Here is a 57,671-nt window from a genome sequence, read left to right as displayed (position 1 = left end):
CATAAACCCTTGCAAAATCTCTGCTCATCAAAGAAGTTATAATAACGCCGTTTTTGTTTGCATCCAATAGCACATAAGAAAAGGAATACATCCCGCTAATATTATCAAAAGCATCATAGCGAACAATCCCCGAACCCTGGAATGCATGTTTTAACTTTATAAATATCTTCTCTACATCACTAGATAAAACTTTATAATTATTCTCAACATTCTCCAATCTGCTTTCAAGTTCTTTAATCCTATTTTGGATAAGCGTTCTACCTGCTGGACTAAAGGACGCAAATTCAGAAAAGGATCTTTTTATAAATATAAACATAGCACTTATTATAACTACATTAAAGATCGAAAAAGCAACTACAATAAGGACTATCTGCGTACTAGACAGTTCTATTTCTTAACACATCCTTTCACAATATATAACTAATATCTTGGCTCAACAATAAGTTTTATTGCAGTCCTTTCTTCACCATCCACATTGACATAAGTAAAAGACGGAATACAAATAACATCAAGGCCACCCGGCGCAAGATAACCTCTCGCTATAATTATTGCTTTAATAGCCTGATTCACAGCACCAGCGCCTATAGCCTGTACTTCAACTCTACCCTTTTCCCTCATAGCTCCGGCAATAGCTCCTGCCACAGACTTTGCGGCTGAGTTAGCGCTTACCCTAATATCTGCCATAAATGCCTCCCCAATTAATTAATACATTCTTTCTACTTTTGATAAAAAAACCCTGGTCGGGGTGAGAGGATTTGAACCTCTGACCCCCTGCTCCCAAAGCAGGTGCGCTCCCGCTGCGCTACACCCCGACATGTTTATAAAGAATAACATAATTATAAAAGTTATGCAATATAGCCTTACCAAAAAAAGATCTTTACTGATCATAAAAAATGTTTTATATTATCCCTATGTTAAAAACTTACTCTAAACTACTGTGTTGTTCAAAACATTTTAATAGTAAATTTAACAAAAAATTTTTTTCTATAAGACATTATCTATTGCAAAATGAAGATCAGTTCCAATATTGATAAACAGACTCCATTCGTAGCATCTTTGCTCCTTACAGGAGCAAATTTGTTCTCTAAACCCCTAGCCTTTATAAGAGAACTACTTTTTGCATATTCTTTTGGAATAAGTCATATTACAGACTTCTTTTTCTTTACCTTTAACCTCTCTAACTCTCTTATATGGTCTATTTTAAAAACATATTCTGGATCTTTTATGCCCGTATTTTTAGATATAAAGTCAAAAAACGACGAAAAGGCGACTGAGTTTCTTGCAAATTCGTTTCTTTGGATAATTATTCAATCATTAATACTTTTTGTTTCAACTTCAACTATTATATTCTTGTGGCAATGCCACGATAAGTTAATCAGCACAAATTTAGCTTTGAGCATAATTTTACTAAGCGTTTCGTACGCAACTCTTGCAGGAATTGGTCAATTTCTTACCGTAATATGTCAATCTTATTATCAGTTTTTCTATCCAGTACTCTTTGCCTTTTTATTTAATATATTCACAGTAGGTGCATTGCTCTTTTTTACAAAATCTTTCGGAATAAATGCATTTATTTTCTCTCAGGTGCTCTGGGCAATACTGCAAATTGCAGGACTCTGGATCTGGATAAAAAGACAAATAAAAACCAATATTTTTAAAAAGTTAAAACTTTTTGACGTTAGTCAAAAGAGGCTTCTTAATTTGCTGCTGCCTACCTTAATAGGTACAAACCTTTGGCCAATTCATCTTTTTATAGCAACTACAGCAGCATCATGGCTAGCAAGTGGAGCAATAAGCGCGGTTAATTATTCTGCAAGATTCGAGTATGGAACAGCTGGACTTGTAATTTTTTCTATAATGAGCGCTCTTTTTCCGACTATGATATCCTTTGCAAGCGAAAACAAGATCAATGAATTTAAGAGAACTTTTTCCAACGGGATGAATGCAATTATTTATCTTATGTCTCCAATTATATTTAGCACTATTTTTTTTAGTTACATAATAATATCAATCACTTATAAACATGGAGCTTTTAATAATAGTGCGGCTGTAATTACATCACAGTTTTTGTCTTATCATATATTGATGCTTTATACAATTGGGATTACCGGCATGTCATACCAAGCGTTCATAGCTTTAAAAAAGCCATGGGAAAGCTTTTGGTCTATTTTAGTGGGGATAATTTTTAATATTATATTTTGTGCCCTGTTTGTTAAATCATTTGGCATTCTTGTAGTGGCGTTAGGATCAATTATTGGAACTCTTATAAGCTCGATATGGCAACTATATATACTTGACAAAAAAGGTTTATTTTCTCTAAACAAGTTTTTAATAAGAATTTTAGTTAGAGGATTTTTTGCATTTTTATGTTGTTTATTATTTTATTGTATATCACTTTTCTTACATTTAAGAGGGTATTTTGAAATAATATATCCATTATCTTCAATTTTGTTTTACTTTATCTTAAGCTTTATTTTTAAGTGGGAAGAATCAAAATATTTTTACAATAAGATTTTTAAATTAACCAAAAAAGTTGCTTATTAACTTATAAATATGTCTTATATATTTTTTTAGTAAAAACATAAAAATTATTGAACTTATATGATATTATATTTACATGTTTAAACTTTCAACCAAAACTAGATATGGATTAAGGGCTTTATGCCAGCTTGCGCAGGTAAAAAAAGGCTACACCATACCTGCTCATCAGCTTGCAAAAGATCAGGAAATATCCCTTTCTTACCTCGAGCAAGTCCTTAATGTTTTAAAGCATCATGGAATAGTAGAAAGCTTTAAGGGCCCTGGTGGCGGATACAAACTAAATGTAGATCCAAAGAAAATCATATTAAAGGACGTAATAGAAATACTTGAGGGACCTGTATTAATTACAGATTGCTCTGCCGATCCTTCAAAGTGTCACAGGGCGGAAGATTGTTTGACGAGAGCGCTGTGGCAAAAAATTGGCAATCAAGTAAACTCTTTTCTAGGAAAAATTACTCTTAACGATCTCGTAAAAAAAAATTGTAAAAAACTCTGTAAATAAGGGTAAGCTAGCCTCTTAACTTCTTGATCCCTCTTTCAAAAATTTCAAGAAAGAGGTTTACTTCTTCTTCAGTAGTTTTGTGACCAGTTGATAGCGTTATTATGCTTGATGCCTGTTCAAAGGTGTATCCCATACTCATAAGAACTGGGGAAGCTTTAAGCGCGTAAGAAACGCACGGCGAGCCACTAGAGACATAAATATCGTATGATTCAAGATAAGAAATCATATCTGAACTTTTGACCTTATCTATGATAAAAGAAAGGTGTCCCGGTAATCTTTCAGGATCTTTTCCGACAAGTTCTATACCATCAAAAGAAAATATTTTTTTTATTTCAGATGCCAATTTATTTCTTTTTTCAGTCCTTTTATCAAGATTAAGCATTGCCAATTCAGCTGCAACCCCAGTACCAATTATTCCTGGAACGTTCTCTGTGCCTGCTCTTTTGCCAAATTCTTGAGGACCGCCATAAATTAATGGCATAAATCTTAAACCATCTCTAAGATAAAAACCGCCCACTCCCTTAGGACCGCCAAAAATATGAGAACTAAATGATAATGAATCTACACCAAGATCCTTTACGTCTATATGCATGTTACCTACTGCTGCAACAGCATCAGTGTGAAACAAGATATCTTTCTTTTTCAAGATTTTAGCTATTTCTTTTATGTTGTTTATAGTCCCAACATCAACAGAGCCAAAACTTAATGAAACCAACATTGTATCATCCCTTATTGCGCTTTCCACAGAAGAGGGCTTAATTTCGCCATGCTTGTCAGGGGATAAAAACGTAACATAAAATCCCATTCTTTCAAGACTTCTCATCGGATTTAATACCGAGTGATGCTCAGACTTTGAAGTAATAATATGTTTGCCTCTTTTCTCATAAGCAAATGACAATCCCTTAATAACAGCGTTGTTAGATTCTGTACCAGATGAAGTAAATATAATCTCATCGTCACTTGCATTTATAAGTTTAGCCACTTTTGATCTTGCTTTTTCAATTTCTTCTTTTATCATTGCTCCCATTTTATTTTTCGAAAGAGGATTAAAGAACCTTTCTTTCAAATAGGGATACATTGCCTCACAAACTTCATCTTCTATTGGAGAAGTAGAGTAATAATCAAGATAGATCATTAAATGAATCGACCTGAGATTTTCTAATATAAAATTTCAAGTAATCGTCGCCCTCTATAATTCCTAAAAACTCATGTCCTGACATCTTGCACCAATTTGGTATATCTTCAAGTGCATGAGAAAAATCGCTTAATACCTCAAGTATCTCCCCTTCTTTTAATTCTTTGAGAGCTTTTTTAATTGAAACGATGTGCATTGGGCACATGAGATAAACTATATCAATAGTCTTGTTTACCTTTAATGGGTTTAAAAATTTAATATTTTCCATCGTTATCACCAGTCATCTCACCAAAATACCTTTTTTTGAAATTAGAAACTTCTTCCTCGCTTAACCACCTATATGATCCTGGGACTCCAGTCAGTCTAAAATCCCCAATCGCTACTCTTATTAATCTTTTAACGCTATATCCCATTTTTTTTAGATATTCCTTTACAAGGTGTTTCATTCCTTCGTGAAATGCTATTTCCAACCAGGAGGCATCAGATAAATCTTTAAGTATTTTAAAACTATCTGGTTTAACATATTTCCCCATCAAAACACAACCTGAAAGGACCTTCTCTTTATCAACTATATCAAATATAGGGTTAACCAAAACTTGATATTTTTTTACAACTTCGAAAGACGGATGATGTATTTTATGAGCAAAATCCCCATCATCTGTCAAAAGGAGCAAACCTTCTGAGTCAAAATCCAATCTCCCCGCAGGAAAAAGTCTTATTTTCAAGTCTTTAATATACTCATCTAACGTTTTTAGACCACCAGGATCTTTCCCAAGAGCAGTTAGAACCCATCTTGGTTTATAAAAAAGCAAATAATGTCTTTTTTTTCTTATTTTAACTAATCTGCCGTTTACCTTTACAACGTCTTTATTAGGATCAACCTTATAAGAGAGGTCAGAAATAACCTTGTCATTAACCTCCACCTTTCCAGACAAGATAAGATCCTCTGCCTTCCTCCTGGAAGTTAGTCCAGAAAAACTTAGAAACTTATTAATGCGCATATGATTACTAATTGTTATTGACCCCAATCTATATAAATAATTTATATCTGTTATAATTTTAACTCATTATATAAAACTTATCAAATATTGTTAAGTCTAGCTTTATAATACTCCAATTAGTTTATAAAAAAAATAAATTATAATAAAGATTTCTAATTAGAACTAAAAAAGTACATTTATATTACCTTAAATAAAATAACTAAGAAAATTATTTGAACATTTCTAAAAACATATTATAATAATATAAAAATTTTTAGTAATAAAAAAAATTTGTATTATTATATCTCAATATCTTTTAATTTTAGTTTTTTAAACAAATGTTTTAATTTATAAAAGCCTAAAGGAGGATAAAATGAACTCAGAACAAGAAAAAAACCCAAGTAAAAGGAGGAGCTTAAATCTCTGGAGCACTATTAATTCAAGGCTTTCTTTTAGCATGATACTAATAATAGTAATTTTAGGTGTTTCTATTATGCTCGTTTCTAATTTCGTAATAAAACAAAGCATAAAAGATCAAACAATGGCAGCTATGCAAGAGACCGCAAAGACCGCTAGCAACGGCATTAATACCTTTATAGAGAATAAAATTGGAGCATTGTCAAATTTAGCTAAAGATCCTGTATTACAAAGTGGCGACAAAAATAAAGTTTTTGAATTCTTAAAAACTACCTTTGGTTCTTTTCCAGAAGCAAATGACACTTTTTATGCGAATGAAAAAGGTGAAGTGGTTGCAAATTCTGGTATTATTCCAAACATAAACGTATCAGACAGGCCTTACTTCAAAGCAGTAATGTCTACTGGCAAAGTATTCATCACGCCTATATACATAAATAGACTCGACCAGAGCAAAATTTTTAGCATTGTGGTTCCAATTCTAAATGCATCGGGCACTCCAATAGGATTAATTGGTGAGGACATAAGGCTCAGTACCGTAGAAGATCTGGTGTCAAATATAAAGTTTGCCAAATCGGGATATGGAGTTTTGCTCGACAAAACAGGTCTATATATAGTAATGCCGCCAAAAAAAGAGATGGTTATGAAGGAAAACATTACAAAAGTTAGTAAACTAATAACTCCATCCCTTGCTGAGCTTGGCAAGAGGGTAGTAAGTGAACCTACAGGATTTGGCACATATACTTTTCTTGGACAGGAAAAGATGCTTGTATGGGACAGAATTCCTTCTACCGGCTGGATATTGCTAATTCCAGTCACATCTTCTGATTTCTACTCAGGACTATATAGCCTTCTTACAATAATATTTATAGCCATCATAATAGTTTCTATAATATCCTTCATAATATTCAAGTTCATATCAAGAAGCATTACAAAACCTCTTTCAGAGATAGTAGAAGTAAACAAGAAGCTTTCAGAAGGTGATCTTAACGTAGATATTAATACCAACTACTTTGGAGAGTTGGGCATTCTTTCAGAAAGTACCAAGAAGATGGCAGAAAATACAAAATCTGTTATACAGGGGCTAAAGAGCCTTATCTCAGACTTACAAAGCGCATCTGAAAAAGTAAAAGAAAACGCTACCATACTATCTCGTTCATCAGGAGAAGTCTCTCAGGCAGCTTCAAATACGGCAAGAGGAGCGGAAGAGATATCAAAGATAGCTCAAACACTTTCCAATAAAGTAAATACCTTCTCAAGCACCACTCAGGCAATTGCAAAGGGGGCAGAAGAACAAGCAAACAATACAGAACAGATTGCACAGATGGTAGAACAGATAAACTCTATTATGGAAGAGACTAAAAAGAGCAACAAAGAGCTTACAGATCTTTCTATAACAATGAAGGATAGGGCACAGGATGGAAACCTTCTTATGGCAAAAACAAATGAGAGTTCTCACAAGAGCCTTGAATCTGTGAAAAAATTAGCTGAAGTTATCCAATCTCTTAGCAAGAGATCAGAAGATATAGGTAAGATTGTAGATTTGATATCTAGCATATCAGATCAAACAAACCTCTTAGCCTTAAACGCTGCAATAGAGGCTGCAAGAGCAGGAGATGCTGGAAGAGGATTTGCTGTAGTAGCAGATGAAGTAAGAAAGCTTGCAGAAGAATCTCAAAGAGCTGCAAATGAGATAGCCTTGATAATAGGCGAAACCAACAAAGAAACAAGAAATGCGATGAACTCAATGCAAGAGACTCTAAGTGACGTAACTACAGGACTTGAGGCATCAGAAGCTACGTCAAAGACTTTTCAGGCAATACTTGCTTCTATAGACAAAGTAAATGTGTTGTTAGAACAAAGAGAAAAGATAAGTGAGAAATTAATTAGCAACCTCTCTACTGTAAACGTAAACGTCAGCAACCTTGCTGCCCTCTCAGAAGAATATACCGCTTCAGCGCAAGAGATGGCAGCATCATCAAAAGATATATCCAACGAAATAGAAAGCCTTGCAGCAATATCGGAAGAGTCATCAGCTTCTGCAGAAGAGCTCGCATCTACCACAGAAGAAAGTGATAAAATAGTTAAGGAGTTTGAGGAAATTTCAAGAATTTTAATAGAAAATACAGAAAAGATATCTGATGAAGTTAAGAAGTTTAAAGTTTAATAATTACCCACTTGACAAACAGGTTATAATTTTATGAAAATTAAGTATTATAGCGTTCATCTTAAAATTTAACGCTACTTACAAAAGGAGGTCATAGCATGTCAGAACTAAAGGTCAGTGCTAAATCAAATCCAAATGCTGTAGCAGGTGCCCTTGCAAACACAATAAGAGAAAAAGGGCGAGCAGAACTACAAGCTATAGGTGCTGGAGCTGTGAACCAAGCAATAAAAGCAATAGCTATAGCTAGAGGTTACGTTGCACCCAGCGCAATAGATCTCATCTGCGTACCTGCTTTTGCTGATGTAGAAATTCAAGGTGAAGCCAAAACAGCTGTAAAACTAATTGTTGAACCACGAAGACCCCAATCTTAAGGTAAACGAATTGCCCAAAACCTTTTTTGTTGAGGTTTTGGGTTGTCAGATGAACAAATATGAGGGAGAGGTCTTTACCTCTCTCTTTTTAAAGCATGGTTTATTACCATCAAATCCAGAGGATGCTGAAGTAATAGTCTTATTGTCGTGCGCAGTAAGAGAAAATGCTGAAAACAAAGCTCTAGCAAGAATAGGAAAGTATTTGAAGTACAAAAAAGAAAGAAAATTAAAGTGCTTTGCACTTGGGGGTTGTCAGGCAAAAATATGGGGAGAAAAGATATTAGAAAGATTTCCAAAGATTGATGTTCTCTTTAGCCCTGCATCTCTTGAAGATGTTGAAACAATTGTAAAACATATAATAGAGAGATCGAATTACATCAACCTAAAAGAGTCTATAACAAATCCAGATTGCATTCCCGTTCCTGAGAACCAATACGATTTCCCCAGTGCATATCTTCCAATTTCATGCGGGTGCAATCAATTTTGTACTTATTGCGCTGTTCCATACGGAAGAGGTAGAGAAAAAAGTAGATCGCTTGAAAGCATATTAAACGAAGTTTCCCAAAGAAGTAAGCAAGGCTTTAAAGAAATAATATATCTTGGCCAGAACTGTGATTCTTATGGGAAGGATATTGGTTCCTCTCTCAAAGAACTCTTAGAACTCAGCGCAAAAAAATTTCCAAATTTATGGTTCAAATGCATAACAAGCTATCCTTCCATGATCACAAAAGAACTATTAGAAACTATAGCGTCATATGACAATTTATGTAATTATTTTAGCATTCCTATGCAATCAGGCTCTGATAGAATTTTAAAGCTGATGAACAGGAAATATAGTGTCGAACAATATAGAAATTCTATAAATATGATAAGAGAAATAATACCCGATGCAGTTATAACATCAGATTTTATTGTGGGATTTCCAGGAGAAACAGAAAAAGACTTCCAAGACACTATAAATGCAATAGAAGAATTTAAATACGATACCGTAAACATAGCAATATATTCAAAAAGACCCTTTACTCCCGCATCAAAATTTGAAGATAATATTTCATATCAGGAAAAGGCCCAGAGGGCAAATATCCTAATAAAAAAGGCTGAGGAAATCTCACTTAATTTTAGAAAACAGTATTTAAATGAAGTGTTAGACGTTCTCATAAGAGGAGAAGACAAGAAAAAGAAAGGCTTTATATCATCAAGAACAAAGGGACATCAAATAGTTATTTTTAAAAAAAGAAACAAACTCGATCAAGGATTAAAAACAAAAGTTTACATCACAAGCGTTCTCTCTCATTATATGATGGGAGAAGAAGTGTAGTTATTCTTTTTTTATTAGACATATAATTTCTCTATTGAAATCAAAAGACTCGTTAATAACTTCTAAAATTTCTTTAGGAGAAATTTTATCCAGTTTCTCAAGGTAAGACATAAGATAGTCTATTTCGTCAAACAATATATGTTTTCCTATCAAACTGGAAATCTTGAAATTCGTTTCAAAATCCAACAAATAGCGCCCTCTCAAAAGTCTCTTTAACCTTGAAAGCTCCTTTTCATCTATTCCATCTATCTTTAACTTTTCGATTTCTCTTCTAATAACTTCAATAGCTTCATCCAGATATTTTTGATTAAGTCCTGAAATTACACCAAACACAGATGCCTTTTTAAATACATAATTAAAAGTAGAAATATCATAAGCAAGACCTCTTTTTTCTCTTATTTCCTGAAATAACACAGAGCTTCCTCCAGAACCCAAATATGCATCAACTATATCAAAAATAATTCTTTCTTTTTCCTTGTAACCATTTGTTCTGAAACCATAAATCAAACTAGCCTGTTTTATATCCCTTCTTTTTTCCACAAAAAAGACCTTATCGGGAAATGCATCTACAGAATAATCAAAAACAATTTTTTCTTTATCAGGCAGGTCTCCAAAGTATTTCTCTGATAACTCAAGAACCTCTTTCTCATCAAATCTTCCAGAGACTACTAAAATTGAATTGCTAGGCACATAAAATTTTTTATAAAACTCTATAATCCTTTCGTATTCAATATTAGAAATTATCTCTTCTCTACCAATTATTGGAAAACCCAAAGTGCTATCAGGAAATGATTTTTTCAAAAAGTTATTAAAATTCCAGCTTGGTATCCTATCGTAGGATCTTTTCATCTCTTCTAATACTACAAGACGCTCCTTGTTTACTTCTTCTACAGGAAAAACAGGATGAAAAACAATATCTGAGATCATATCGAGAGACAACTCTAAAGAATCATATGGAAGATAAGTATAAAAAACTGTATATTCACTGGAAGTAGCAGCATTTATCTCGCCGCCGACGCTTTCAATATCACAAAATATTTCATATGCGCTTCTCTTTTTTGTTCCTTTAAATAATAAGTGTTCAAGAAAATGTGACAATCCATTAGTGTCGTTATCTTCTAGTGCACTTCCAACCTTTAGATACAAAGAAGTAACTATACTGTTAGACTCAAAAACTGGAATTAAAACAATTTTAAGAAAGTTCTTTAATTCAATAACCTTAAATTTAGGAAAATAAAACTCCTGCAAAATGCACCTCCAAAGGCTCCTAAAATACGATCTATCAGTTAGAAAAGCAAGATTAATTATATCTTATGGCAGGTATAACAGTGGGTTAACAGGTTTCCCATTAATTCTTATCTCAAAATGAAGGTGAGGACCAGTTGCATAGCCAGTATCCCCAACATATCCAATAACCTGCCCTTGTCTAACGTTTTCACCAACATACGCAACTAATCTGCTTGCGTGAGCATAAAGCGTAGACACTCCTCCTCCATGATCTATAATAATAGCCTTGCCATAACCGTCATACCACCCAGAGTAAACAACGCGCCCACCATCTGCAGCTACTATGGGAGAACCATATTCTGCCCCGATATCAATTCCTGTGTGAAAACTCTGAACATGTAGATATGGATCAAATCTTGGACCAAAAGGGGAGGTAATAGGACCTGATGCTGGCCATATAAATTTACCGCTTCCTACGCGTGGACTTGAACTCAAACTTCTCAAAAAAGCTTCTATCTCCTGAGATTTTGCCTGCAATTCAGCCTCAGCTGCTTCATAAGAAGCTCTATTACTCATTATATTCCTTAGTATGGCTTGTCTCTCATTTCTTTGGGCAACAATTTCTTGTTTCTTTTGTTCGAGATCGTTTTTGAGTTCTAGAGCTTTTGACTTCTCTTCTTCTTGAGTCTTCAAAAGTCTATTTAGGTTTTCCATTGCAATATTATACTGATTAAGGACTTCCTTATCTTGAGACGCAATCCTCTCAAAAATGAAAAAAGTTTCAAACCAATCATTAACGTTATTGTTCATTGAAAGAATAATGTCAAAAAAGGGGAGCTCTTGCATCATATAAATTGATCTCAATCTGTTTGCAACTTGAGTTTCTTTTTCTTGAGTAACTTTTCTTTGATAGTTAATTTGAAAGTTAGTATCTTGAATCTTTTGTTGTAAAAGATTCAACCTATAATTTACATCCTTTAACTCAGTTTCTTTAAGATCTAAATTCGCATCAATTAGATCTATTTGACCTATAATTGAGTTTTCTTGTTGTTTTAGTTGATTTAAGATTGCTCTTTTTTCTTCAATTTGAGACCTTATGTTTTCTAATTCACTCCTCTTTTGTTCAACAACACTATTAGATTGTCCGAGTGCATAGGGCAAAATAAATGTCAAAAGAAAAATAGAAAAGAAAAAAGAGAAAACAATATAGCGCTTCATCTCACCTTGGAATTACAGGTAAAAATAATATTACAGAGGTTAGAACAAAAACAGCTACCAATATAACAGTTACAAAAAAGATAAATTTACCAGACCTCATAAGTTTCAGCACGAATAACCTCCTGGATAAAATTTTAAAAAATATTAAGATAAATCTAAAAATCTCTAAACAATTTATTTTATCACAGCAGTTTTGAACTCATATTAAGACAAAATGCAAATCCTTTTTTCCTCTTTCAATTGAGACTGTACTTTTTAAAAATCTAAAGAGAAAGCGAAATATCTTTTCATACTTAAGTCTTAAAATTATTTAGTGGTTTCCTAGCTTTAGAAAAGACATGCTTTCTATATTCGTTGGCAAATCTGTGAGCTTCATCTCTTAGATACATCAAGGCCCTTAAGGCATAGTCATTCTTTGGAAGTCTTAGAATTCTTTTATCCGGCAAATAAATTATCTCTTCCTCCTTTGCCAATGATATTACAATAGAAGAAGAATCTTTCAAGCTTTTAAGCGCCGCATCTAATTGGCCTATTCCACCATCAATCAATAACAAATCTGATTCTATCTTGCTTTTAAACAAGATTTTTAAGGCTTGTATTATAGAGGCATAATCATCCATGCTGTTGTCTGTGAGTCTCACTCGTCTATAATATCTTTTCCTCAATCCTCTTTCATCAGCAGCAGATAAACCCGCCACAGTAGCTTCTCCTTGAAAATGTGCAATATCCAAAGCATAAGCTAATGAAATTTTTCTTTCGAATATCTCTGAAAGCCTCTCGAAACCTGCCCTAAAAACGTTTATCTTATCTTTTGCAAATAAATTCTCCTTTGCAATTTTCAAGATCTCTATATACTTAGCGCTCGCCTTAGATTTACCTTTTTCAGAAAGATCTGTGCCCTGAAGAAATTCTTCATCTATAACTTTTATTTTTCGTTTTTTTCCCCACCTTTCTTCCAAAAATCTTTCAATCAGATCAATTTCATCAAGAAAGACGTTTATAAAGACAATTTTCCCTGGCTCTATATTAGAATAAAAGTCGTAAAGAAAAAATAACATTGCATCATGTATATTTGCTGGCTCAACGTTAACCATTCTTTTTATTATATTAGCTGAAACAAGGCCGTGTCTTACTTGAACAAGGGATATATCTCCCAATTTATTGATATAAACTGCATCAGCATTCAGCTTCCCTTGAGGGTCTATAATTTTTATATCTGAGAATGACTCTATATAAGAAAGGCTATCTCTAAGCCGTGCCGCCTGTTCAAAATTTTCTTCACTAGAAAATCTTTCTATCTCCCTTACAAGATCTTTTTTAACTCTCTCTAGATCTCCTGAAAGCCAATCCTTTGCTATCATAAGCATCTTTTTATATTCTTCTTTATTGGCTAATCCAACACAAGGAGCCAAACATTGCTTCATCTGGTATCTTATACAAAAAGATTTTGCATTCTTAAAGGTACTTTTTGAGCATTTTCTCAAGGGAAGAACGTTATTAATGTATCTTAAAAGACTTCTCAAATTTGAACCATCAGGATATGGGCCTATATATAAGACGTTCTTTTCTCCCCTTGGTTTTCCCCTAAACAGTTCTAAAGCTGGAAAATCTTCGTTAAAATCTATTTTTATATAGGGATATGATTTGTTGTCTCTTAATTGAACGTTATACTTTGGAACTTTTTCTTTTATAAGGGTCATTTCAAGAATAAGGGCTTCATACTCATTCCTTACAATTATAAAATCCAAATAGCTTGCTTCGCTTAACATTAAGGCAGTTTTTTGATCATGTGATTTGCTCTTTAAATAATTTCTTAATCTGTTCAACAGATTTATCGCCTTGCCTACATACAAAGGTTTTTTTTCCTTTGAAAAAAACATATACACTCCAGGAAGTTCAGGAATATCTTCCAGGTTTAGTTCTTTAATTAAAAACACTAACTAATTTCTCCCCTTTGCCTTACATCTATTACATCCGGAACTTCTCTAAGCTCCTTTATCAATCTGTCTCTCTCAAGGTTATCCTTTAATTGAACTTCCAAGATCATGTAAACCTTTTTCTTTGCCTTATTAGTATTTACAGAAGCCTTCACCACATTTACATTTAGGCTGGCAACTCTGATAAGAACGTCTTTCATAAATCCCACTCTGTCTGTGCCTTCAACTATCATATAACTTTCGTAAGATTCTGCTTTTAGTTGGTTGTTCCAATTTAAGTCTACTATTCTATCATTACCTTCTCTGGCAATCTGCTTCAAAAGGTTTGGACAGTTTTCTCTATGAACTATTAAACCTCTTCCACGACTTACATAGCCCTTTATTTTATCACCCGGAACAGGGCCACAACACTTAGCAAAAGTAACTTCCAGCCCGCCAATATCTCCTATTTTTATCACATCATCCTTTTTCTTTGTTACTTCTTTCGCTTTAAAAGCAGGCAGGGTCTCCTCAGGTTTCACAATCATATCTTTAATCTTGTTTACAACGCTGTGCGCGGATATGTCTTCAAACCCAACTGCTGCCAAAAGATCATCAGTAGAAGTAAAGTTAAACTTTTTTGCAACCTCAAGAATTAGATTCTGTCTTTGATTTTCCTCTATGACTATATTTAGCCTGGACAATTCCTTTAATATTTTTTGTCTGCCCTCTAAAACTGCTTCGTTCTTGTGTTCCTTTTTAAAATAACTTTTGATCCTTTGCCTTGCCAAACTCGTTTTTACAAAGTTTAACCACGAAAGGTGTGGCTTTGCATTCTTTGAAGTTACAATCTCTACAACATCTCCTGTTTGAAGGGGGGTATTTAGTGCCACCATTTTAGAGTTGACCTTTGCACCAATACACTTATTACCAACTTCTGTATGAATTCTATAGGCAAAATCTATTGGAGTTGAATCAGCTTCAAGATCCAATATGTCTCCTTGCGGCGTAAAAACAAAGATCTCTTCTTCGTTGAAGCTCGATTCAACCATATCCATAAATTCTGCGCCCTTTATGTCACTTTGCCACTCAAGAAGTTGTCTGAGCCATATAAGTTTTAGCTCGTTTATATCTCTAATTGAACTAGTTTTCCTTTCCTTATAAAGCCAGTGTGCTGCCACACCAACTTCTGCAATCCTATCCATTCTGGCTGTTCGAATCTGGATCTCAACCCTAACTCCTCCAGGACCCAATACAGTAGTATGAAGCGATTGATAATTATTGGGTTTAGGTGCTGCAATAAAGTCTTTAAATCTACCCGGAATAGGAGGAAACAAAGAGTGAATAATCCCAAGAACGTGATAACAACTGCTGATATATGGATCTTCTCCCTCTACATCTTCTCCTATTATTATCCTTAAACCAAATATGTCATAAATATCATCAATATTTTTATTAGTTCTCTTAAGTTTCTGATAAACGCTATAAATGTGCTTTTTTCTTCTTTTTATTTTAAAATTACAGTTTAATTCCTTTTGAAAGCTCTCCTGTAATATGCCTTCTATTTTCGACAAAAAATTAACGTGATTGTTAATGTTTGCTTCCATATACATCAAAATATGGTTAAACATATCCCTATCAAGATAATATAAGGCAAGGTCTTCTAATTCGCTTTTGATAGCCCACATCCCCAGCCTGTGAGCTAAGGGTGCGAATATCTTAAGAGTCTCATTTGCTATATGTTCTTTTTTCTCGCTGGCAAGAATTTCAAGGGTTCTCATGTTGTGGAGTCTGTCGGCTAACTTTATTACAACAACCCTAATATCCTTTGCCATAGCCACAAACATCTTCCTAAAAGACTCAGCTTGTCTCTCTCTCGGAGATTTAAACCTTAGTTTTCCAAGTTTTGTTACCCCATCTACAAGAATTAAGATATCCTCACCAAAATTTGTTTTTATTTCTTCAGGTGTTGTCTGTGTATCCTCAAGGACGTCATGTAAAAGCGCAGCACCCAAACATCTATAGTCCATCCCAACGTCTTTAAGTATCAACGCAACGCTAAGAGGGTGATATATGTAAGGCTCGCCTGATAATCTCCTTTGGTCGCCGTGTCTGGCACAAGCAAAAGTAAAACACCTTAATAAAAATTCTCTCTCAGATTCATCAAAACCGTCTAACAGACCTTTTAGAGCAGGAAAATTAGAAAACAGACCTTCTAAACTGAGTCCGTTCTCTGATAAAATTTCAGTATCTGAACCACAGTTACCAACAGCTAAGTCACCACTCAGATTATTAAGAGATTCCTTTTCATCTGAGGGATTTTTTAAAGTATCTAATTTCTTTTCTTGATTTATTGACATAATAATAATCTTTTCCTCTCAAAGTCTAGCTAACAACATTCCAAAAAAACTACTTTTGCGTCCAAAAATTCAAAGTCAATTCCATCGTTCTTAACTTTTGCTTCCCAAACAACGTCAAATTTTGCGTTAAGCAAATCCTTTAAAATCTGTCTATTATTTTTTATTATCCACCTTATATTATTATAGTGTCTAAAAACTACAACTTCTGAATAATCTATGCTACTTTCGAGATTGTTAAATGCAATCCCTTTAGTACATACTAAAACCTTCTGGTTACCAAATCCAAAAGGGGTCATAGCCTTTAAGGCTCTAAAAAAGTTATCGTCAATTGAGAAACCATCAAAAATTATATCAATATTTAAAAATGGTATGCTTTCTCTTATTCTAAACCTTTCAAATCTTTTTTTTATCTCAGGAAAGGCATCTTTTTTTATTGTGAAACCAACAGCACCTTGATGACCGCCAAAATTTACAAAGTGTTCGTTTATAGCTGGATATTCTGACTTTATTTGATTGTATAATTCTATCAAATCTATATCATTTCCAGGACTTCTCCCTGATCCGTATAACAATTGTTCTCCAGAACAAAGAAAAAATGGCTTTTTATAAGAACACGCAAGTCTAGATGCAAGAGGACCGATTATCCCCTTAGGACAGTTGTCCAATCTCATAAAGTGCACATGTGGAGAGTATAAGCTTTCATTCAAAATACTCATGCAGATAGAGAAAAACTGACTCTGAATAGATTTTCTCTTTTGATTTAAAGATTCTAAAAGATTACATTTTTCAATTGATTTGTGAAAATTTTTTTCAAGCAAGAAACTCAAAGCCAGATCAGGTTTCCCAACTCTTCCAGCAGAATTTATCAGGGGGACCAGATAAAACATTAGATCCTCAATGGAAATATAAGGCATTTTGATATTAAAAAAATTTACTATTCCTGGAATTGTGCTGTTTTTTAATTGATTTAAGCCTAATTTTACAATAATTCTGCTGTCTCCAAGTAGTTCTATAGAATCTCCAACTGTTCCAATAGTAGCCAACTCTAACAAGGTAGGAAATATTTCACAACAGTTCTTGAAGATATCTAATAGCATCAGAAACCTGAATATCACACCCGCACTGCAAAGTAGATCTCCATTCCACAAATGAGGGTTTATAAGGTTTAGGTCCTTTTCTAGATCGCAAAGAATCTCATGGTGATCCAGATAAAGCAAGTTAAGGCCCATTTTTCTTGCAGTCTGCCATACTTCTCTTGAATTTGAGCCTGAATCTAAAACAACGATATTATTTATGCCCATATCTTTAAAAAATTCTAAAACTTCTACCCTAATACCATAGCCCTCATCTCTTGTCGGAAGTTTAAATATAAACTTTTTCCCCAGATAAGATAGAAAACTACAAAGGATTGCTACAGAAGTCACCCCATCAGCATCATAATCCCCAAAGATACCAATAGGTTCGTCAGCATTGATCATATTTTTAAAAATGTGTATGGCCCTCTCTACGCGATCGTTTTCAAACTTGGGATCAAAATTGTCAATAGAAATACTTAAAAATCTTTCAATGTGGCTTTCTGATAATTGTCTGTTTTCAAGAATATATCTTACATACCCATAAACACTTTTGTCTAAAATATTTTCAAATAAGGGCTTTCTCCATCTGTATCTAGGCAGATCACAGGACATTTTCGTTTCGCTTTTCGGCAAACACAAAAAGACGGTTCCTTTTCAAAACCAAGCATTTTATATGTTTACCTTCAAATTCAATTTTTATCTGTTTTTTATAACCTGACAAACTCTATATATTTCCTCCTCGCTTAATGTGTGAAAGATAGGAAGGGAAAGAACTTCTTTTGATACCCTTTCTGCCACTGGGAAAGAACCTTCTTTGTAACCAAGATAATTGAAAGCCTTTTGAAGATGAAGGGGCAATGGATAGTGAACAGCTGATTGTATATTGTTCGAGGATAAATCTAAAGAAAGCTCATCTCTATTCTTCACTCTGATGGTAAATTGATGGTAGGTGTGATAACAATTTTCTTTTTCTACAGGAAGTTTGACTACTCCCTTAAGTTCTTCAAGATAGATACTAGCTAATTTCCTCTTTTTTTCTATAAAATCCTCAAAATACTTTAACTTTACGTTCAAAATTGCAGCCTGAATGGTATCTAGTCTTGAGTTATATCCTATAATTTCATGTAAATATTTCTTTTTACTCCCATGAGATCTAAGCATATCAATTTTTTCACAAATTTCTTCGTCCTTTGCAAATACCGCGCCGCCATCCCCATAAGCGCCCAAATTTTTTGTGGGAAAAAATGAAAGTGCACTAATATCTCCTATTGATCCAGTCTTTTTACCCTTGTAAAATGAACCAAATGCCTGGGCATTATCTTCTATTACTAATAAATTATACTTTTTTGCAATTCTCAATATCTCGTCCATATCAGCGCTGTGTCCAAAAAGATGCACTGGTAAAATAGCTTTCGTCTTCTGTGTAATCTTCTCTTCAATTAATTTAGGGTTTATGTTAAAGGTCTCTTCGTCAATATCGACAAAAACTGGTTTAGCTCCAACAAAAGTTATAGTGCTTGCAGTAGCGACAAAAGTAAATGGGGTGGTTATAACTTCATCTCCATGCCCAATAGAAGCAGCTCTAAGTGCAATTAAAAGTGCATCTGTTCCGGAAGCAACTGTATAAGCTTTCATACCAAGATAATTGGAAAGTTTAGCTTCTAGTTCTCTTACATCCTTTCCCATTATATATGATCCGCTATCTAATACTTTCAATACTTCCCTATCTATCTCATCCTTTAGTTCATTGTATTCTTTGTTAAAATCTGCTAATTTAACCATTCTTTTCCTCCAAATACTTTTACTATATCTTTCTAAATTTTCTAAACAACTTTTTTCTTGGAACCATTACCACAGTTGAACAATTATTGCATCTGAGAACTATATCAGATCCAAGATAAATAATGGTCCACAAATTTGAACCACAAACATGAGGTACTCTCGATTTTAAAATCATTCCCTCTGAAAGACCATCTTTATCACTTAACAATATAACACCTCATGCAAGATCTTAGAAATTTTTTAAATTCAAAAAAACTATTTAATCAGGCATTAATTCTACCAGAAAGTTGTTCATAAAAATAATACCTTTCCTTGTAAGAAAAACTCTATCCTTTTCTATTTTAACAAGTTCATCAAACTTTTTTATTTTTATTAAAAAATCTTCTACAAGCCTCTCGTCAAATTTATTCTTTAATTCTGAAACTTTGATTCCTTCCATCAATCTGAATCCCATCATTATTTTCTCAAAAAACAGATCCTTTTCTGAAAGTTCTATATCCTCCTCTAAAGAAAATTTTTTATCCAAATAGTCATCTAAGTTTGAAGACCTTTTAAACCTACGTTTTCCAATTTTTGATGAAGACGAAGGCCCAAATGACAAAAAGTTCATATACTTCCAATACTTCAAATTGTGTCTGCAAAAGAAGTCAGACTTTGCCCAGTTAGCAATTTCATATCTTAAATATCCCATTTTATCCAAGTACTCTTCAGAATAACTCATAAGCTCAAGTACTATTTCGTCAGGCTCAACAAAGTCAGCTTCAAGAGGATAGATGGATATGCCTTTTACGTTATCAAATTGACAAACGATGTTTAATGACTTCTTAAATGAAATCAAATTTTGACCAGGTATTCCTATCAATAGGTCGACGTTAACGTTTTCAATACCAAGCTCTTTTGCTAATATCAGTGCTGAATAACCAAAATTTTCTCTACTAAGACTTAAGAGCTCTTTTTCTTCAAAGGAAACTACCCCAAGACTCAACCTGTTAAAAAACAAATCATTTTTATCTCTATAATTCTCTACAAAGGATTTTGGATGAGCTTCAAGAGTAATTTCTGGGTTCTTTAAATTAAATTTAGAGTCAAGTATCTTAATTAAGCTTTTTAATAATTCGGGCTTTACTATAGAAGGCGTTCCACCACCAAAATATATGCTGTCAACAAATGTTCTCTCAAATAGATTTCTGTCGATTTTTTCATAGTATTCTATTTCAAAAAGTAGCGCCTCGAAGAACTTTTCAATTTGATTTGGCTTTAAAGCTCTTGAAAAAAAGTGACAATAATTACACCTTTTTTCACAAAAAGGGACGTGTATGTATATACCTAGACTGTTATCATCATTTAGCTCAAAATCATCTAAAAAATAGCTAATTTTTTTGTTCACTAGAGTTCTTCAAGATCTCAAAAAACACTTCTTGTGGGATTTGAACGTCTCCTAACATCTTCATCTTCTTTTTCCCTTCCTTTTGCTTTTCCAGGAGCTTTCTCTTACGGGTTATATCCCCCCCATAGCATTTTTGTAAGACATTTTTCTTCATTGCTGCAATGTTTTCTCTGGCAAGAATTTTTGAACCTACTGCAGCCTGAATAGGTATCTCAAACATATGTCTGGGAATTAATCTTTTTAAAGAAGAGACAATTTTTGATCCGATTTCTTGTGCCTTGCTTCTATGAACTATCGAGGAGAGCGCATCCACTTTTTCTCTATTAACCAATATATCCAACCTAACAAGATCCGATTCTCTATAACCAATAAATTCATAGTCAAGAGATGCATAGCCTCTCGTTTTAGTTTTTAATAAAGGGAAAAAGTCTAAAATTATCTCTGATAAAGGCATCTCAAATCTCATGATTACCCTTTTTACATCCAGATATTCCATGTCTATATAGTTTCCTCTTTTATTGGAACAAAGCTCCATAATAGCACCTATATATTCTGCAGGAGAGAAAATAGATACCTTTACATACGGCTCTCTTAAAGAGACAATTGTGCCAGGATCTGGCATCTTCAAGGGATTATGAATCTTTACTATTTCATTATTTTGTTTTACAGCTTCAAAAACAACTGAAGGAGGAGTAATTATAAGATCGATATCAAATTCTCTTTTTATTCTCTCAATAGTAACTTCCATATGAAGCATTCCAAGAAAACCACATCTAAAACCAAATCCTAAAGCTGCAGAGGTTTCTGGTTCAAAGACAAGTGAGGCATCGTTTAACTTTAGCTTCATAATTGCATCTTTCAAGAGATTGTATTCATCTGTATTTATAGGATAAAGCCCACAAAAAACCATTGATAGCGGTGGTTTAAAGCCCTTTAAAATCCTCTTTGTGGGCCTTTTATCTTCCTCAATGGTATCTCCTACCCGTGCATCTTCTATATTTTTTATATTCGCAGCTACATATCCAACTTCTCCTGCTCTTAAAGTATCAGTTTTCTCGGGCTCTATTCTAAAATACCCAATTTCTTGTACTTCAAATATCTTCCCCGTTGAGTGAAGCTTTATATTTATCCCCTTTTTTATTTCACCCTCAAACACTCTTACATATGCAACAACGCCTCTATAAGAGTCGTAATGTGAGTCAAAGATCAAGGCAGATAAAGGTTCTTCTGCGTTTCCCTTTGGAGCAGGAATTCTTTCAATAACTGCAGAAATTATTTCATCTATCCCCTTACCCTCTTTTGCACTGGCTAATATTATTTCTTCTTCGCTAAAGCCAAAGACATCTATTATTTCTTTCTTTGTCCCGCCAACGTCAGCAGTAGGCAAATCTACTTTGTTTATTACAGGTATCAAAACAAGATCTTGCTCTATAGCAAGAAGACCATGCGCCAAAGTCTGAGCTTCTATCCCCTGAGTAGCATCAACCAACAAAATTGCCCCTTCACATGCAGCGAGAGACCTAGATACTTCGTAAGAAAAATCTACGTGACCGGGTGTGTCTATAAGATTTAAGATATAATCCTTCCCGTTCCAATTAATATCAAGCCTTACCGTTCTTGCCTTAATTGTTATACCTCTTTCTCGCTCAATATCCATGTTATCGAGCATCTGGGGAACGAGCTTTCTTTCGTTTACTATCTTTGACTTAACCAATATCCTATCAGCAAGGGTCGATTTGCCGTGATCTACGTGAGCTATTATCGAAAAATTTCTTATATTGTCCAAATTTATACTCCTTTTATGTATCAAGCTATTATTAGTTGGAAGTAAACTTAATTATACAAAAAGAGTGAAAAAATTATTATTTATTACTTTACAATCTCATAGAATTTCTTAAATTTATAAGCATCGGAGATCTAATTAGTCCATCTTCAGAAGTCAGATAGTTTTCTATGTAAAAATCTTCATCTTTAGTACTCTCAAATTTAAATTTTTTTGGTATTAGTATTACAGCAGTAACCTTCCATGCTTCAACTTCAAGCTTACTTACCATATCTCCTACGAGACAAAGGGTATTTTCGTTGTGTAAAACTAAATGAGTCAATTCGTGCAACAATATCTCTTCTTTAATATAATTTGCTACACCCTCTTTATACCCAATAAATGACCTTGAACCCTTTTTGACACATAACCCCATAATAGATGGAAAATCTATAGGCGATACCTCAATTCCGTTTTCCTCAAGGATTGTCTCAACAGGCTTAACCAAATTAATCAAATCTGGAAATCTCTCTAGCAGTGGTAAAACAGGAGGATATATGTTATAGTAATCCTCTTTATTCATAAATTTATTCATAAAACGTTCAATATTAACATAAAAAATAGATTAAATAAAGCTATTGTTATAATTCTATGCTTTTGTGCCTGTGAGCGTTACACTCTATATTTACTGCTACAGGTAAAGATGCTATGTGACAAGGTTCAAGCTCCAAATGAACAGCGAGAGACGTTATTCTGCCTCCAAGTCCCATAGGACCAATCCCAAGCTTATTTATCCTTTCAAGCAATTCCTCTTCTATACGCCTTAGCCTTTCATCTGGATTTTTTGAACCTATAGGCCTAAGAAGAGCTCTTTTTGCAAGGAAAGCTACGCGCTCAAAGTTGCCGCCTACTCCAACTCCTACAATAGTTGGCGGACAAGGATTTGGCCCAGCTTTTCTAACGGTCTCAACTACAAAGTCCATAACCCCTTCAAGGCCAGCCGACGGTGCAAACATTTTGAGAGCACTCATGTTCTCTGCCCCACCGCCCTTTGGCATAACTATAATTTTTACTTTATCTCCTGGAATAAATTTCACGTGAACTATTGCCGGAGTATTGGTACCCAAATTCTTTCTAGTAAAAGGGTCGCAAGTTGATTTTCTTAAATAACCTTCAGTGTATCCTCTCTCTACACCCCTATTAATAGCATCATATATATCTTCGCCAACAAGGTGAACGTCTTGCCCGATAAATAAAAATATCACAGCAAGGCCTGTATCCTGACAAATGCCAAGTTTCTCTTGAGAAGCTAGTTTATGATTCTCCTTAAATTCAAGAAAAATCCTTTTTGCCACCTCAGATTCTTCTCTCTCAAGAGCAATATCAAAAGCCTTTTTAACGTCTTCGGGAGCGTTATAGTTAGCATCCATAACCAACTCTTTTACGGCATCCTCAATTACGTCAACAGACAAATCTCTCATATAAGCCTCCTAAAATTATTCTAAAGAATTCAAAATCAAATTAAAGTGCATTCTCTTTAAGCTTACCTATAACCTTTCTTGCAACTTCAAGTCCACTTCTCATAGCTTTTACAACTACCGACGGGCCACTAACAGCATCGCCACAAGAAAAGACCTTATCCTTGTATTCTCCTCCAAAGTCATGTGGCAATAAACCTCTTTCAAGATGAATGTCACAACCCGTTAAAACTTCAGAGTCAACTTCCTGGCCTATAGCAGAAACCAGGACATCTCCCTCTATGAAGTGTTCGCTGCCTTCAATAACTTCAAAACTAGGCCTACCACTCTCGTCTGGTGCTCCTAATTTTGCCTTTAGCGCTTCTATTCCCTTGAACCTGTTATTTTCAATTATAGCCCTCTTTGGAACTTCAAAAAATTTAAAGTCTACGCCTTCTTCTTCTGCTTCCTGTATTTCTTTTGGAAGAGCAGGCATTTGCTCTTTTCCTCTCCTATAGACAATTAAAGGATGAAGTCCCTCTCTTATTGATATCCTACCCACATCTATTGCAGTGTTGCCGCCACCTATAATAAGGATTTTCAGCCCTCTGTCAAAAATCTTTTTTCTAAACATATAGTTTTCAATAAATTCTATTGCTGAATAAGCGAAAAAGTCTTCTCCCTCATTTGACGGAAGCCTCAAAGACCAACACTTGCTTGCTCCAACTGCAAGAATAACATAATCGTACATATCCAAAAAGTCTTTAAGAGGAATATCTTTACCAACAGTTATGTTGTTTTTTATCTTAGCCCCATGAGAGAGTATATATACTATTTCTCTATCCAGAACCTCCCTTGCAAGCCTGTAGGGAGGGATACATGCGCGCGCAAGACCTCCTATTACTGGCCTGGATTCATATATGTCAACATCAACTCCATGCCTTGAAAGTTCAAAAGCAGCGCTTAAGCCTGCAGTACCACCTCCAATTATTGCTACTTTGCCCATTACCCTTTCACTTTCATTAACCATCTTCATTTTATATTCGCCATAATCAGATATAAATCTGTGAATAGCCCCTATCGCTATAGGTCTCCCCGTCTTATTTAAAACACAACTGCCCTCACATTGAAAACCATAAGGACAAACTCTTGCACAAGTCGCACTAAACGGATTGATCTCAAGAATTTCAGAAAGCGCTTCGTTAAATCTCTTCTCTTTAGCAAGCTTTATGAATCTAGGAATATTAAGCCCTGCAGGACAACCTTTTACACAACTTGGTTTCTTGCACTGAAGACATCTATTGGCCTCATATTCCAATTCCCTTTCATTTAGCCCTAAAGCTATTTCGTTGTAGTTACATATCCTATCTTCTGGTAAAAGTTCTCTTAGTTTCACTCTTTCTTGAATAGGCATAATTCCTCCAAAGAATATGAAATTTAATATAGATTATTATAAATATAATTTTGAATATTTTATATCTTACATAGAATAAAAAGATGAGGATGAAGGCCTCTTCATCCTCAATAACAACAAAAAATAAGACAACACATCTTTTAATTTAATCTTAAAATTCTTCGTTCATAAACATCTTCCTTAACTCAAGTATAGCTTTTCCTGGATTGAGTTCTTTAGGGCAGACCTCCATACAGTTAAATATAGTATGACATCCGTATATTCCGTCCTTATCAGCAAGGATTTCAAATCTCTCATTCTTACCCTCGTCCCTGGAATCCAACATAAATCTACATGCGTATAAAAGGGCTTGTGGTCCTAAAAACGTTTTATTTTTCCAAAATGTAGGACAGGCTGCGACGCATGAACCACAAATTATACATTCATAAAGTCCATCAAGTTTTGCTCTATCCTCAACAGATTGAAACCTTTCTTTGTCGGATTCTGAATCTTTCTTACAAACCAACCAGGGCATTACCTTCCTAACCTTATCGTCGAGAACGCTATGATCTACAACCAGATCCCTTATCACAGGAAATCCCCTCAGAGGTTCAACCACAAGATCAAAGCTGTCTAAAAATTTCATTTGAGTTTCACAGGCTAGAACACTTTTCCCGTTCACAGTCACTGCACATGAGCCACAGATACCCTGACCGCAAGAATACCTAAAGGTAAGAGTATCATCAACGTTATTTTTTATGTATCTGAAAACGTCAAGCAATGTCCAGTGGCTCTCAGTAACCTCAACTTCGTACTTGCTAGTAGATGTTTTGTTTGATTCCGGATCATATCTGAAAATTGTAAGCTTATATAGATTTCCCACGACTACCTCCTAATACTTTCTTTCTTCAGGGAAAAATCTAGTAATTTTGACTTCCTTGTAATCAAATCTAAAGCCAGATTCATCTCTAAAATACAAAGTATGTTTAAGCCAGTTTTCATCATCTCTTTTTGGATAATCTCGCCTTGCGTGAGCACCTCTTGATTCTGTTCTGTTTAAGGCTCCATATGTTACAGCTTCAGCCGCAGCTATCAAGTGTCTTAATTCCATTGCCTCCATCAGAGTAGTGTTGTATGTTAGAGACTTATCGCTGACAAACATATCTTTCATCTTTTTGTGCATGTCTTCAATAATAGACACCATCTTTAAAAGTCCCTTTTCATCTCTAAACACTGCAACATAATTTTGCATGCCTGTTTGAAGTTCATTCCTTATTTCTTCAGGCCTTATTGATCCCTTTTGATTCAATATAAACTCTATTTCTTCCTTTGCCATTTTAGCGCTGTCTTCTTCTAAGGGTAAGTGCTCAAGATTTGCAAAATCTTTAACAATGGCTATGCCACAACGTCTGCCAAATACAGATGCGTCAAGCGTAGAATTACAACCAAGTCTATTTGCACCGTGAACGCTTACACATGCGCACTCCCCTGCAGCGTATAGACCTGAAAAAATTTGGGATTTGCCATCATACCAGACTCTTCCATCAATATCAGTAGGTATTCCTCCCATAGAATAATGTGCAGTAGGCACTATTGGTATAGGTTCGTGTATGGGGTCAACTCCAGCAAACTTTATTGATATCTCCCTTATTTGTGGAAGCCGAGTGTTTATTATTTCAGCGCCCAAATGTCTAATATCAAGATATATGTATGGACCCCCATTTATGCCTCTTCCAGCCTCTATTTCACTTGTTATAGCCCTACTTACTATATCTCTTGGCGCTAACTCCATCTTTTCTGGTGCATAATTTTTCATAAACCTCTCGCCCAGATCGTTTATTAGATATCCCCCTTCTCCTCTACAGCCTTCTGTCATAAGAATGCCCCTATCAAACAAGCCCGTAGGGTGAAATTGGAAAAATTCCATATCCTCAAGTGGAATACCCGCTCTCAGAGCCATATATTGACCATCAGCAGTGTATGAGTAAGCTGTTGCAGTAATCTTCCAGGCTCTACCATATCCTCCAGTAGCAATAAGAGTAGCTTTTGCCTTAAAAGCGTGAAGCCCCCCACTCTTTATATCCCAGGTAACTACTCCTGCACACTTTGGTCCGTCAGTTATAAGGCTTATTGCAAACATCTCAGTATAAAACCTTACCCCTAACTCCAGCGCCTTCTGCCAAAGAGTATGAAGAAGCACATGGCCTGTTCTATCAGCAGCATAACATGCCCTTAAAACAGGCCCTCCTCTCCCAAAGTCCTTTACATGACCGCCAAATTTCCTCTGAGCAATAAGTCCATCAGGCGTTCTTGAAAATGGAGCACCCATATGTTCGTATTCTCTAACAATAGTAATAGCATCCTTTGCTAATATCTCAGCAGCATCCTGATCTGCCAAGAAGTCAGATCCTTTCACTGTATCAAACATATGCCATTCCCAATAATCTTCTTCCAAGTTTCCCAAGCTTGCAGCAGTACCACCTTGAGCAGCAATTGAATGGGATCTTTGAGGCATAGAAAGCTTTGTCATGCATGCGGTGTCAAGTCCTGCCTTCTTACACTCTATGGCAGCCCAAAGACCTGCAAGACCTGTCCCAACAATAACAACATCGTGTTTGTGAATATTTCTTAATGGAACATCCACTACCTTTTCGTTTAAAACTTTTGGATCCTTCACCTCTGACTCCTTTCAACTATTAAAATTAATAATTATTAAAAAGTAACCTCTGCAATTCTAAAGGCTGCAAAAAATATGACCACGAAAAGAACTAAATAAAACATATTTAAGAACGTGTTAAGAGTTGGCTTTTTTATATATTCTCTGGTAATAGTAACCATGCCAATATACAAATGCAAACAAATAAAAGCTGCAAAAGCTACGTGCACGGGGAAAAAGAGTGCAAATTTAAAAACGTGCAGAACAAGCAAAATTATAAGTGCGATAGCGCTAACGCGCTGCCAAAACCACATATCTTTCGCATTAGCGCGCATAAGAGAGCGACTATATCTCACATTAACCTCCTAACCAAAAATTATCGATTGGGCAATTTTTACCATAAATGCAATAATAGTAATTCCTACTACCCAATAAAACCATCCAACCTGCCTTTCTTTTATGGCAAGACTAGGTTCAAATTCAAAAGCAATAATCCTTAAACCGTTCATTACATGAAAAACCGCAATAAAGGCAACGCCAGGATTGATTATGATCTTAAAGCTTTCGTGAAAGGCATGCATTGATTCAAAAAATGGTATAAGGGATGGTTCAGCAAATCTTATCCCATATAGATAAAATATGTGAAACAAAAGGTATAAACCAAGCAATAAACCTGTAATTCTGTGCAAGTAAAACAAAAAACTTCCCGGAAAAATTTTATAAGATTTTAATTCTGGAACATCTCTTAACATAAGTCCTCCTAACCAAGTCCTAATAACTTGCGCGCATTAAGCTCGACATCAATTGGCAAAACCGCAAATCTAGCTACTCCCGATTTCATTGCAGCTCTTGCAACTGCTGCTGCCACACGAGGATATATTTCAAGATCCAATGGAGACGGAACTATGTGTTCTGGTGTAAGATTATTTTCTTCTACAGAATCAGCAATTGCAACTGCTGCTGCCACGTTCATATCGTCGTTTATTACTCTTGCTCTAACATCAAGAACCCCCCTAAACAGCCCAGGAAATCCCAAAACATTGTTTATTTGATTAGGAAAGTCTGATCTTCCAGTAGCAACCACTGCTGCTCCAGCTTCTTTAGCAGCATTTGGATGTATTTCTGGGTCTGGGTTTGCACACGCAAAGACGATAGGATCTTTCGCCATAGACTTAACCATCTTTTGGTTGACTACGTCTCTAACTGAAACGCCTATAAATACATCTGCCCCCTTCATAGCGTCTGCAAGAGTTCCCTTTATCATTTCAGGATTCGTAAATTGTGCAATCTCTTCCTTATAAGGGTTCATTCCCTGCCCTCTATCCCGATATATTGTGCCCTTTGTATCACAAAGTATTACATTTTTAGCATTCATGTGAACCAGAAGCTTTGCTATAGATATACCTGCCGCACCTGCCCCGTTTATTACTATTTTTACATCTTCTAACTTCTTGCCCACAATCTTCAAAGCATTGTGTAAACCTGCCAGCGTAACTACAGCTGTACCGTGCTGATCATCATGAAAGACTGGAATAGAAAGCTCATCTCTAAGTGCTCTTTCAATCTCAAAACACCTTGGAGCACCAATGTCTTCTAAATTTACTCCCCCGAATACCGGCTCTATAAGCTTTACTGTTTCAATTATTTTCTCACTATCTTTTGTATTCAAACAAATAGGAAAGGCATCAACGCCTCCAAATTTTTTAAATAATACTGCTTTACCTTCCATTACAGGCAAAGATGCTAAGGCCCCCAGATTTCCAAGACCCAAAATAGCGCTTCCATCGGTAACCACAGCCACCATGTTCCATTTTGAGGTATAATAATATGCCATTTCTGGATCGAAAGCTATTTCTTTAACTGGTTCGGCTACGCCCGGGCTATAGGCCAAAGAAAGATCGTGAACGTTCTCAATGACCGATTTGCTCTCAACGCTTATTTTTCCTTTAGTTTTTCTGTGAAAAATTAGTGCTTCCTCTTTCAAAGACAATTTAATTCCTCCTTAAAATTAATCCAAACTGGGTTAGAAAGAGCTCTTTTTTGTTAGGAATATAAAGGTATATAGGCCACCACCCTCCTTCTCAAAAGATCTATTCACATCATTTATAATATTTTAAACATTCTACAGCTTTCATTAAACCACGTACATCAATAAGAGTTTACAAATTAAAATTTTATAATAATAAATTTTTGAAGTAAAATAAACGTTACTTATTTTTTGTACTAATTTAAATAAAGATCTTATATACTAAATATAACAGTCTTTTTGAAAGCATTTGTTTTTAAGATTCTCAGCTTCTAATCTAAAACCAATAAGGAGGCAGGTTATGCAAAAAAAAGCATCTACAAGAATAACAATTCTCGTAGACAATATAGTTCTTTCTTCCAGTCCAGCCAATCTTCTTGCAGAACATGGATTTAGCGCTTTAATTGAGACTGAAAGGCAAACTTTTCTTTACGATACTGGCTCAAGCGGTATAGTTCTACTAAACAACGCGCACAGACTTAAAAAGGACTTGAAAAATATTGATGCAATTATTCTTTCACACAATCACAGCGATCATACAGGTGGACTTTTTGCCTTGCTTGACTATCTTAGAAAGGACATAAGGGTCTATGCGCACCATAACATTTTTAAAAAAACTTTTTCCAAAAAAACAAAAAAGATAACCTTTATAGGAATACCGTTTGCTAAAGAAATGCTTGAATCTCTGGGAGCAAATTTTATATTTTTAGACTCCCCAATCAAAATTAATGAAAACATATTCCTATCTTACCAGATAGAGTCATCAAATAGCTTTGAAATAACAGATCAAAATCTTTTAAAGCTCGATGAAAATGGACAACTTGTGCCAGATACATTTGAAGAAGACTTGAGCATATACTTCAAAAACAGCGATAGACTTTCTGTACTAACAGGTTGTGCCCACATGGGAGTAATAAATATTGTTGAACAGGGTAAGAAGGTTACAGGTTGCAAGAAATTGGGAGCTATCATTGGAGGCTCTCACCTTGGACCAGCATCTAAAGAGCAACAAGATAAAACAATAGAGGCTCTTAAAGAGCTTACCCCAGAAAGGATAGCTTTTGTTCACTGCACAGGACTTGAGATGATTTCAAGGTGCGCAAATGAGTTAAAGGATAAATTTATTTTTTCTGGCGTTGGCTCAACTTTTGAGGTGTAGCAATGGATGAAAAATATTCAAAAACAGCTAATATCATAAAAGACAAAGGTGTAGTGGTATTTTCAGGAGCTGGCATTTCCACTGAGTCCGGCATACCAGACTTCAGATCCCCCACAGGATTATGGAATCAGGAGGATTTTATTTCGCTTGCTTCAATAGATGCGCTATATGAGAGAAGAAGCGAATTTATAAAGTTTTACAGAGAGAGACTTTCAAAAATAAAGCTTGCAAACCCAAACAAGTCGCACGAAATAGTTGCAAAATTAGAAGAAATGGGACTTGTAACGTGTGTAATAACTCAAAACATTGACAGATTGCACCAAAAAGCAGGTTCTAAAAAAGTTATAGAGATACACGGCAATATTGAAGAAGCATACTGTAGAACATGTAAGTCCATATTCCCATCAAGCATTTTAGACGACGTCGAGATGTGCCCAAATTGTGGTGGAGCAATTGGGCCAAATGTTGTTCTATTTGGAGAAGCTATGCCACCCAGTTTTAATGATTCAATGAATATCATAAAACGAGCTAAAGCATGTATTGTTATAGGTTCAAGCCTAAGCGTTTATCCTGCAGCAGCTATCCCAGAAACGGCGCTTAAGTTTAATGCAAAACTAATTATAATTAACAAAATGAAAACTCACCTGGATAACTTTGCCGATGCTGTATTCAACGAGAGTTCAAGCCTCGTTCTCGAAAAATTATATGAAATATTAACGTCATAAAAATAAAAGCCGCCTTTAGATAACCTCAGACTAAAGGCGACTAATATGTAGTGAGTAAACTGCCCCTTGCCAAAGTTTGTTAAAATTTATTTGGCAAGAATTGGTTTTCCATCCCAGGTAATTGATTCTAAATTCTTCATATTTATATCAACTGCTTCCTTTGGAAGCTGAACATAATCTAAGGGTTCGCAATACTTTTGCCCATCGGTGATAATCCACTTTACCAGATCAAGTACTGCCTTCGCCCTTGCCAATGTATTGCCCTTGTAATTCATCTCCTTGTGCAAAAGGATAAAAGTAAATCCTGTTATAGGATAACCTTCAGGATTTGACGTATCTAGCACAAGAGCTCTCATATCAGAAGGCAATTTTACCCCTTCGAATGCCTTTTTGGTGCTATCAAGAGTTGGAGCAACTACATTGCCCGATTTATTCTTTACCTTTGCAGTAGTAATATTGTTTTGAAGCGCATAGGTTAGCTCTACATAACCTATTGAATAAGGGTTTTGCTTAACAATAGCAGTAACGCCCTCACTACCCTTCCCACCAAGACCTACCGGCCATTTAACTGAAGTTCCAGCACCAACTGTATCCTTCCACTCAGGGCTAATAAGAGAAAGATAATTTGTAAATATGAATGTCGTTCCAGAGCCATCAGATCTGTGAGCTACCGTTATGGGCTTGTCTGGGAGATTTACGCCAGGATTTAGTTTTTCAAGATATGGATCATTCCATTTTTTGATTTTCCCAAGATATATATCCGCTATAGCCTTGCCGTCCAAAACAAGATCCTTGACTCCTGGAATGTTATATGAAATTGAGACAGCACCTGCAGCATCTGCAATAGTAACTACCCCACCCGGCACTGCCTGCATCTCTTTTTCTGACATATATGCATCGCTCGCAGAAAAGTCAGTAGTACCGTCCTTAAGAGCGTTAATTCCCCCTCCCGATCCTATTGACTGATAATTTACTTCAACTCCCTTTTCTTTCTTATATTCTTCAAACATCTTTGAAAACAGAGGATAAACAAAGGTGGAACCTGCACCAGTAAGCTGCTTTACCTGAGAAGCTGACTGAGGAGCATTTGAGCTAGAACATCCAGCCACATAAAAAGCTGCAGCTACAAGCAAAAAGACACCCAACAAGGATAGAATGATTCTTTTCATAAACAACCTCCTAATAAATTTTGTACTTGAATCAATATACAGTCAAAATGTTAACAGGACGTTAATTTTGAGTTAATTTATAGTTAATTATTTTAAATTTCCAGAACATATCCAAATCCCCGCCTTGTTTTTAATATCTGTGGGTTCGAAGGATCTGTTTCTATCTTTTCTCTCAACCTTCTAATATACACGTCTACCATCCTTGCCTCAACAAAATACTCCTCTCCCCAAACCTTATCAATAAGCTTCTCTCTTGAGTAAGTCCTGCCATTATTCTCAAAAAGAAAGAGTAACAATTTGTACTCAGTAGCAGTTAAATTCATCAAATTCCCCTGAAAATAAATCTGACTCTTTTCCTTATCCACTCTAAATGGCCCTTTCTCAACTACCAAACCAAATCCATTTTTTCTTCTTATAAGACTTCGTATTCTCGCAAGAAGTTCTTTCATTCCAAAAGGCTTTGTCAGATAGTCATCAGCCCCTAAATCCAATAAACTAACCTTATTGTGTTCTTCTGTAAGCGCCGAAAGGACCAAAATAGGAATTTCTAACCCCCTTGCCCTTAAAACTTTAAGTATCTCAGAGCCAAACATATCTGGAAGCATCAGATCAAGTATTATAAGAGAAACTTTTGCTTCGTCAAAAACGTCAAACGCATCGCTAGCGCTGAAAGCCTGGATAACTTCAAAACCGTTTAGACTCAAGAATGTCTTTATGTTGTTCGATATATCAATATCATCTTCCACCAAAAGAATTGTATTGTTCATATTTTTATTATAATATCAGATAACATGGATCTTTTGAAAGATGTTATTGAACTAATTGAATATCCTGTTTTAATTATTGGCAAAAATGGACAAATTGTTTGCTTCAACAAAAAATTCAAAGAATTTTCATGGATAAAAGATTTGGAGGGCAAATATTACTTTGAGGTACTTAGATTTTCTGAGGCTCACGAAATATTAAAGGATTATAAAATAAAAGATTTTGAAAAAGAGATACTTTTAGGGATGAATTTGACAAAATATACGTTTATTGTGAAATCGTCTCAGGATCTGAGGATCATAGCCCTAAGGCCTGAAGAAAATAAAGAAGAATCAGAGCTTAAAAAAAAGCTTCTTGGGCAGATCTCTCACGAACTAAAGACTCCAATTTCAGCCATTAGTTCAATTATAGAAATAGGAGAGGCTACAGGCAAGATAGATTCTACCTTTTCAGAAAAAGTGCTAGGTAAAATAAAAAGACTCGATCTTGCACTAAATAACGCCATAGTAATAACAAAAATTCAACTAGGTCTGATAAACATAAAGAAAACTAAAATTAATATTTTATCTTTCCTTGAAGAGGTCTTAAAAAATTCTTTGTCAGATGAATCGTACTTAAATGTTGAAAAGGATATAAAAGAGGACGAAAATGTTGAAACAGATCCATATATCCTTAAAACTATAGTAAAGAATATCTTTTTAAATTCAATAATTCACGGAAAAGAGCCAATATTTGTTAGCTTTAACGAAAAAATTCTTGTTATAAGGGATAGCGGTCCCGGCTTTAAAGAGGGAGAAATAAGAGAGTTAAACAGGCAAGAGGGCTCAGGAATAGGTTTAGGAACTGCCATAATTAAAAGCCTTGCAAAAATGGCGGGCATTCACACTTACTTCTCAAATGAAAAAGGGGCAAAGGTAGAACTTCGGTTTTGATTCCTCTCAAAATATTTTGAGAGGAATCAATTTTATACTATTTTATAGTTTGAAAGGCAGTAGAAACGCCTTTTGCGGTCTCTTCCTGCAATCCATTGTGATGGGTTTTGTCCCAAAAAGGAAGTTCGTCATTTATCCACATAAACCACATCTTCCACATAGCCTGTATATAAGCAATTAGCCAGTGAAGCGAGAAAAACCAATATCTTAATGGGACGTAAAGCAAAGACTTTCTGGGCAGGCCCAAAACCCTTGCGCCAACACTTGCGTTAACAAGAAATGCAAAAGCCAAAAAGTTAAGGATAAAAGACGGCAAAGTTGTATAAAACATAAATATTCTCGTAATTTCAAGCAAAAGATATGCATATCCAACCAAAGTCAAATACGGCAAAAATATAGAAAATAGAGTTAGGCTTAAGTCCAATTTCTTGTTAAAAGCCATCTTGGAAAATATAATCTTTGGAGTGTGTTCCATAAGACACTGCAAGTATCCAAGAGCCCATCTGGTTCGCTGTTTTACAAGAGCACCAAAATTTTCTACTCCCTCCTGATAAACAGATGCCTCCGGACAAAATCTAATATTATATCCCGCTTCATATAATCTTAAAGAAAGTTCAAGATCTTCAGTAAGAGCGTGCTCGTTCCAACCGCCAACAGCTAAAATGGCCTCTTTTCTGGTTATTTGGCCGTTGCCTCCAAGAGTAGGTGCACCATCTAAAAAATCTCTACCTTCTTGATAAATCCTTGTAAATATGGCAAACTCATCGTCTTGAGCCTTTGTTAGAAAATTCTTATTGGCATTATACATTCTTACTAATGACTGGACCCCCCCAACCTTTGGATCGGACAAATACGGCATACACTTCTTTATGAAGTCAGGTGGGATCTTGGTATCAGAATCAAACACTGCAATAACCTCTCCTTGAGATTCTCTTAAACCAGCCATCAAGGCAGCAGGCTTGCCCCTTTTTGCATCCTGACCCTGATAAATAACTTTTAGTTCTGGGTATTCATCCTGCATCTGTTTTAAAATAACAGGAGTGTTGTCACTAGAAACGTTGTCTATGACAATTACTTCGAATAGTTTTCTACCTTTATCATCCATATATTCTTGATTCATAGCATCAAGAACTGTGCTCCTAATAACATTTTCCTCGTTATGGGCAGGTATCAATATGCTCACATAAGGCTTATAACTCTCATCTATTTTTTGATCCTCAAACTGCTTTATTATAAAGCCCCCCAATATTACAGTGCCATATACAATGAAAAACATCATCAGCCACTGAAGCCACTCAAACGTATGAGTAGCAATACCCTGCAAAAAGGCAAAGAACAAAAGCGAGTTGAAAATTGGAAGGCTTATCTTTGCAAGCTTTGACATACTCTAACCTACCAAAAAATCCCCATAAGTAATGCAAGCACAATAAAAACACCCGCTACATAAGCGGTAAGCCTAGTTAGTCCTGATGTAGAACCTTGTGGAGACGTAAATAGTCTTGCCTCACCGCCAATAGATCCCAGACCTTCTCCTTTTGGACCATGTAACAAGATTAACGCAATCAACAAAATCGCCACTCCTACTTCAAAAAGAAGTATAGCGCCCTTAAAAAAATCAATCATTTGTTGAGCAATTCCTCCTAAAATAAAATTATACAAAATGTGCTAATTTATATATAATATCACATATAAAAAAATTCAAGAAGGTGAAATATTGTTCGACAAAAACAAATTTTTTCAAACAGATCTTGTCTGCCCCGTTTGCAAAGCTAAATTTAAACAATTAAAACTGAAAACTAGCGCCTTCAGGATAAAGACCAGAGACATTGATATGTGTAATACCTATGAAGGCATAAATCCCAATCTTTATAGCCCAGTCGTATGCCCTGAGTGTGGCTATGCAAATCTTGATCACAGTTTCCAAAACAATCTTTCAGATGTTGTAATAACGCTTCTTCAAAAAGAGCTTCCCAAATCAAAACTTTATAAGATAGACGTTACAGGTGAAAGAGATTACGTGCGTGCTATTGATGCCTACGAACAGGCAATTTACTGTGCAAATATAGCAGGACACAGCGCAAGCCTTCTAGCAGGAATATATTTTAGGATGACCTGCCTTGCAAAAAGTTTTGGTTCTTCAGATGAAGATGAATACAGACAAAAGGCCATAGAATTCTACGAAAAGGCATATGACCACGAAGAGTTTCCTTTGGGCGGGAAAATGAGTCAAACTCTTGTAGAGTACATGATAGCCTCGATGTATTTCAAACTAAATAAGCTTGAACAGGCCATTTACTGGTTAAATTTCTCTATTTCAAGGGATCCAAAAGGATTAACTGATCCTAAGGCTCACGCAATGATAAAAGAGTTGTGGATGACAGTAAAAAGCGTAATAAAAAATAAATAATAGATTATTTTCTTGCTATTTTCTTGTATATGTCATCTAGCATGTGTGCTTCTTCCTGTGGGGTAGTAATAGGCGTGCTAAGAGCGCCTTCTTTTAGCTTAGCTATTAGTTCTTTGTTATCCAGCAAGCAAATTATCCTTTCCTTCATCTTCTCTACGTTACCTACTTCTACAAGAAAGCCGTTGTAATAGTTTTTTAATATTTCGTCTATACCATAAGTGTTAAATGAAATAACGGGAATGCCAAAATATAGTAGTTCTCTTGTAACTATGGAATATGACTCATAAAGATATGGCAAAATGCCTAAATCTATAGAAGCAAGAATCTTTGGCAAATCATCTCTCTCGTATGATCCCATATAAATTACCTTGCCAAAAGATTCCTCTTCAAGGCTTTTGATTCTTTCTTCTGATTTGCTGTCCTGACATCTACCATATATGTAAAACTTAAAGTTTCTACTCAATAACTCTTTATCTTTAAATAGCTTTTCTAAAATGCCAAGACCCTTCCCCATTGCAACAGTGCCAAGATAGGCTAAATTAAGGCTTTTTCTTTCAATAAAACCTTCTTTTGTAAAATTCTTTCTCGGTAACTTTATATCTACACCAATAGGTACAACAAAAGCCTTGTCTCTATTTATCTTTATATAATTCATCATATACTTCATCCAACTAGAAGACGGAAAGACAACAGCATCAAATTTAGTGTAAAGGTAATTAATGTATTTAAATCTTGCAAAAAGTTTGCCCATAATTTCAGATAAATGTCTAATTAAAAAAGTCTCATTTAATTCGTACATGCTGTTAAGAGCACACCTTGCACATTTTTCAGGTGATTCTGGACCTGTACACAAACCATCCTTGTCACCTCCAGACGGTCTAATTTTCAAGCACAGCTCTTCAATAGCATGAACTTCTTTGCAGATGGGAATGCCTTTTGCCTCAAATAGTTCTATAATCTTTGAACTCATCCCCACATAGTCTCCCAGGTGAATTACATCTGGCTTGTAATCATCTAGAACATCTTCCACCAAACTAAGATAACCTCTTAAATTATATCCAGAAAAAGCGTCGTCCAAAAATCTCTCCTGCCAGTTGAGTGGATAAATTTTATAGATTGTTTCGTTTAGCACATTTTCTTTTTTAAATTCTGTAGTCGCATCAGAGTGAGGTATCAAAGCGGCAGTCTCATACCCTAAAGCTCTTATGTGTTTCATCTGTGAATAGGTAGCCAACGGCGTTCCCGTGTGCTCATAAGGCAAAATAGAGTGATTTACAAACAAGATCCTTCTTGGTTTTTTCTTCACATAAAAAGTAGAAGGATATCTTCTATTTTTTAGTTTTGCTATCACAAAGATATTTTCAATTGTTTTTTTATCCATTTCTTCTTTAAGATTAAAATCCTGGTTTAAAACATCATCTAAATTAACTATTTCTGTAAAGTATATTTCTATCCTCTCAAAAAATCTATCGAAAAATCTTTTTATTTTTTCAGGAGTCCAATTGGTTACGTGATCTGAATTTAGATCGCTTCCGTGATATCGCCAGTGAGGAACACTTAGTATTAAAGTGCCGTTCTCTTCGAGAAGATCGGTTGCGCTATTTAAAAATCTCTCAGGGTCCTCTACGTGTTCAATTGTCTCAAGACTCACAACGTAGTCATATTTAGAACCAAATTTGTGCAAATCTTCCATTGGTAAGTTCACAAAGCTTACGTTTTCTTTATCAAGATTTAACATCTTTGCAAGATTAATTGCCCCTTCATCCATATCAGCCCCGCAGACAATAGCATTTTCAATAGAACCAAGAATAATCGAACCATAACCGCTGCTGCATGAACAGTCTAGGATATTAAGTTTTTTTCCTTTTTTGTTTCGCAATCTTATAATCTCTGCAACGTGCTTATAAAATAAAATAAACTTCAAATACATTGCGTTACCAATACCCACAAAAGCCCTTCTATGCGGGTTAACATTATTATCTACTGATTTTATATAGTTATAGTTCTCAGTAAAAATAGTAGTATTAGGCGGTTTTATGTTGTCTTTGTAGGTTGAAATTACTGTAATAGATTGTCCTAAAATTTTAGATAAATTATCTTTATCCATAGTCTTCAATAAGTTCGGTATTATTAGTTTGTTTTCTTCGAAAGCATTGAGAAAAATAGGAGCAACTTTGCTTCTCAATTTGTCGAAAAGTATTATGTCAAAGAAAACTTGTCCCTTGATTACGTGAACGTTTACAACAGCAAGCTCCCAATCAGAGCCATCTAAAAAGTTATATAGTTGATATCTATCGTAAGTTACTGAAAATGAAACGTCTAATGACATAAAATTGGTTTATAACCCTCTTTCGGGTTTATTTTGCATTACGTCCTTTACGGCCTCAAAGATGTTTTCAGCAGCAGTTTCAGGCTCTATCTCTTCCCAGTGTAGATCGCTTTCATCGCTTTTCAGATTAAGAAGCAGTTTGCCATCTGAATCAAAATATCCAATAGAGAGAATGGTATACGTCATATTCTTAGGATTAAATCTCCACTTCCAAAGAGAGTGATCTAAATTTACTTTTTTATTAATTTTAGATTCTATAAACTCTAACTCTCGATTTTTTGCTGATTCTGTTTTTAAAACTTCCTTTATAATTACTTCCAAAAAGCCATTTTCTTCTTGAATTGAGCGTGTATCTATAAAGTAATCCTCATCCTCTGTTGCAACCCCTAAAAACCATCTATCTTCCATTTTTCCTCCAGATAATTTATTTTTTATTATACGATAAATTCTTACTTTTTTATTCCAAAGAACCTACAAAATCTCGACACAAAAGAATCTTTTTGGAGAACCTCTCCATCATCTTTAGAGTTTTTCTCTCTAGAAATTTTAGTCTCATCAGATTTTTTAATATAAGGTTTTGAGACAATGTTTTTAGCCTGATTTTGACTGTAAAGGTTTTCTAAGAGCTTATTAGAAATAATCTCTATTTGCCTTGAGGCATCAGACCTAGGATAATTTATCACAAGAGGCTTGCTTTGTTTTACTGACAAAACCATTTCTTCAGAATACGAAATGCTTCCAAGTATCTCTAAATTTACATTTAGTCTTGACTTTACCATTGGGATAAACACTTCATAAATTCTTTTAACCTCTTCAAAGGTTCTTGCCATATTTACTACTAGATATACTTTGTGATTATAAAGCCTATTTGAAATAACTTTGATAAAACTGTATGCGTCAGTAAGGGCCGTTGGGTCTGGATTGGTAACAACAATTATGTTGTTTGATGCAATGGAGAAGTTAATTATATTTTCTTGAATTCCAGCCCCCACGTCAATTATTAAGACATCTGTTTGAGACTCGAGGGTATCAAGGGATACAAAAAGTTCTTCTTGTTTATAAGACGGCAGATTTGCGGCGTCTGATATTCCTGAGGCTCCTGGGATCAATATCAAGCCATTATCATAAAAATACAACACTTCTTCAAACAATGCATTGTTGTACAAAAAATCGGCCCAATTTTTTTTGGGTTTTACCCCTAATATAATATTTGCATTTGCAAGCCCTACATCTGCATCCAGAAGCACTGTTTTTATGCCTTTTCTTGCAAAGGATAATGCAACATTTACGCTAAGCGCGGTCTTTCCTGTGCCACCCTTTCCACCAGCAAAAGAGATTGAGAGCTTATTTTTAAACGGTTGCCGATTTGATTGAGAGTACAAGACACTACTAAGCCTTTCTCTTAATCTTCTTAATTCTTGTGCCTGATCGCTCATATTTTAGAACCTTCAGTATAAAAATCTTTGTATTTAGAGTTCAATTGATTTGATAGAAATTCATCAGTTGCTACTTCAAGGTTGTCAGGAACGCTTTGACCAGTACCAAAAAGTGAAATGGGCAAATTGTTTTCTATTGAAAGTTCAATAATATGCCCCAATGATATTACTTCGTCCAGCTTGGTCCATATGATGCTAACTGGATTAAGAGTTTTATACTTGTTAATATAATGACCTAATTCTTGAGACTTGTAGTTGGCACAAAGGACTAGATGAATTTCTGTATTTATCCCTGTAGACAAAAAGGCCGAAATTTCTTTAAATTTGTTATCCTGAAAGGGAGAAAATCCCATCGTATCTATCAAAAAGACATCGATTGAGCTCTTCTCTTTCTTTACAACTTCTTTTAATTCCTTGGGAGAGTGTGCCACAAAAAACGGAAGATCCATAATGTCTGCATAAGCTTTTAGTTGATCCAGAGCTGCAATCCTAAATGTATCAAGGGTTATAAGACAGACCCTTTTCTTCATCAGTAAAGACATCCTTGCAGCTATTTTTGCTATTGTAGTAGTCTTTCCTGCCCCAGTAGGACCTAAAAACGCAAGCGCTGAAGTCTCATCTCTTTCATTGAAAAAAGGATAAAAGTTAAGACCTTTAAAAAAGTACCTTGCATTAGCCTCAAACTCCCCTGTAGTACTTATCAATATAGATGAATCTCTTGTTTTTCCATGAAAGTTATGAAATTTCAAGAACGGCACTTCAGGCTCATCGCTCTTTTCAATCTTTTTGATAAGCGACAGCTCTTCTTGACTTTTTTTCAAAATTTGTAATTCTCTTTTAAACTCTTCCACTTCTTTAGCGAGTTCATCAAGTTTTCTGCCTTCCTGATTAACTGTCGCAACTACTTCAACCGCATCTTCCTTTTTCCAGATCATCCAACGAGGGGCAATGTTAATGGATCTAGAATAAAGTATTAGCGCATCCTCGCCTAAATCCTTTCTAATCATTAAGATAGCTTCAGGAATGGTTTTTGCAACATATCTTTTTACGTTCATAGTAATATCTCCTCCAAAAGTCTACGAGTGTCATCAAAGCTTGAAATGTCTTCAGGAGTTTGTTTCAAAAATTCTTCTATTTTTGATATTTTTTCTATACTTTCATCAATCTTGGAATTTGAACCTTTTTGATATGCACCTATATTAATAAGATCATATGCTTCCTTATATGAGGCTATCAACTCTTTTATTCTATAACTAAGATTTAGATGATCTTTGTCCGTGATAGAATTCATTAACCTACTTACGCTCTGTGAGATATCAATTGGAGGATAATAACCCCTTTCAGCAAGGTCTCTTGACAGGACTATGTGACCATCCAATATACTTCTTGCGTGATCTGCTATTGGTTCTGCAAGGTCATCCCCCTCCACAAGCACAGTATAGATGCCCGTTATAGAACCCTTATCAGAGGTACCAGCTCTCTCTAAGAGTCTTGCCATCATAGTAAAAACAGATGGTGGATATCCTCTGGTAGTAGGTGGCTCTCCTATTGAGAGTCCTAGCTCCCTTTGAGCCATACACACTCTTGTGAGAGAATCCATCACCATAAGAACGTCCATCCCAAGGTCCCTAAAATATTCTGCTATAACAGTAGCAGTAAAGGCAGAAAGAACCCTTTGGGAAGGAGGATTATCTGATGTGGACACTATCACTACAGACTTTGCAAGTCCATCTTCTCCTAAACTCTCTTCCAAAAACTCTCTTACCTCACGACCTCTTTCTCCAACCAAAGCAATAATGTTTACCTGTGCGTTGCAAAATCTTGATATCATTCCAAGAAGGGTAGTCTTACCAATACCAGATCCTGCAAAGATCCCGACTCTTTGCCCCTTTCCCAAAGTCAAGAGCCCATCAATAGCTCTAATGCCTGTTGATATAGGCTCTCTTATTCTCCCTCTCTTCAGAGGATGTGGAGACTTATTTTCAATTGATCTGTATTGAGACATGTCATCTCTTTGTATATATTCATCTGACAACGGTCTTCCCAAACCGTCTAAAACTTGACCTAAAAGGTGCTTTCCCACCCACAGGCCAAGTTGCTTACCGGTCTTTTTTACAATTGAGCCCGGCTCTATGCCTTCAATAGCATCAAATGGCGTAAGATAAACCTTATTTGAAGAAAACCCGATAACAAGACATGGAATTTGACTCTTGCCTGAATCAATATATACTATCTCCCCAATTGAAACCTTTGGACCAATTGATTCAATTACATAACCACTTATCTTATCAATTGTCCCGTTCCAGGGCAAATAATTATAATCTTCTATAAAATCTTTTAAAACTTTGAGATTTTTCACATCTATTCGAAGATCCTCTCTAATTCCTTGAGAAAATCATTTTCCAGAGATTTTATTCTTCCGTCAAGAAAGCCTAAATCAGTTTTTATCATAAAATCCCCGCTCTTTAAAACTGGGTCAACCTCTACTGGCAACTCAAAGCCATCAAATTTATCTATGTCATCCTCAGAAACCTTTATCATTATTTCAACGTTAGGCGGGATCTCCCTTAAAAAGGCTCTGATTCGCTCTTTCAGAACATCTATATTTTTCAGCACATTAGAGTGTAAAATCTGACTTATTGACTTCACTACTATATCAAAAGCTTCCTCTTCAAGCCTTTTTTCAATTCTATCAAGATATTCTCTATTTTCTTTTTCTATCCGTAATATATTTTCTTTAAATATTTGAAGTCTTTCCTTTTCTCTAATCTCCATCTCTTCTTGTGCTTTTTTCATGCCCTCTTTATATCCTAACTCAAAGCCGTCCTTTTTGGCATCCTCTTTTAGCCTTTCAATTTCAGACATCGCCTGATTTATTATATCCTCTTTATTCACTAATTCTTTATCTTTCTCAGCATTATCTGATAAAACTTCAGACTCAGCACTTTCAACTTGCTGTTTCACAGGAACAACAAAGCACTCTTTACCCAAATATACGTTCTTTAAAACTTTAGAGTTTTTTATTTTCATCTTTTAAAACTTTTAATAAACTATTCATATCTTTCTCTTTAAAAACAGAATTTTTCATAGAATCTTTTATCTTGTCAAGTAGTTCACTTCTTAGCACCTTAATATCTTTTGCAGCGTCAATTCCAATCTTTACCACATCTTTATCAATAGAAACCACTGTTACAACAATATTATCGCTTATAACAAAACTCTGACCTGCCTTTCTACTAATAACTAACACTAATATCTCTCTCGTAATCTATAATGTTCCCGTACAAATCAGTAGAGCCGACTATAACAACGTCTAAGGTTTTAAGTAAATCAATCTCCATATCTCTTTCGAGATAAGTTACAGTTCCGTCATCTGACATTTTTGCAAAAACCTTTACTACAGGCCTTAAAGGGTAAGAGGGGTTTATTGACTTTACTACTCCAACAAGGTTATTTGACAGAATTACCGATGTGCCAGTTGGATATATTATTATCTTTTTTGAAAAGAGCTTTACAATTTCTGGATCAAAGAGCTTACCCGATTGAGACATAACGTACTCGTATACCTCGCTTGGGAAAAGAGCTTTCCTATATGGAGTATCAGATGTCATTGCTTCAAAAACATCAATAACGGCAATTACCCTTGCAAGCTCAAAGATCTCTTCCCCTTTTAACCCTGATGGGTAGCCGCTCCCATCAAACCTTTCGTGATGCTGCAAAACTGCTTTTCGAACAGCTGAAGAAAATTTATTTTTTGAAAGAATGACATCTGCAAGCTTCGGATGTTGCTTTATGGTCTCTATTTCTTCGGGACTGAGCTTTCCCTTCTTGTTCCTGATGCTCTCGTCTATGAATGCAAACCCAATATCGTGTAAAAACGCAGCCTTTGCTAAATCCCTGAGTTTATTCTCGCTATATCCCATACTTATACCCAAAATAGAACAAAAAAGCATAGTTCTAGCAAGGTGCCTAAAAAGATAATCAGAAGATACCATCAAATCGTCTATTACTATGGCAATGTTCTTTTTGCTCAATATTTCATTTATGACGGTAACAGCCAGGTGCTGAATCTTCTGGGGGTCTAATTCTTGAGTTCTCTTTATCTTGCCAAATACATCCTTTGATGTCTTTATAATTTCAAGTTCTGTATTTTGGGATATCATTTCAAGGCGCTCAACATCCTCAAAACCAGGCGCTTCAACATAAACGTAGTTAAATCCTAATTCCTTAAGCCGCTTTATAACAATAGCTTTCAGTGGTATACCTGCTCCGATAAGAACCCGGCCTGCTTCATCAATTACAGGATAAGCTAATACGTCACCTTCCTTAAGATTTTCAACTCTAGTTCTTATCATCGAAATTAACTCCCAACAAAATTTTTGGGCAAAAAATAAACCGCGCCTTTAATTGCTATTATATCACACAGGAAAGTGACTATTCGGAAGAAAAATTATATTTATTATCTAAACTATGTATTTTGATCTAAAATTCTTTTCTTATCTTCAACTAAATTTGACTGCAAATATTCTCTTTTTGAGTCCTCTTCAAATCTCAAATTCTTGAGATCTTGTTTTACTCTTTCAATTTCTTTATTTAATATTTCGATGTTTTCCCCCTGAAGCCTTTTCAATTCGTTTAAAATATCTAACGATTCAGGTTTAAATTGGCCACGTTTAGCCTTTATATCATCAAGCTCTCTAATTATTAAACTCTTTTCCTTTATAACACTGTCAACCTCAGAGAGCCTATTTTCCTTTAATAGTTCTCTTTCTTTAAGAAGCAATTTCCTAAACTTATCAAAAAGCAGTTCTTCTTTCACTTTGCCAAGAGTCCCATCTTAGAAAAAGCTTCTTCCCAGCTACTTTTTAAGGTATTTATAAGGTTAATTACGTTATCTATCCTCTCAACAGAATTCTCAGCATTTGCTATTGTTAGCTCTTTTGTGTAATAAAAATATAAAGACGTAAGAGATCCCACAATTTCTTTGTCTTGACTCTGATCTAACATTGAAACCAAAGTAAGTATTATCATTTGAGCCTTGGATATACTTTTACTTTTTACAAAAAAATCTTTTCTCTTGATAGCTTCTTTTGCTATTTTTAAGTTTTTTATAATAGTCTCATATGACATAATAAGAACTTTCCATGGTGGGGACGTCTCTACTTCATTTGCTTTATATACCTGCGAGCCATAAGGCGTCATCCTTTTCCTCCTTTTTCATAATAACTACATTATAATTTAACTTAAAGTCATTAACCTGAAGAACTTGTGGACCCAGAGGATCCTGAAGTTGAGCCAGATCCTGTAACCGAACTCAAACCGCCAGCAGAAGACAAAGTTCCTGACAAAGCGCTTGAGCCCGAAAGTGAAGCTGTTTGATATCCCAACCACATGTTTTGCAAGTCAAGGCTTGCAAGTGTCGCCTCCATTTGGGCAAATTGCTTTAGATACAAATTTCTTCTTTCCTGCACAAAGGCTGTTTGTTGATTTATCTGATTTTGAAGTGCGGTATTGGTATTGTTAAGGTTAGTAACTACAGTAGACAATTGACCAAATGGCTGAGTGATGGGAGTCAACACATCCAAGACTTGTTGGAATATACCCTTGTTCATAGTTACTTGAAAACTTCCTGTAAAACCAGAAGTCACGCTTATCCCCAAACCATCAGCAGGGGTACCGCTCAAACCGTTTATTATATTGCCTTGTCCTGTCACACTCTGACCATTGATGGTAGCAATAGCATTTCCATTGGGATCCCAACCGGTAACGTTTACCGTATAAACGCCGCCTTGTGTCTGAGGGGCAAAGCCTATCACCGTAGCATTTGGATTATTTGTAGTACCTAGTCCTATCATCGCATTTGCTACTGCCTGAGGATTAGAACTAAATGCGCTGTCAAAGGTGGAGGGGTTAAAACTAAGCTGACCCATAGTAGACGGATCGGTAGAAATTGTAATTCCAAGGTCAGCTATTGAAGCAGGATTTCCTTGAGATATATTTCCCTTGGCAGCAGAAGAAATAGCCCCTGTTAATTGATTCATGAAATTATTGAAACTTGGATCTCCAAACAAAATCCCTGCCTGTTTTGTGTTTGGATCATACGAGGCATATTGGTTCCTAAAGGCTATAATGTTATTGTAATCAGTAATGAAGTTATTTATCAGGGTTTTTGCGTTAGAATCGTTATAACTAACGTTAAGAGTAGACTGCCCTACTCCTACTAAGTTTATAGAAAGGCCTGGCACTATTGTAGTAATCGTATTAGAGCTACTATTAATTGTAATTGGATTAGTGGTTCCAAGTTGAACTTGTGCATCCTGAGCTGCAGTGAGCGTAGCTCCTTGAGTATAATCAGTAGGGCTTGTCGCCCCAGAAAAGCTAACCACAGTTCCGCCATTGGTTACGTTACCGGTAACAGTAAAACCATTCGCCACGCCAGTTTTATTGGACGTCAAAACCAAAAAGGTACCGTTGGAATTGCTGATAATATTTGCAGTAACAGGAGAGCCAGATGCGCTGTTTATCGCATCAGCCAACCCCTGAAGGGTATTATTAGAAGAGGTAATATTTATAGTAAGAGGAGTAGATCCGTTATTTGGGGTAATAGTGAAAGTACCCTCCCCAATTGTAGCGCTTGCAGACGAAAAGCTTTGAGACCTTGAACTTTGAGCAGTTGCAAGCTGAGTAACGTTTAATACATATGAGCCCGGTTGAGTTGCACCTGATGAAGTAGCAGTAAGAACGTTTGTATTCGAACTGGTAGCGGTAGCGGATAAAACGTTGTTTTGGTTTGCAAGAGAAGTAGCGTCGCTTTGAAGTTTTGTAAAAAGGCTCTGCAGGTTGTTCCAGGCAGATATTTTTGCTTGCAAAGTAGTTTGTTCTGATTGAAGTTGATTTAGCGTTCCTTCATCTTGTTGGGTCATAGCATTAATAAGTGCAGTAGTATTAATCCCAGATGCCAAACCAACAATTGATGCATTTCCTAAACTCACGTTATTCAAAAGCGAACTTGAATTCGAGGACGAAACAGGATTCACACTAGACATCTTCTCACACCTTCTTATCTATTAATAAATTTCCAGAGCCATTTATAAAACTTGCTATCATATCAAGATACTTTTTTGGTGGAAACTCGCTTATAGTTTCATTTGTTTGTGCGTTGTAAACCTTGATATAATAAACTCCTTTCATCTTTTCGTATACTTCAAATTTACTCTTTATATCAAGATTTTTTGCTATATTGTTTAGGCTCTTTGTTATGCTTTTAAGACTCTTAAGATTTATTTCAACATTACTGGACTCTGGATTTGCTTTCTGACCAATTAGCATATTTTCAGCCTGATTATTTGAAGCTTGGTTGTTTCCTATTTTACTAACTGCCATCTGTGATTGCTGAATAGCTATCAATTCTGGCTGTGTCTGAACAGCTTTGCTCAATTGACTCTTGCTACTAGCATCCACTTTTTTCCTCCTAAATAGTATATTTTATTGTTTTTTTATACCCTTTAAAATATGAAGCATAAAAAAACAATAAATGCCCGGGGAACCCCCGGGCAAAAATATTATTGCAAAAGCGTTAATAGAGCAGATGGAATCTGGTTTGCTTGCGATAGCATTGCTATGCCAGATTTCATCAAAATCTGAAGTCTTGTAAAGTTGGTCATCTCAGCAGCCATGTTGGTATCCTGAATTGCAGCATTAGATGCAGAGAGGTTAATTTGTGCTATAGAAAGCGAGTTGACATTTGACTGAAGGGTGTTTGTCTGGAAGGCACCAAGGCTGGATGCAATAACTGAGATCTCTGTGTTTGCAGCATCCAAAACCTGTATCGCATTTTGTGCGCCAGAGAGTGTCTGGACGTTTATTTGAGAAACACTTTCTCCAAGACCAGCGCTAAATCCAAGTGCATCTGGAGTAAGGTTGTTGATTACCATGCTAACAAGCTGTCCTGCATTTGCACCTATCTGGAAGGTAGCGCTGTTTTTCGCGAGAACGCCTACGTTAACACCCGTTCCCGTATTAAGTACACCTTGCGCAGTAGTCCAGTTCGGATTGGCAGTAGTCGCAAAAGTAGCAGATAATTCACCACTTGCAGCACTGGCAACTGCGACTGTACCACTTATACCAGTTCCTGAACCGGATTGGGTAACTGCAAGATTTGCATAAAAACCATTGAACTTGTTCGTAGATGCGGTATCTGCTAGTACAAATTGGCCTGAAGTTCCGCTGCTATTTCCTGCAATATATTTGGCAGTAAGTAAATCTCCTGCTGATGCAGCACCCGAACCTATATTGACATATACCTGTAGATCCTGACCTGCTGTTGCAGTCAATCCTGCAGTTCCTACAGCACCGCCAAGACCAGATACACCGCTACTTAGCGTAACAGGGGAAACAGAAAACTTAAATTGACTGCCATAAGTTACTGATCCAAGGTCTACATATCCAGCCGAACTAGTAGCAGCAAATACGTTTGTAGTTCCACTAAACTGGTTAATTGCATTTGCAATATCTTGTAGAGCTTGAGCACTTGTATCAGCACTGCCGATAGTTGCTGTAATAGCCTGCGTATTTATAATATTTCCTGCAGAATCAAGTGTATTGATTGAAAAGGTAACTGTCCCTCCGGTTCCAGAAGCATAAGTACCAGTACTAAAAGCACCTGTCATATATGCCTGAGTAGCCTGCTGTTTAATTTGCATTGAAATGTTACCGATATAAGGAACATTTGTAGCACTTGCTGCTACTCCCATACTTGTTATGTCATTTGGCGTAGTAATCTGAGTATTGTAGCCAAAGTTACCGTTTAGGAGCTTTACGTTGCCAAATGCTGTAGTAGCTGCAATGTTTTTCAAAGAGGAAATTGCAGAGTTAATCTGGTATTGATCGGCTTGTCTTGAAGCTACATCGTTTACAGCAGTGTTTGATGCGCTAACAGCAAGAGTTCTCATGGATTGAATAAGGTTTGTAACCTCAGTAAGAGCACCTGCAGCAGTCTGAATCATGTTTATGCCGTCATTTGAGTTTTGGATTGCCTGACCTAAGCCTTTGATCTGTGCCTGAAGGGTGTTTGAAATTGTAAGTCCTGCCGGGTCATCTGCAGCACTGTTAATCCTAAGACCAGTAGACAACTTCTCAAGACTTGAACTCATTGCGTTACTTGTCTGAGACAGATTGTAGTTTGCCTGCATAGCAGACACGTTCGTGTTAATGTAAAGAGCCATTTTTTAAACCTCCATGTTTTAAATTTTTCTTCCCTGGATAAATCAAAAAGCTTGTGTCAAGTTACTCTATTCATTCACCTCCCTACCAAGTATTTTTTCATCTAAACATAGTATCGGAAGTTTTTTAGAAAAATTTAATACTCAAAGTCGTTAAATGAAAAGTTAAGCATTGGATTAAAGTACAGATCAGCATCGTTAACAATAAATTCTTTATACCTTGTAAGAATTCTTGAAAGCTCTCTACCTGCTAAAGATACTTTTGTCTTAGAATACTCAAATTTATTAGACGTAATAGGCTCTTCAAAAGTAGCCGTAAAATAAGGAAGAATTACGGTTCTTTTCCCCATCTCAAGCGCTTTTAGCGAAAGTTCAAGTTGAGAAAAGGGCGTATCTGAAATTGGACCTAATTCTAAAAATAAAGGCCTCTTTATGGCAAATATCTCTCTCACCGGAGAGATAAAGTTGCTTGCAAAAGTACCTCTCTTTGTAAGTCCCTCTTCATTTGAATTTGAGAGGTTCATTGCATAAAATAATCTATTTTTAGAAATTACTATGCCTATACCTATTACCAAATTGTTCTGGCTATAGAGCGCTTTTAAAGAGGTAATACCAACACCCTTTTTCGAAAGAAAGGAGTTAAGCCCGAGTATAGCATCTTTGTTAATACTTCTTAAACTGCTTTTTACGACCAACATGTTTTCAGAATTTGACCTTTTTGCTGCGCTGAAAAGCTGTCTGAAATTTGAAACTCTTGTTACTTTAAAGTCCTTGGAAATACAATTTAGTACATCTTCATCAACGTTTTCTCCCACGACAAACACTTCAATAGAATCTGTAGTGGCCTTTGGGTAATTTCTAAAACAGCCGTCATTTTCTTCTATTTTTTCAAATTCAAACCCTATTCTTTTTAAATGATTTTCTAATGCTACCTTTTCGGCACCAAAATCCCCTGACACTGAAGTTCTTATTAGATGCATTGGAATTCTAAAAGTCTTTGGATTTTTTTCGGAAATTCTAAGCAATATATCGTAATAAAAATCTGGCAATATTCCTTCAAGCTTTTTTGTTATCTCGTTTTCTCTTTCTTGAGAATCAGATTCCAAAAACTCTTCAAGTAAAGAGTCTAAATCTGGCATATCAGAAATTCTTTCTTCCAAAACGTCTATTAAGAGATCCTTTTCGACGACAAAAGTTTTCCCCACATAGTTGTAGCTTTCTAAAAATTCTACTGAAAGAATAGGCGTACAAATCGGCTCATTATCCAAAATATAATCCAGCGTTATTAACTGGGGTGAGTGCTCCTTTGCAACACCGTAAACGTAGGACATAAACCAGGGGTGAAACCTGACATCTATGTTTGTAATAATAAAATATTTTTCCTTCATAGGAATTATTCTATTTAAAAGGCTTTTTGAATCTGTAAATTCTATAGCTTGGAATAAAGGAAACTGCTGCCAGCGTAATGTTTTATAAAAACTTTCAAGATTAGACTCTTCTTCTTTCAAAACACAAACGCTTAAAAAATCTGGTTCTATATCACTACTAAAATACGGCGACAATATTTTGTTGCCTCTTTCAAAGCTACTCATCTCTAAAACTCTGTCCTTATTTGTCAGGCCGTATTTGTAAATTCTTGTATCCCATTGCTTTGGAGCATACCACTTCGTGTGAATGTAAAAATCAGGCAGTATCTCGACTCTTGAAAAAAGCTTTCTCTGATCGTCTCTTTCCAATCCTATCCTATAAGCATGAAGTTGCTCTGAGATCCTCTCAGAAAAGGCATAGGTTACTTTACACCTCTTTGAAACGCCAGCCCAAAGAATATCCCTTGCTTTAAGAAGGCTTTCTATAAATGCATACTCGTTGTTTTCATAAATTGCAGTCTCTACATTTTTAACCTTATCAATAAAGCTTCTTTTACCTACAAGAAATTTAAATGGAAGAGCACTCATCACCTGAGTCCTTTCATCAGGAAATGACAAAGAAGACTCAGCAAGAAAATATCCTGGCGCGACCGGTCCTTTTAAGGCATCCATTTCTTTAAATGCTATTCCACAGGACAAAATTTTTCCGGTCATATCTACCAGAGTAGGAGAGATTATATCTAAATCGTTTTCTTCTAACTCTTTAATAAGTTTACTAAAGACGTCAAAATCAGATTCATACGGCAAAAAGATTGGAGTAACTATAGCAAAGTGTTCTCCTTTTATATTTTTTTCGATAAATGAATAGACGTTCTGAATCTTTTCTGGCATTCTTAATATGTTTAACTCTGCATTAAAATCCTTTGTAAACTCTTCAAGAATCTTTATTTCGTTTTCAATCAAGGCTTCGTCTACGGGGTAAAAAAAGTAAAAGATGCTAAAAATTTCATCTTTTTTCAAGGAGTAATCAGCCTTCGGAAAAACTTCTTTTGGATGATAAATATCTTCTTCATCTATGCCAATAACCTGTGTGAGATAAAATTTCGCCTTCTCTTCAGACCATATGTGATTTTTCAAAACGTCTTCTCTGGCATTCTTAGCAATAGAATATCTTAATTCTTCATCTTCAACTAATTTGCAAATTGCATCAAACCACTCATTCTCTCCCTTTGCCAGAATGCCGCACTTTCCATTTTCAACTTCCAGTTCATATGGATCAAGTCTGTCGTACACCCCTGCAAGGTTAGAACATCCATATTCATAGTATTTCAAAGGAGACCTTGCCCTATTGAAAGGAAGGTCCAATATTGGGGCAACAGCAATTTGGAAATCTGAATACTGAAAAGGATAGACGTCAAATGGAAGCCAGTGATGGTATATTTTCTTTGTTTCGTCAACTTTTAGGTTCAAAAAGGTTTGTAGATCGCCTCCAATATGAATAAAGACGTTCTCATATTTTAGCGCAACTTCCTTCAAAACCCCTCCTACTATATCGAAGTCACCTACATGAGAAGATGAACCAAACCAGCATATATTTATCCTATCTACCCCTCTTTGCCTTGCAGGATTGACCTTCAAAAAGATATCTGGATCTAAGTTGTTTGGATTTACTACAATATTTTTATTGAATTTCTCGTAAAAATCTCTTAAGAATTTAGTAGAAACAATTACCTTGTCCACTTCTTTCAGCATATCTTCAAAAAAATCAAGCGGTCTTTTCTTGTAATACTTGTACCTGTTGAGCCAGTAGTCCCTTGATGGGTTAAATGGGGGGACATCGTGATAAAAGTCATCAAACTCTAACATCAGTTTCTTTCTAAGTTTTTTTATATATCTAAATTCTTCTAATCTCTCAGGATATGGAGTCTTCTGAATTACAATAAAGTCATGTTCTCTCATCAAGCTTTCATTCATCTCGTCAGTTATATTAAACTCTACAGATTTAGAAAAATATCTCTCGACAAATTTTGAGGGAAGCTTCATCCTATAGTAAGGACAACCCGTATGATCGCTTACAACGCCAAGAATCTTAATCATAATTTTGCTCCTTATATTTTCCTTTCAAGTTTTAAATTTCTTAATATATCAATTACATATTTTTTTTGTTCAAAGGGCATGTTTTCCTTTTTTAAAATGTCTTTTGACCAGAAAATCATCATCCTTTTCCAAAAATCATATAAATTATTCTGAATACAATATTCTCTCTCACCTTCCAAAAATCGAAATAAATTAACAAGCATTTTGTTGTGAAATGAAGAAGATGTGTTTTGAAAATGCAATCTATACCCTGCAACCGATTTATTAAAAAATTTAAATCTATATTTTTTTGAAAGCGCTATCCAAAGAGGCATATCTTCTACAAAACATTCTTCATTAAATCCACCAACTTCACGGATACACTCAGTTCTAGCAAGCCAAGATGCAGTAGGTAAATAACCCGAAAAAAGAGTTTTATACGTGCCAAATTCATCTTCGTTTAGGTAATTAAAATCTTTTCTAGTTGAGGCAAGTGCAACTATAACATTTTCTGTTTCAATTGAACCCTTTCTAACTTTCATTACCTCACCTTGCTTGTTTATATAAGTCGCATCGCCAAATACAATTGCATAGTTTTCTGGCAATCTCTCAAGTTCGTGAACTAATAGTTCAATCTTGTCCGGAAAAAATATATCATCTGAAGCAAGAAGCGAAAAATACTTGCCTTTGGCCCACTTTAGACACTTATTTAGAGTTTTTGTTATGCCGTTGTTTTTATCTGAGTTAATGTACTCAAATCTCACAAATCTATCTTTACATAATTTAATCATCTCTGATATCTTGCTGTGAGTACTGTCTTGGGAACAATCGTTAATAACTATAAATTCTATATTTTCATAAGTTTGATCTACAACGCTTTTTATTGCATCCTGTACATATTTTTCGTGATTGTATGCAGGCATTGCAACAGTAACAAGAGATTCTTTCATATAATTCTCCTTCACGATATTTTGTATTATAGTATAGTTATTATATATATCGACATTTTAAAAATAAATTTAAAAGAGGAGTCAAAAAATTTTAAAAAACCCTAAGGGCATAGTCTTTCTTGACAGAGACGGCACTATAAACGAAAGAATTATAGACGGATACGTTACAAGAGTTAGCTTATTTAAATTTATCAAATATTCGAAAAAGGCAATAAAATTGCTTAATGATGAATCCTTTATAACAGTCTTGATCACAAACCAAAGAGGCATAGCAAAGGGTTTAATGACAGAAGAAGACCTCCAAAAGATCCACAACTTTATGCAAAATTCACTTCAAAAATCTAAAGCTAAAATAGACAAGATATTCTATTGTCCGCACGACATTATAGAAAACTGTGAATGCAGAAAACCAAAAACTGGCATGATAGTAAAAGCGCTTTTTGAATTAGAAAAGGAGGGAGTTAACATTAATGTACCAAAATACTTCATAGGAGATACTGAAAGTGACATGCAAACAGCAAAAAATGCTAAAATAATAGGACTAAAAATTGGAAAAGAAGGCAGCGAGTTTAAAAATCTATATCAAGCAGTAAAATACCTCTTAAAAATTTCCATTTCAAATTAAAAACCTAATTCTTGAATACAGCTTCAACTATGAAAGAATTCTCTATCAAGAAATTCTCTATCTCTTTAAGACTTTCATCTATGTCTAAGACACCTGTTCTAATTCTAATGTCAGGGTTAAGAGGCACTTCATATACGTCATCTATTCCAGTAAAATTTTTTATTTCTCCCATTCTTGCCCTCTTGTACATGCCTTTTACATCTCTTTTTTCACAGACCTCAAGAGGTGCATCAAGAAAAACTTCTACAAAGTTTGTCCTCACAATCTCCCTAGCTTTGAACCTTGCTTCATAATAGGGCGCAACCATCGAAATAATGCAAGATGAACCTTTGTCCATAAGATCCCTTGCTATTTTTGCCACTCTGATTATGTTTTCTATCCTTGAAAATCTTGAAAAATCTAAATCCCTTGAGATAGATTCTCTAACCTTATCCCCATCAAATAACTCAACGTTTAGACCTCTCTGAACAAGGCTCTCGTACAGCCTTTTGCCAAGAGTAGTCTTGCCGGAACAAGGGAGTCCAGTCATTAACAAACAAAAGGTCCTTTGCAATTTTAATATCTCCTAACTTTATTTTTATTTTTGATCAAGCAGTTCATCAATAATATCATCTTCTTTAGTATAGGGCGCTTCATCAAAGGACTTTACAAAATCATCTTTTAAAAGCCTTCGCCTATACGCCAAAAATGTTAGATAGCTCTCAGCAAGTTCCATATCAGACTCTTCAAGGTTATCAATAAGCTTTTTTAGCTTTAGTTTTTTATTCTTAATCTTTTATCACCTCTCTTTTTTTAAAGGTTATCACACTTTGGAGATATTTTAAAGAAAATATAGAATTTATATTTACTTTTTTCTTAGAAATCTTTCCAATTCGTTTTTATCAGACTCAAAAAATCTGGACAAATACTTTAAAGACCTTCTGATTAAGGGATTTCTTGGATATACAGCATGAAGCGTAAAATTAAAATCAGCTCCCAGATAAGCCTTTACTTCTGGATTGGTCCAGCCTATTATAAACTTTTTGAACTTGTTATTAATACAATACTCCAAGTTATCAAACCAGCTGATAAAATAAACGCTAAAGTCCAGCGCTTCAGGATACTTGAACCCTGCATACTTGTCTATTAGGTAATCCTTACCCTGAAAGCATATCTTGTATCCAATAAGCTCATTGGTATCTTTTATATAGTACGAAAATATTTTTGCACCAAGAGTTTTACTCTTTAACAACTCACTAAAAAAGTCAAGGGTTAATTTGTCAAAATGAACATAACTTTTGTTGTAAACGCTCTCGTACATCGAATAATACTCTACTACCCTCTTATTATCAAAATTCCCAGAATCCTCAATTTCAAGCCTTAGTTGAGACCTTTTCTTTAACTTTCTCCTAAAGTCATACCTTCTCTTCTGGGAAAATTTCATCAAATATTCGTCAATACTAGTAAAATCAATAAACCTATATGCAAGAGCCTGACCTGTAAGTATTACAAAACCTCTTTTCTCAAGAAGCTTTACCAGATTGTCAGAGTAGGCATTCTCTTCCTCTGAAAGGAGTGGCGAGTTCTTTGGAATGTCCTTTACAATAAGGTATTCAGTATTCCAACCATCAAATATAGAATCAATAAATTGATTCTTATCTAACTCTGGCAAAACAAGATATTCAGATACAGTAGTACCTACAAAAGTCGCAGGTGGCTTAAAAAAACCCTTTAATATTGGAAGATTTTCAAAAGCTCTTAATCTTTTAGCAAGAAAATCCTCAGCTGTAGTTAAAATATCAAAAAGAGTCTCAAACAATATAATTCCTTTCTCATTTTTTCTCGCCTTAAAATCATATGGAGGAAACTTTACAAAAAGATCAATGAGTTCAGATGGCTCAAGTTGATTTAACATATTACTTATCTACAATCACATCCCGTGTTCCAGAATTTCCCTTCGGAGCTGATACTATACCCTTTTTCTCAAGCTGTTCCATTATTCTGGCAGCTCTTGAAAATCCAATCTTTAGTCTGGTTTGGAGATAAGTAGTAGAAGCCCTTCTGGTAGATATCACAATCTCTTTTGCCTCATCAAACAAATCGTCAAGTTCAAGATCGACCTCTTCATGATTTTCTTCTATTTCCAAAGGATTTTTGTGTATAGAAGGGTACCTTCTCCAATGATCCACCAGAGCCTTTATTTCTTCATCGTCTACCAGACAGCCCTGGACTCTTATAGGCTTTAGAACTCCTTGTGGATAATAAAGCATGTCACCTCTGCCCAACAATTTTTCGGCTCCACCAAAATCTAGAATTGTCCTCGAATCTACAGAACTTGAAACTGCAAAAGCAATTCTAGAAGGTATGTTTGCCTTAATTGTGCCAGTTATTACGTCAACAGATGGCCTTTGTGTGGCGAGTATAAGGTAAATTCCAGTAGCCCTTGCCATCTGTGCTAAACGAAACACTACTTCTTCCACTTCTTGAGAAGCAAGCTTCATAAGGTCGGCAAATTCGTCAATTATTATGATAATATATGGCAACTTCTCTTCAGGAAATCTTTCGTTAAACGTCTGAAGGTTTCTAACGCCTCTTTTTGCAAACAGATCATATCTCTTTTCCATCTCGTTTAAAGCATATACTTTAAGAAGCTTGGCCGCATCCTTTGCATTTACTATTATAGGAGTTCTAAGATGAGGTATTCCTTCATATAAAGAAAGCTCTACTCTCTTTGGATCTATCAGAAGAAGTTCGAGATCTCTGGGCGTATTTCTTGCAAGCAAGCTCATTAATATTGAATTCACACAAACTGATTTGCCCGCACCTGTTGCACCTGCAATAAG

55 protein-coding genes and 1 tRNA gene (2 of these 56 running past the window's edge) are annotated in these 57,671 nt (G+C 35.4%); 10 read left to right on the top strand and 46 right to left on the bottom strand.

Annotated features, from left to right (window positions below; genetic code table 11):
• The 3 genes from THENA_RS01090 to THENA_RS01080 form a co-directional block, all read right to left on the bottom strand.
• A protein-coding gene (locus tag THENA_RS01090) for a DUF4446 family protein (protein WP_281054596.1) crosses the window boundary here: on the bottom strand, positions 1–361 show its 5' portion. The gene continues 89 nt to the left of window position 1, outside the view; the window shows 361 of its 450 coding nt (coding positions 1–361); the start codon lies at positions 359–361; its stop codon lies beyond the left edge, outside the window.
• 59 nt (positions 362–420) lie between these two features.
• Positions 421–684 carry a stage V sporulation protein S gene (locus THENA_RS01085; protein ID WP_013755594.1) on the bottom strand — a complete coding sequence of 88 codons (264 nt, stop codon included), beginning with the start codon at positions 682–684 and terminating at the stop codon, positions 421–423.
• Positions 685–737: 53 nt separating this feature from the next.
• Positions 738–812 (bottom strand) — tRNA-Pro (locus THENA_RS01080).
• Positions 813–1,008: 196 nt separating this feature from the next.
• On the opposite strand from THENA_RS01080, the gene murJ reads away from it, so the two are divergent.
• A complete protein-coding gene (gene murJ / locus THENA_RS01075) occupies positions 1,009–2,544 on the top strand; it encodes a murein biosynthesis integral membrane protein MurJ (RefSeq protein ID WP_013755593.1) in 1,536 nt (511 codons plus the stop codon).
• 73 nt (positions 2,545–2,617) lie between these two features.
• Complete coding sequence (locus THENA_RS01070; RefSeq protein ID WP_013755592.1) at positions 2,618–3,043, top strand: RrF2 family transcriptional regulator; 426 nt, start codon at positions 2,618–2,620, stop codon at positions 3,041–3,043.
• A gap of 7 nt (positions 3,044–3,050) precedes the next feature.
• Here THENA_RS01070 and THENA_RS01065 read toward each other — a convergent pair whose 3' ends face one another.
• From THENA_RS01065 to THENA_RS01055, 3 genes are read right to left on the bottom strand one after another with little or no spacing between them, the layout of a single operon-like run.
• Entirely contained in the window at positions 3,051–4,178 is a 1,128-nt protein-coding gene (locus tag THENA_RS01065) for a cysteine desulfurase family protein (protein ID WP_013755591.1), read from the bottom strand.
• On the bottom strand, positions 4,165–4,446 hold the full coding sequence (locus tag THENA_RS01060; protein WP_041437883.1) for a sulfurtransferase TusA family protein: 282 nt from the start codon (positions 4,444–4,446) through the stop codon (positions 4,165–4,167). Before THENA_RS01060 ends, THENA_RS01065 begins: the two co-directional genes overlap by 14 nt.
• Complete coding sequence (locus THENA_RS01055) at positions 4,433–5,179, bottom strand: pseudouridine synthase (RefSeq protein ID WP_013755589.1); 747 nt, start codon at positions 5,177–5,179, stop codon at positions 4,433–4,435. Before THENA_RS01055 ends, THENA_RS01060 begins: the two co-directional genes overlap by 14 nt.
• A 352-nt stretch (positions 5,180–5,531) precedes the next feature.
• On the opposite strand from THENA_RS01055, the gene THENA_RS01050 reads away from it, so the two are divergent.
• The 3 genes from THENA_RS01050 (at position 5,532) to THENA_RS01040 (ending at position 9,428) form a co-directional block, all read left to right on the top strand.
• The gene (locus THENA_RS01050; RefSeq protein WP_013755588.1) at positions 5,532–7,739 is read left to right on the top strand and encodes a methyl-accepting chemotaxis protein; all 2,208 of its coding nucleotides are present in this window, start codon (positions 5,532–5,534) and stop codon (positions 7,737–7,739) included.
• Between the two features lie 98 nt (positions 7,740–7,837).
• Positions 7,838–8,110, top strand: a complete 273-nt coding sequence (locus tag THENA_RS01045) for a stage V sporulation protein S (RefSeq protein ID WP_013755587.1) — start codon at positions 7,838–7,840, stop codon at positions 8,108–8,110.
• On the top strand, positions 8,085–9,428 hold the full coding sequence (locus THENA_RS01040; protein WP_041437882.1) for a MiaB/RimO family radical SAM methylthiotransferase: 1,344 nt from the start codon (positions 8,085–8,087) through the stop codon (positions 9,426–9,428). The genes THENA_RS01045 and THENA_RS01040 overlap by 26 nt, the downstream gene beginning before the upstream one ends.
• Here THENA_RS01040 and THENA_RS01035 read toward each other — a convergent pair whose 3' ends face one another.
• The 17 genes from THENA_RS01035 to THENA_RS00955 all read right to left on the bottom strand — a co-directional run bounded on the left by THENA_RS01035 (position 9,429) and on the right by THENA_RS00955 (position 29,652).
• Entirely contained in the window at positions 9,429–10,676 is a 1,248-nt protein-coding gene (locus tag THENA_RS01035; RefSeq protein ID WP_013755585.1) for a M16 family metallopeptidase, read from the bottom strand.
• 63 nt (positions 10,677–10,739) lie between these two features.
• Positions 10,740–11,873 carry a murein hydrolase activator EnvC family protein gene (locus THENA_RS01030; protein ID WP_013755584.1) on the bottom strand — a complete coding sequence of 378 codons (1,134 nt, stop codon included), beginning with the start codon at positions 11,871–11,873 and terminating at the stop codon, positions 10,740–10,742.
• 293 nt (positions 11,874–12,166) lie between these two features.
• Entirely contained in the window at positions 12,167–13,810 is a 1,644-nt protein-coding gene (gene uvrC, locus THENA_RS01025) for an excinuclease ABC subunit UvrC (protein WP_013755582.1), read from the bottom strand.
• On the bottom strand, positions 13,810–16,149 hold the full coding sequence (locus THENA_RS01020) for a RelA/SpoT family protein (protein ID WP_013755581.1): 2,340 nt from the start codon (positions 16,147–16,149) through the stop codon (positions 13,810–13,812). Before THENA_RS01020 ends, uvrC begins: the two co-directional genes overlap by 1 nt.
• A gap of 29 nt (positions 16,150–16,178) precedes the next feature.
• Positions 16,179–17,858 (bottom strand): DHH family phosphoesterase, encoded by a 1,680-nt coding sequence (locus THENA_RS01015; RefSeq protein ID WP_013755580.1) that lies wholly within the window; start codon positions 17,856–17,858, stop codon positions 16,179–16,181.
• A 63-nt stretch (positions 17,859–17,921) separates the two neighbouring features.
• Positions 17,922–19,007: a DegT/DnrJ/EryC1/StrS family aminotransferase gene (locus tag THENA_RS01010; RefSeq protein ID WP_013755579.1), complete on the bottom strand. Its 1,086-nt coding sequence runs from the start codon at positions 19,005–19,007 to the stop codon at positions 17,922–17,924.
• Positions 19,008–19,029: 22 nt separating this feature from the next.
• Positions 19,030–19,215 (bottom strand): DUF951 domain-containing protein, encoded by a 186-nt coding sequence (locus THENA_RS01005; protein WP_013755578.1) that lies wholly within the window; start codon positions 19,213–19,215, stop codon positions 19,030–19,032.
• 51 nt (positions 19,216–19,266) lie between these two features.
• Positions 19,267–20,394, bottom strand: coding sequence for a coproporphyrinogen-III oxidase family protein (locus THENA_RS01000; RefSeq protein ID WP_013755577.1), 1,128 nt, complete (start codon positions 20,392–20,394; stop codon positions 19,267–19,269).
• Complete coding sequence (gene lepA / locus THENA_RS00995) at positions 20,378–22,186, bottom strand: translation elongation factor 4 (protein WP_041438160.1); 1,809 nt, start codon at positions 22,184–22,186, stop codon at positions 20,378–20,380. Before lepA ends, THENA_RS01000 begins: the two co-directional genes overlap by 17 nt.
• 82 nt (positions 22,187–22,268) lie before the next feature.
• Positions 22,269–22,751, bottom strand: coding sequence for an ImmA/IrrE family metallo-endopeptidase (locus THENA_RS00990; protein ID WP_013755575.1), 483 nt, complete (start codon positions 22,749–22,751; stop codon positions 22,269–22,271).
• A gap of 46 nt (positions 22,752–22,797) precedes the next feature.
• Positions 22,798–23,637: a fumarate hydratase gene (locus THENA_RS00985; protein WP_013755574.1), complete on the bottom strand. Its 840-nt coding sequence runs from the start codon at positions 23,635–23,637 to the stop codon at positions 22,798–22,800.
• Positions 23,638–23,677: 40 nt separating this feature from the next.
• Positions 23,678–25,027: an FAD-dependent oxidoreductase gene (locus THENA_RS00980; RefSeq protein ID WP_013755573.1), complete on the bottom strand. Its 1,350-nt coding sequence runs from the start codon at positions 25,025–25,027 to the stop codon at positions 23,678–23,680.
• Positions 25,028–25,178: 151 nt separating this feature from the next.
• Positions 25,179–25,889 carry a succinate dehydrogenase iron-sulfur subunit gene (locus tag THENA_RS00975; RefSeq protein ID WP_013755572.1) on the bottom strand — a complete coding sequence of 237 codons (711 nt, stop codon included), beginning with the start codon at positions 25,887–25,889 and terminating at the stop codon, positions 25,179–25,181.
• A gap of 9 nt (positions 25,890–25,898) precedes the next feature.
• Complete coding sequence (sdhA, locus tag THENA_RS00970) at positions 25,899–27,683, bottom strand: succinate dehydrogenase flavoprotein subunit (RefSeq protein WP_013755571.1); 1,785 nt, start codon at positions 27,681–27,683, stop codon at positions 25,899–25,901.
• A 35-nt stretch (positions 27,684–27,718) separates the two neighbouring features.
• Positions 27,719–28,018 (bottom strand): hypothetical protein, encoded by a 300-nt coding sequence (locus tag THENA_RS00965; protein WP_013755570.1) that lies wholly within the window; start codon positions 28,016–28,018, stop codon positions 27,719–27,721.
• A 9-nt stretch (positions 28,019–28,027) separates the two neighbouring features.
• Positions 28,028–28,414: a succinate dehydrogenase cytochrome subunit gene (locus THENA_RS00960; RefSeq protein WP_013755569.1), complete on the bottom strand. Its 387-nt coding sequence runs from the start codon at positions 28,412–28,414 to the stop codon at positions 28,028–28,030.
• A gap of 8 nt (positions 28,415–28,422) precedes the next feature.
• Entirely contained in the window at positions 28,423–29,652 is a 1,230-nt protein-coding gene (locus tag THENA_RS00955) for an NAD(P)-dependent malic enzyme (RefSeq protein ID WP_013755568.1), read from the bottom strand.
• Positions 29,653–29,989: 337 nt separating this feature from the next.
• On the opposite strand from THENA_RS00955, the gene THENA_RS00950 reads away from it, so the two are divergent.
• A complete protein-coding gene (locus tag THENA_RS00950; protein ID WP_013755567.1) occupies positions 29,990–30,847 on the top strand; it encodes an MBL fold metallo-hydrolase in 858 nt (285 codons plus the stop codon).
• A gap of 2 nt (positions 30,848–30,849) precedes the next feature.
• Positions 30,850–31,572 (top strand): SIR2 family NAD-dependent protein deacylase, encoded by a 723-nt coding sequence (locus THENA_RS00945; protein WP_013755566.1) that lies wholly within the window; start codon positions 30,850–30,852, stop codon positions 31,570–31,572.
• A gap of 86 nt (positions 31,573–31,658) precedes the next feature.
• Here the strand turns inward: THENA_RS00945 and pstS are convergent, their stop codons facing one another.
• Complete coding sequence (gene pstS, locus THENA_RS00940) at positions 31,659–32,741, bottom strand: phosphate ABC transporter substrate-binding protein PstS (protein ID WP_013755565.1); 1,083 nt, start codon at positions 32,739–32,741, stop codon at positions 31,659–31,661.
• Positions 32,742–32,833: 92 nt separating this feature from the next.
• The gene (locus tag THENA_RS00935; protein ID WP_013755564.1) at positions 32,834–33,508 is read right to left on the bottom strand and encodes a response regulator transcription factor; all 675 of its coding nucleotides are present in this window, start codon (positions 33,506–33,508) and stop codon (positions 32,834–32,836) included.
• 33 nt (positions 33,509–33,541) lie between these two features.
• On the opposite strand from THENA_RS00935, the gene THENA_RS00930 reads away from it, so the two are divergent.
• Complete coding sequence (locus THENA_RS00930) at positions 33,542–34,438, top strand: sensor histidine kinase (RefSeq protein WP_169309403.1); 897 nt, start codon at positions 33,542–33,544, stop codon at positions 34,436–34,438.
• Positions 34,439–34,475: 37 nt separating this feature from the next.
• On the opposite strand, the gene THENA_RS00925 is transcribed toward THENA_RS00930, so the two are convergent.
• Together THENA_RS00925 and secG are read right to left on the bottom strand one after the other, a co-directional pair.
• Entirely contained in the window at positions 34,476–35,822 is a 1,347-nt protein-coding gene (locus THENA_RS00925; RefSeq protein WP_013755562.1) for a glycosyltransferase, read from the bottom strand.
• Positions 35,823–35,830: 8 nt separating this feature from the next.
• Positions 35,831–36,061, bottom strand: a complete 231-nt coding sequence (gene secG / locus THENA_RS00920; RefSeq protein ID WP_013755561.1) for a preprotein translocase subunit SecG — start codon at positions 36,059–36,061, stop codon at positions 35,831–35,833.
• A 91-nt stretch (positions 36,062–36,152) separates the two neighbouring features.
• On the opposite strand from secG, the gene THENA_RS00915 reads away from it, so the two are divergent.
• Positions 36,153–36,845 carry a DUF2225 domain-containing protein gene (locus THENA_RS00915; protein ID WP_013755560.1) on the top strand — a complete coding sequence of 231 codons (693 nt, stop codon included), beginning with the start codon at positions 36,153–36,155 and terminating at the stop codon, positions 36,843–36,845.
• Between the two features lie 4 nt (positions 36,846–36,849).
• On the opposite strand, the gene THENA_RS00910 is transcribed toward THENA_RS00915, so the two are convergent.
• From THENA_RS00910 to THENA_RS09505, 15 genes are all read right to left on the bottom strand, one after another.
• Positions 36,850–39,174: a glycosyltransferase gene (locus tag THENA_RS00910; protein WP_013755559.1), complete on the bottom strand. Its 2,325-nt coding sequence runs from the start codon at positions 39,172–39,174 to the stop codon at positions 36,850–36,852.
• 9 nt (positions 39,175–39,183) lie between these two features.
• Positions 39,184–39,582, bottom strand: coding sequence for a surface-adhesin E family protein (locus THENA_RS00905; protein ID WP_013755558.1), 399 nt, complete (start codon positions 39,580–39,582; stop codon positions 39,184–39,186).
• 41 nt (positions 39,583–39,623) lie between these two features.
• The gene (locus THENA_RS00900) at positions 39,624–40,610 is read right to left on the bottom strand and encodes a MinD/ParA family ATP-binding protein (protein WP_013755557.1); all 987 of its coding nucleotides are present in this window, start codon (positions 40,608–40,610) and stop codon (positions 39,624–39,626) included.
• On the bottom strand, positions 40,607–41,665 hold the full coding sequence (locus tag THENA_RS00895) for a flagellar biosynthesis protein FlhF (protein ID WP_013755556.1): 1,059 nt from the start codon (positions 41,663–41,665) through the stop codon (positions 40,607–40,609). Before THENA_RS00895 ends, THENA_RS00900 begins: the two co-directional genes overlap by 4 nt.
• A complete protein-coding gene (locus THENA_RS00890) occupies positions 41,662–42,969 on the bottom strand; it encodes a FliI/YscN family ATPase (RefSeq protein WP_013755555.1) in 1,308 nt (435 codons plus the stop codon). The genes THENA_RS00895 and THENA_RS00890 overlap by 4 nt, the downstream gene beginning before the upstream one ends.
• 2 nt (positions 42,970–42,971) lie before the next feature.
• Positions 42,972–43,640 carry a FliH/SctL family protein gene (locus THENA_RS00885; protein ID WP_013755554.1) on the bottom strand — a complete coding sequence of 223 codons (669 nt, stop codon included), beginning with the start codon at positions 43,638–43,640 and terminating at the stop codon, positions 42,972–42,974.
• Positions 43,621–43,860: a carbon storage regulator gene (locus THENA_RS00880; RefSeq protein WP_013755553.1), complete on the bottom strand. Its 240-nt coding sequence runs from the start codon at positions 43,858–43,860 to the stop codon at positions 43,621–43,623. Before THENA_RS00880 ends, THENA_RS00885 begins: the two co-directional genes overlap by 20 nt.
• A complete protein-coding gene (locus THENA_RS00875) occupies positions 43,847–44,965 on the bottom strand; it encodes an HD-GYP domain-containing protein (protein ID WP_013755552.1) in 1,119 nt (372 codons plus the stop codon). The genes THENA_RS00880 and THENA_RS00875 overlap by 14 nt, the downstream gene beginning before the upstream one ends.
• Before the next feature lie 113 nt (positions 44,966–45,078).
• Positions 45,079–45,429: a hypothetical protein gene (locus THENA_RS00870; protein ID WP_013755551.1), complete on the bottom strand. Its 351-nt coding sequence runs from the start codon at positions 45,427–45,429 to the stop codon at positions 45,079–45,081.
• Positions 45,426–45,812, bottom strand: a complete 387-nt coding sequence (gene fliS / locus THENA_RS00865) for a flagellar export chaperone FliS (RefSeq protein ID WP_013755550.1) — start codon at positions 45,810–45,812, stop codon at positions 45,426–45,428. The genes THENA_RS00870 and fliS overlap by 4 nt, the downstream gene beginning before the upstream one ends.
• Before the next feature lie 50 nt (positions 45,813–45,862).
• The gene (fliD, locus tag THENA_RS00860) at positions 45,863–47,656 is read right to left on the bottom strand and encodes a flagellar filament capping protein FliD (RefSeq protein ID WP_013755549.1); all 1,794 of its coding nucleotides are present in this window, start codon (positions 47,654–47,656) and stop codon (positions 45,863–45,865) included.
• 4 nt (positions 47,657–47,660) lie between these two features.
• Positions 47,661–48,071, bottom strand: a complete 411-nt coding sequence (locus THENA_RS00855; protein WP_013755548.1) for a flagellar protein FlaG — start codon at positions 48,069–48,071, stop codon at positions 47,661–47,663.
• 101 nt (positions 48,072–48,172) lie between these two features.
• Positions 48,173–49,834: a flagellin N-terminal helical domain-containing protein gene (locus tag THENA_RS00850; protein ID WP_013755547.1), complete on the bottom strand. Its 1,662-nt coding sequence runs from the start codon at positions 49,832–49,834 to the stop codon at positions 48,173–48,175.
• A 134-nt stretch (positions 49,835–49,968) separates the two neighbouring features.
• The gene (locus THENA_RS00845) at positions 49,969–53,295 is read right to left on the bottom strand and encodes a glycosyltransferase family protein (protein ID WP_013755546.1); all 3,327 of its coding nucleotides are present in this window, start codon (positions 53,293–53,295) and stop codon (positions 49,969–49,971) included.
• Positions 53,296–53,306: 11 nt separating this feature from the next.
• The gene (locus tag THENA_RS09505) at positions 53,307–54,224 is read right to left on the bottom strand and encodes a glycosyltransferase family 2 protein (RefSeq protein ID WP_013755545.1); all 918 of its coding nucleotides are present in this window, start codon (positions 54,222–54,224) and stop codon (positions 53,307–53,309) included.
• A gap of 88 nt (positions 54,225–54,312) precedes the next feature.
• Between THENA_RS09505 and THENA_RS09785 the strand changes: the two genes are divergently transcribed.
• A complete protein-coding gene (locus THENA_RS09785; protein WP_041437880.1) occupies positions 54,313–54,849 on the top strand; it encodes a D-glycero-alpha-D-manno-heptose-1,7-bisphosphate 7-phosphatase in 537 nt (178 codons plus the stop codon).
• A 4-nt stretch (positions 54,850–54,853) separates the two neighbouring features.
• Here the strand turns inward: THENA_RS09785 and cysC are convergent, their stop codons facing one another.
• From cysC to THENA_RS00820, 4 genes are all read right to left on the bottom strand, one after another.
• Positions 54,854–55,402 (bottom strand): adenylyl-sulfate kinase, encoded by a 549-nt coding sequence (gene cysC / locus THENA_RS00830; RefSeq protein ID WP_013755544.1) that lies wholly within the window; start codon positions 55,400–55,402, stop codon positions 54,854–54,856.
• Positions 55,403–55,426: 24 nt separating this feature from the next.
• A complete protein-coding gene (locus THENA_RS09875) occupies positions 55,427–55,564 on the bottom strand; it encodes a hypothetical protein (protein WP_013755543.1) in 138 nt (45 codons plus the stop codon).
• A 129-nt stretch (positions 55,565–55,693) separates the two neighbouring features.
• Positions 55,694–56,743: a peptidogalycan biosysnthesis protein gene (locus THENA_RS00825; RefSeq protein WP_013755542.1), complete on the bottom strand. Its 1,050-nt coding sequence runs from the start codon at positions 56,741–56,743 to the stop codon at positions 55,694–55,696.
• Position 56,744: 1 nt separating this feature from the next.
• Positions 56,745–57,671: the 3' end of a DNA translocase FtsK gene (locus THENA_RS00820; RefSeq protein ID WP_013755541.1), read on the bottom strand. The gene runs 1,110 nt beyond the window's last position; the window shows 927 of its 2,037 coding nt (coding positions 1,111–2,037); its start codon lies beyond the right edge, outside the window; the stop codon is at positions 56,745–56,747.

Source organism: Thermodesulfobium narugense DSM 14796 (assembly GCF_000212395.1).
GTDB lineage: Bacteria > Thermodesulfobiota > Thermodesulfobiia > Thermodesulfobiales > Thermodesulfobiaceae > Thermodesulfobium > Thermodesulfobium narugense.
The sequence above is the reverse complement of the archived record's forward strand: the minus strand, read 5'-3'. Positions and strand labels throughout refer to the sequence as shown.

Bases quoted from the DNA above. Each gene is read 5' to 3' on its own strand.
- THENA_RS01085 (WP_013755594.1), bottom strand. From the start codon at position 684: ATGGCAGATATTAGGGTAAGCGCTAACTCAGCCGCAAAGTCTGTGGCA.
- murJ (WP_013755593.1), top strand. From the start codon at position 1,009: ATGAAGATCAGTTCCAATATTGATAAACAGACTCCATTCGTAGCATCT.
- THENA_RS01070 (WP_013755592.1), top strand. From the start codon at position 2,618: ATGTTTAAACTTTCAACCAAAACTAGATATGGATTAAGGGCTTTATGC.
- THENA_RS01065 (WP_013755591.1), bottom strand. From the start codon at position 4,178: ATGATCTATCTTGATTATTACTCTACTTCTCCAATAGAAGATGAAGTT.
- THENA_RS01060 (WP_041437883.1), bottom strand. From the start codon at position 4,446: ATGGAAAATATTAAATTTTTAAACCCATTAAAGGTAAACAAGACTATT.
- THENA_RS01055 (WP_013755589.1), bottom strand. From the start codon at position 5,179: ATGCGCATTAATAAGTTTCTAAGTTTTTCTGGACTAACTTCCAGGAGG.
- THENA_RS01050 (WP_013755588.1), top strand. From the start codon at position 5,532: ATGAACTCAGAACAAGAAAAAAACCCAAGTAAAAGGAGGAGCTTAAAT.
- THENA_RS01045 (WP_013755587.1), top strand. From the start codon at position 7,838: ATGTCAGAACTAAAGGTCAGTGCTAAATCAAATCCAAATGCTGTAGCA.
- THENA_RS01030 (WP_013755584.1), bottom strand. From the start codon at position 11,873: ATGAAGCGCTATATTGTTTTCTCTTTTTTCTTTTCTATTTTTCTTTTG.
- THENA_RS01020 (WP_013755581.1), bottom strand. From the start codon at position 16,149: ATGTCAATAAATCAAGAAAAGAAATTAGATACTTTAAAAAATCCCTCA.
- THENA_RS01010 (WP_013755579.1), bottom strand. From the start codon at position 19,007: ATGGTTAAATTAGCAGATTTTAACAAAGAATACAATGAACTAAAGGAT.
- THENA_RS00990 (WP_013755575.1), bottom strand. From the start codon at position 22,751: ATGAATAAATTTATGAATAAAGAGGATTACTATAACATATATCCTCCT.
- THENA_RS00985 (WP_013755574.1), bottom strand. From the start codon at position 23,637: ATGAGAGATTTGTCTGTTGACGTAATTGAGGATGCCGTAAAAGAGTTG.
- THENA_RS00980 (WP_013755573.1), bottom strand. From the start codon at position 25,027: ATGCCTATTCAAGAAAGAGTGAAACTAAGAGAACTTTTACCAGAAGAT.
- THENA_RS00960 (WP_013755569.1), bottom strand. From the start codon at position 28,414: ATGTTAAGAGATGTTCCAGAATTAAAATCTTATAAAATTTTTCCGGGA.
- THENA_RS00950 (WP_013755567.1), top strand. From the start codon at position 29,990: ATGCAAAAAAAAGCATCTACAAGAATAACAATTCTCGTAGACAATATA.
- THENA_RS00945 (WP_013755566.1), top strand. From the start codon at position 30,850: ATGGATGAAAAATATTCAAAAACAGCTAATATCATAAAAGACAAAGGT.
- pstS (WP_013755565.1), bottom strand. From the start codon at position 32,741: ATGAAAAGAATCATTCTATCCTTGTTGGGTGTCTTTTTGCTTGTAGCT.
- THENA_RS00935 (WP_013755564.1), bottom strand. From the start codon at position 33,508: ATGAACAATACAATTCTTTTGGTGGAAGATGATATTGATATATCGAAC.
- THENA_RS00925 (WP_013755562.1), bottom strand. From the start codon at position 35,822: ATGTCAAAGCTTGCAAAGATAAGCCTTCCAATTTTCAACTCGCTTTTG.
- secG (WP_013755561.1), bottom strand. From the start codon at position 36,061: ATGATTGATTTTTTTAAGGGCGCTATACTTCTTTTTGAAGTAGGAGTG.
- THENA_RS00910 (WP_013755559.1), bottom strand. From the start codon at position 39,174: ATGTCATTAGACGTTTCATTTTCAGTAACTTACGATAGATATCAACTA.
- THENA_RS00905 (WP_013755558.1), bottom strand. From the start codon at position 39,582: ATGGAAGATAGATGGTTTTTAGGGGTTGCAACAGAGGATGAGGATTAC.
- THENA_RS00900 (WP_013755557.1), bottom strand. From the start codon at position 40,610: ATGAGCGATCAGGCACAAGAATTAAGAAGATTAAGAGAAAGGCTTAGT.
- THENA_RS00895 (WP_013755556.1), bottom strand. From the start codon at position 41,665: ATGAACGTAAAAAGATATGTTGCAAAAACCATTCCTGAAGCTATCTTA.
- THENA_RS00885 (WP_013755554.1), bottom strand. From the start codon at position 43,640: ATGAAAATAAAAAACTCTAAAGTTTTAAAGAACGTATATTTGGGTAAA.
- THENA_RS00875 (WP_013755552.1), bottom strand. From the start codon at position 44,965: ATGATAAGAACTAGAGTTGAAAATCTTAAGGAAGGTGACGTATTAGCT.
- fliS (WP_013755550.1), bottom strand. From the start codon at position 45,812: ATGACGCCTTATGGCTCGCAGGTATATAAAGCAAATGAAGTAGAGACG.
- fliD (WP_013755549.1), bottom strand. From the start codon at position 47,656: ATGTCTAGTGTGAATCCTGTTTCGTCCTCGAATTCAAGTTCGCTTTTG.
- THENA_RS00850 (WP_013755547.1), bottom strand. From the start codon at position 49,834: ATGGCTCTTTACATTAACACGAACGTGTCTGCTATGCAGGCAAACTAC.
- THENA_RS00845 (WP_013755546.1), bottom strand. From the start codon at position 53,295: ATGATTAAGATTCTTGGCGTTGTAAGCGATCATACGGGTTGTCCTTAC.
- THENA_RS09505 (WP_013755545.1), bottom strand. From the start codon at position 54,224: ATGAAAGAATCTCTTGTTACTGTTGCAATGCCTGCATACAATCACGAA.
- THENA_RS09875 (WP_013755543.1), bottom strand. From the start codon at position 55,564: ATGGAACTTGCTGAGAGCTATCTAACATTTTTGGCGTATAGGCGAAGG.
- THENA_RS00825 (WP_013755542.1), bottom strand. From the start codon at position 56,743: ATGTTAAATCAACTTGAGCCATCTGAACTCATTGATCTTTTTGTAAAG.